Origin of the sequence: Fibrobacter sp. UWB7 (genome assembly GCF_900142945.1) — a bacterium.
Classification (GTDB): Bacteria; Fibrobacterota; Fibrobacteria; order Fibrobacterales; family Fibrobacteraceae; genus Fibrobacter.
Genome location: NZ_FRCO01000007.1, coordinates 1 through 57,671, shown reverse-complemented (window position 1 = coordinate 57,671; position 57,671 = coordinate 1). Strand labels below are relative to the sequence as shown.

The window sequence follows — 57,671 nt, the reverse complement described above, 5'->3', positions numbered from 1 at the left end:
TTAATTATTGCTTCTATTTCCAATCTGCAGATGGCGTTGATGGTGTTTTTGCTGGGCATAAGGATGTTGATACTAAAAATCTCCCGATTTGTGGAACATCCACAACCAAAGCAACAATTCCTGCTGGAAAAACGAGTGCCACGGGAATAAATATCAAGCCTTTGGTTGATGGTCTTGTCGAAGATGATGAACAGCTTTGGTTCCAAATCAGTGACCTTAAGGGTGCGGAGACGAATTCGGATTATGAAGCCAATAAGGGTTACAAAATCTACATTGAAAGTAATGATGCGGCTCCGACTGTCTCTAGCGAGCTTGTTATTAACGTCAATGAAGATTCCAAGCATCAGTTCACTGCAGCTGAATTCAAGTTCCAGCATACTACACAAAAATTTGCATCCGTTATTTTCACGAGCGTTCCGCCTTCGACAAAGGGTACTATTACTCTTAATGGTACCGCGGTTAAAGCTGGGCAGGCAGTTGCTGTGGCTGATTTTGCCAAGCTTGTTTATCAGCCTGCTGCTGATGACTTTGGCGATAATTATACGACTTTCAAATATAAAGTTGTTGGCGATGGAGTGGGTGACAATACATCTATCGAGTATAAGGCTACGATTAATGTCATTCCAGTAAACGATAAACCTTCTGCCAATAATTTCAATTTCTCTGTCGCAGAACATCCGACCAAGGATGCTATCGTAGGAACGGTTACTCCGAAGGATAAGTCTAACGAAATAGATGTGGATACCTATGTCTTTACGAAGGTTTCCGGAGACTCTAGGTTTGTTGTGACATCTAATGGTACGGTGAAGGTAAATGGCAATGTTACGTTCAATGCAAAAACCGAAAGTAAGTTTGTCATCAAGGCTACGGTTAAGGATGATGCCGGAACTGAAAAGACGAAGATTGCAGGTCCTTTGACTTCTGATCAATTCACAATTACAATCACAATCAACAACGAAAATGATGATCCGGTTATTGCCGCTCAGACGTTCTCGATTCCTGAAAAGAATACCGATGGCTCTGATTGGCCGAGTGGTACGCTTGTTCCCAAGGGAACTGTAGTTGCAACGGATGATGATGGTGATAATTTGACGTTTACAGCACCGTCAGATGTTCCGTTTGGTTTCAAGAAGGGAACGAACCAGCTCATTGTTACGGATGGTAGCGCACTCGATTACGAAAAAAAGACTTACTACACCTTTAAGGTAACTGTGACGGATGGCAATGGTGGTTCCGCTTCGGCAAACATTACAGTGAACATTACGGATGTGAATGAACCGCCTCCACCTCCTGATGTAAAGAAGGAATATTCCATAAAGGAAAATTCTGCAAAGGGTACTACTTTGGGAACCTTTGTTGTCAAGGATTATGATAAAATTTCTGGAAAACTTGAAACTCTGAAGTATACATTGACTGGTGCTATTACGGGTGCCGCTGGCGCTACGACAACTTTAAAGAACAAGACTTTGGCGGATATCTTTGAAGTTGTGGAAGTTGATGCTAATGGCGGCGATAGGGAAGTGGCAATTCGTGTCAAGAATCAGGCCTTGCTCGATTACGAAGCCCTCTACAATGCTTCTAATAAGACTACTTATCCTGTGACCATTACCATTAAGGATAATGCTAATCCGGCTGTATCTGTTTCGACCAAGATTGCTATTCAGGATGTGAATGAAAAGCTTACTGCAAATGATGCCGCTTTTGTCTTGAATGAACATTCTCCGGTTGGTAGCCCGGTTTGCGCGACGTATAACGCTGATGGCGACTGCAAAGTTGTTGCAAAGGTAACTGCTGAGGATTTGGATATTTATAATCCTGCATTTAGAGATTTCACATTTGCAATTTCTAAAAACAATTCCGGAACTATGGCTACTGATGCCAAAAAGTTCGGTGTAAATCCGTACGATGGGAGCTTGTACACTACAGACGATTTTGATTACGAAACTGGTAAACATTCATTCAAGTTCTTGGTGACTGTTTCTGATGGTCAATTCTCTGATGACGCCGAAATTACCGTAACGATTAACGATATCGAAGAACCCAAGATTATTGTGAATACAGAAGGTTCGGCTGTCGTTCCTGAAAATACAGGAACAGGTACCGAAGTTGATAATTTTGCGGAAATTGATGATGAAAATGTAAGACAGCAGTTAAGTACTATTGTTGGTAAGCCTACCTATGACATTGATGATGCGGCTAGTGCCAATGCTGCGGGGCTGTTCCATATTGATGCCCGTTTGGGTTTTATTACCGTAGAAGATGGTTCAAAGCTTGATTTTGAAGCTTTGTACCCCAAAAATACATATACTGTTGCCATTGTTGCTACGGGAACGGATAAGTATGGTGCTCCTGTTGTGGTTAATATCAATAGAACTATTGTCGTGACGGATGTTAACGAAAAGCCGACGATTGAAAATACGGACCCGATTAAGGTTCCTGAAACGGCTACCAGCAAGGACGGTTCTATTGGTCAAATTGAAGCTTCTGATCCGGATTTCTGCTCTGTAAATAGCACGTATTCTTGCAAGAATGGGTTGCATGAATATGGTTACAATAAGTTGACTTATAAGGTTGAAGAAGTTCTCCCAGTTGACGGAAGTACAGATTTCCCATTTGATATTGATCCTAACACGGGTAAGATTTCTGTTGCCGTTGGTAAGGAATTGAACCATACAAAGCAAAGCGAGTACAAGTTCATTGTCAAGGTAATGGACCGTCCGTTGATTGCTGGTGTGCCTTCTCAATCCGCCACAGCCGAAATGACCATCGTTGTTACGGATGTGAATAGACCGTCTAAGTTCGAAGTGTTGACTAACCCCTATGAAGTTGAAGAAAATGTTAGCGTCCCGACGGTTTTGGATGGTGGTAATATTGTTATCTATGATGAAGACGCGGCTGATGTGAATAAGCTCAAAGTCACCATTACTGATAATGATGCAACAGCGGCTCTTGATGCTGCAAAACTTTTCAAAGTCGTTCAGGTGGGTAAGACTGATGCAGAAACGCTCTTGAGCACGTTTGTGATTCAGACCGCTGATGACTTGGATTACGAAGAACTCTACAAGAAAGTCGAAAAGGATGCTGTATTCAATATTACTTTGACGGTTGAAGATACCGAAGGTAATAAGACTTCTCAGGATACGAAAATTCGCGTGATTGACGTGAACGAAGAACCTGCATTTACTAAGACTTCTTATACCTTTAGCATTGCTGAAAATACGACTGAGACGACTTCGCTGGGCGTTGCTGAAGCTACTGACCCGGATAAGTACAATACCAAGTTTAACACGTTGTCTTTCTCGCTTAAGGGTGAAGAAGCCGCTCTGTTTGATATTGACGAACGTTCTGGCGAAATCTTTACGGTCAATAACGCAAAGTTTGATTACGAAACCAAGCGTCAATACAGCTTTGAAGTGGTCGTTAAGGATAAGGATTTCACAAAGAAGGTTCCTGTAACGGTCAATGTCACGGATGTTTCTGAAGGACCTAAGTTCACGGATATTCCGACTTTGACGGTTGATGAAAATACTTTGAAGGGTACTAAGGTCGGCGAAATCTTGGCTACGGACGATGACTGCAAGGCTTCGTTTGCTGCAACCTGCAAAAAGCCGACGTATACTATTACAGCCTCTGACGTAGCCCCCAATGATTACAAGGCATTTACGTATGTTGACGGTGTCATTAAGGTCGCTAAAGACAGTATTTTGGACTTTGAAGGACAGAGTGAATATACCGTTCATCTCGTGGTAAAGGATGGTTCTGATCCGACACTTTCTGATGGTGTTGACGTTAAAATCATCATCAACGATGTGAACGACGCTCCGACTTACGAAGAAAAGGAATATGTCTTCGAAATTCATGAAAAAGCACCTAAGGGCGAATTTGTCGGTTCCGTTGTTGCTGATGACCAGGACCACTGGGCTGTTCTCCACTATGCGCTTACGGATTATGAAGCTAACTCTGGAGACGCTTCCATCTTTGATATTGATGAAGAGGGCAATATTTACTTGTCTTCTAAGTCTTTGAACTATGAAACGCAGAAGCAGTATCAAGTTTGGGCTACAGCCACGGATAATGGTAAAGACAAGGGCTTTGAGAATTATAGTGCAACGACTCTTGTTACCATCATGATTATTGACGACCCGGATGGTCCGGAAATTATTGATGATGGCAAGAAGAGCTATGATGTTAAGGAAAACACCGTTGAAGAACCGATTAAGGATACGGAAATCGCTTGCTACGAAGTCAGGGATGAAGACGAAGGTCAAGTTGCAACTCTCGTTCCTTATGTGACGGACAATGGTGACACGGATGCAGACCGTCTGTTTGATGCAAAAATCAAGAAGAACGGCTCCAAGTACGAACTTTGCCTTATTGTAAATGATGTTAAACGCTTGAATTACGAATCGATCGCTCATACTCATTCTATCAATGTGAATGTGATGGATGCAGATAAGCTGACCGCTCATGTTACCAAAACCATCAATCTCATTGATGTGAACGAAATGCCGATTATTTCGGGTAATGCAACGTTCTCGTTCTATGAAAATAAGGGCAAGGATTATGTAATCGGTCGACTCTATTCTGATGATGTCGATACTTCCAAGGTATTTACTCAGAACAAGTTTACCGCTATTGGCGGCGATACGGAACTCTTCGATATTACTGAAGATGGTAAGATTATTACTAAGCGTAATTTCGACTACGAAGAAGAAAAGAACCATACATTCGAACTTGAAGTCGCTCTGTCTGATAAGGATGTCAAGACGGCGTATCCGAAGCTTACCACGACGACGACGATTCAGATTACGCTTAAGGATTTGCCTGAAGTTCCGGAAATCACAAGTAAGGAATTCGAAGTCAAGGAAAACTCTGATCCTGACGTCCTTATCGGGGTTGTTGAATCGAGTGACCCGGATGGCAACGACAAGCTGCTGTTTGAACTTGCCGAAGAAAGCCCGTATGTGATTGTCAAGCCGAATGGCGAAATCCGAGTTAAGGAAGGCGCCGATATCGACTACGAAAAGATGCAGGAATTCACAATCACGGTAACTGTCAGGGATGAAGATGGCCTTGAATCCGATGGCGATATTGTCATCAAGGTTATCGATGAGAACGAAGCTCCGAAGATTGAACCGCAGGAATTCACGTTCCCTGAAGATTCTAAGCCGGGTACCAAGAAAGGTCCTGTCGAGGCTAAGGATCCGGATACGAAGAATCCGAAATACAGTGACTTGAAGTTCTATCCTGTCGAAGAAAATGAAAAGTTCGAAGTCAAGCCGAATGGTGACATCGTCTTGAAGGGTGAACTTGATTATGAAGATGAAAAGTCTTATGTCATTACGGTTCGTGTGACGGATGGTGAATTCGAAGATACGACGGATATCACGGTCAATGTCGGCAATGTCATTGAAAAGTCCGATGTTGAAATTACACGTGCTGAAACCGGCAATTCTGTCTACCTGAATCCGAAGAAGGATGAAACGATTTACACGAACAAGGATGTCATCTCTGTGGAATGGAAGCAGGATGGCAAGACGATGTCCAGTCTGGATTCCTTGAAGGAAGGCTGCCAGTACATTATCAAGTCTTATAAGGCTCCGAATAAGGATGTTGCAGGTGCCGATACGATTGAAGTGTGCTATAGCACCGCTGCTCCGATTGTCGATATCGATGCTTCTAAGACCAAGGTTACTGCAGAGAACATCTATACGATTGTTGAAAACGTCGATAAGAAGGACTCTTCTATTTACGTGAACAACAAGAATAAGGATGTCAAGGTTTCTGTGAAGGATACGGTTTCTGGGTATTCTGAATCCTTCAAGGTCGATGTTGTCTTGGATACGGTTGCCGTGTCGAGCACCACTGTGAAGGATATGGTGGATATCTCCAAGTCCGAAATTAAACTGGAAAAGAATCCGAAGTCCGATGTCTATGAAAAGCCGATTGGCGACAAGACCAAGGTTTCTTACGACAAGGTCGTGAATGGCGATACGGTTACGGTTTCTTACTATGTTGACGAAGATGGCGAAATCGTCAAGACGGCTGTCTTTGATGAAGATGGCAAGAAGACGATGACCGAAGTCATTGAAGTGTCTACCGAGGTTGAAGTCAAGGGCAAGAAGGTCACTGTTTCTTACAAGGCTGATGCTGAAACGGGCAAGATCCTTTATGCAGACTCCGAAGGTAACTTGATGGTCGAAACTCCGAAGAGCTCTTCTAGCAAGAGTGATTCTAAGGATAAGGACGAAGTTGACCTGAAGACCGGTGTGGGCGCCTTTACCGTCACCTATGATGCAAAGGGTGAAGAAGGTAACAAGACGATAGTTTCTTACGTCATTGACGAAAAGGGCAAGGTCGTAGCAAATGACGAAGGTGATAGAGGCTATCTTGTGACTTACACCTTTACCAACAAGTACGGCAATACTGCTGAAAAGTCGGTCTTCATGGTGCTCGATAAGCTTGCTCCGATTGTCAAGATCCTCTCTCCGAGTGATGGCGAAGTTGTCTTTGCAAACTTTGTCGATGTGGACTGGTGCATTGCTATTGACGGCGACGAAAAGAATTGCGTCAAGCAAGATACTTTGAACTTCCAGAGTCTTGAAAGAGGCGTAAACACGATTAAGCGTATCTATCGCGATAAGGCCGGTAACGAAACTATCGCAGAAATCAACGTGATGATGAAGAAGGCTAAGGATGTCAATATCAACCTTGAAAAGCCGATGGTTATCGTTTCGATTGATTCTGTGAACAAGTACTATGAATCGAATCCGCCTGATGAAGATCAGAGATATGCTGTTAGCATCCTGAACCCGAAGACTCAGAAGGAAAAGGAAGTTGTTAAGGGCAATGTCGATGAAGTTAAGAAGGGTTCTGGTGATGAACCGTATCCGGGTTACGATGGTCATATCGGTCCGACGGTTACGATTGACATGAAGTTGCCGATTGTAAGCGCTGTGGGCGGTCTCGCTACTTTGGACGATATCATTATCAACGGCAATATGATTGCTGTGGATGGTGTTGATGCCGATGGTAGTGAAAAGATCTCTGTAAACGAATACGTTGAAAAGTACTGCTCTTCTGAATTCCAGGAAGAACTGGGCAAGGACTACAGCAAGGCAAGACTTTACGCAACAACGGCTCGTGTAACGCTCTGGTTCTACACGACGGGTGGTGTGTTTGTCGATAAGTACCAGTTTGATTACGAAGTGGATGATCCGGATTATGTCGATAAGGCTGGTCTCGTGAAGTTCTTCTTCGAAATGAAGCCGGATATCAATGGTGAATTGAGAGACAAGTCTGGACGTCTCTACGGTACGGGTCCGTACATCGTAAAGACCAAGGTCGATCTCCGTTCTCAGCAGCGTTGCGTGGTTCCGCCGATTACAGAAAAGTCCAAGGTTGGCGATGTGCTGAAGTCTAGCGACGAAATGCTGAAGCGCTTTGGTTATCGTCGTCCGGTGCTTCGCGGAAACGAAAAGGGCTCCAAGTCTTCTTCCAAGAAGTCTTCCTCGAAGAAGAAGTAAGGCATAAAGCTTAGATTCAAATCCCGGTCCTTCGACCGGGATTTCTATTTTTTGGCAAAAAAGAGGTTATCACATGGGTGTCGAAGAACGTTCTACATTGGTGTTTGCAAGTGGTGTCGGTCGAATCAAGGAAGAAAAGCCAAAGGTTGTCCGCCCGCAAGGGGATGGTGTCGTCCGCATTACGCTGAAGCGTCTTGGCGGTGGCAAAATGGCTAGTGTTGTTTCGGGCGTGCCGATGGAAGAAGACGAGCTTAAGGATTTAGCCCGTGTGTTGAAGCAGAAGTGCGGTGTTGGCGGTTCTGTCAAGGATTTCAATATTGAAATCCAGGGCGACAAGCGTAACGTGCTAAAAGCTGAACTCGAAAAAAAAGGCTTTACAGTTAAGCTTGCGGGCGGCTAGTGTGTTTTGCATTATCTTTTGCAAATTCTTGCCCAAAAATTTTGCAAAAAAAGTAAATTTATTGTAAGAAAATAAGTAAAGAGGTCTTATGTTTAAGCATCTGTCTTTGTTGAGTTTGCTGCTTGCTTTAATCGTTCCTTCGAACGCCTTGGCTGCTAAAGCTGGACATGTTCGCCATGTCGAACCTACTGCCGAAAAGAGTAAGGGTAGCTGTGCAGATGATGCTACATGGAAAGTTGTGACTCTTGGCAGTGTTGATCCTAAGACCTGCTTTAAGACTTCTGATGGTGGCGGTGTTGAGTTGCAGTTGAATGGCGATAACAGCAGTATCAAGATAGCTGAAAATTCGGTTGTTTTTTTGGATTCCCTTGTAGAAAAGAATGCAGACGGTTTCTACATCACTAAGCCTCATATCCAGAAGGGATATATTGGTTTCAATGTCGAAAAGAATAAACACAATAAGGTGGACTTCAGTACGGGGACGGCTGCAGCTTCAATCCGTGGTACGAATGGCTTTATCGGTGGTGACTCCCTTTCGTTCATGGCTAGCTTGGAATCCGGTAAACTAGCCATTTTCCCAACAGGTCAAGATTCCCTTGCTATTAGCCAAGGTGAAACTGTAATTGGCAGGGAAAAATTTATTATCCTAAAGCTCAAGTCTTCGGGCGATATGGAGTTTGCGAAAAAATTGATTGATCTCCTTGCGGATACGACAAAGTCTATCGATGAACTGGCAGCTGCTGCCATTGCTGCAGACCAGGCGTTCCAAGAAAAGCTTGCTGAGAAAAAAGCGGCTGAACAGGAAACGCAAGTCGCTGTAGATACGACTCAAAAAGCCGAAGAGGTAAGTTCGTTAAAGGCTCCTCGAATTAGCTATACCGGTTACGACTCCTTGCGTTGTGTTGCAAATGTTTCTATAACGGATGTTCCGAAGGATACAGAAACGATCGTGCAGACGCTCATGGACGGAACTCCGATATCTGAAGTCAACGTGAAAAATAGTTCCTCAAAGCGCTTGAAATTGCAGAGTGGCGTTCATGAATATGAATTTGTTGTAGAAAACAGTGCTGGCCGTAGCAGTGTCCAGCAAACGCTTGGCTGCTATCCTTTAAAGCCCTTCTCTATTAAGGTCTTTGGTCTTCCACATGAGCACTTGCAGATTCCGCCTCCGCCTCCGGGAGTTGAAGATGTCATTATGGAGACTTTGCAATTCCAGATTCGTATTCCTGAAAACGATCCGAACTTCTTGAATAGAGTCTTGGTGCGTCAGGACGGAACGGTTATTCTGAAGGAAACTTTGTCCCAAATCCAGAATCTTGATTACCAGATTCCTGTTGAGCTGAAACGCGGCCACATGAACCGCTTTGTTATCGAAGCAATTCACAAGAGCGGTTATGTTGTCAAAACCACTAAGGTTTATGAGGTTGAAAAATGATTTCTAGGCAACTCGTTTTAGCTTCTTTTGTTGCAATTCCTGCTTTTGCGCAGTCCGTTGTGGATTCCGCTGAAGCACCTCAGTCAAAATCTTCTTGGTCTGTAACCGGATCTGTTGGTGCTGAATTTGGTTACCATTCTGTGGTAACGGGTAAGAATGAAACTGATTCAGTTTTTTTCAGTGGCAATGATTCTATTTATCCGGGCCAAAAGTACCGAAATTATTTCCAGGTGCCTGGTATCTTTGGGGCATGGAATGCATTTGTCCAGATGGAATCCGCTTCAGGACAAAAAATTGAATTTGCTTTAGATGCATCTAGCGATAAATGGAATCGTTTTAATCCGAGGTTTGTACAGGCTTTGTACGAAGATCGCCATCAAAAATTGGTTTTGGGCGACCAGTTTGTTTTGGGCGGTGACTTGTATTTGGCGAGTATTGATTTATTCGGTGCTAGTTATGATTTTAAGTTGAATCCGGATAATTCTAAAAATCCGTTGCTTGTGTTCAGCGTATTTGGCGGAGAAAACCAAGCGCCTAAACTGCCCGGCGAAAAAGACCCAGATCAGTACAACAAGTATACCGAGCTTGATGAAGTCGAAGCTCAAAAAATGTTGATTGGCGGAAAACTCCTTTGGAATGCAACGAAGGATTTTGATGCTACGATCGGTTTTATTGGCAGCAAGGATTACTTGGAAGATCCGTATTTTCGTGATGGATTTTCTCGTGATGTAAATCTTTCCAATCCGATGTTCTCTTCGAGGACTTTCTTTGGAGAAGTGAACGGTGCTGTTCTTGGCGGTCGCGGAAAGTATAATGTCCAATTGGGCTTTGGCGGTACCGATACCGTGAATGTCATTGCTCACCGGGCTGTGAACTCTGTTTTTGAAAAGGCTGGGTTGGATGTTTCTCGATTTGCTCAGTTGCGCCGCTTGATGAACAATACTTCGCAGGTAAACCGCATGAACCGCGATGAATTGGAACTTATCTTTGGCGACAATACCGAGATGAGTGTTGACGACATGCGTAAAGAACTCCTTCGCGTATTAAGTGTTGCACAAGAGGCTTTGAAGAAACATCGCAATGAAAACAATGATGATCCGACGGATTGGACGGCTCAGAATCTCGCTCTTTCGGGTTCTTACAACTGGAAGAAAAAATCGACGATGATTGACGCCTACTTCCGTTTTGTGGGGCGCAACTATTACAGTGCGGGCTCTCCGGACTTGTTGCAGAATTCTCGCCAGTTAGGGTTCAAGCTCGACCAGACAATTAAGGATTTCTGGAAGTTGAACTTTGGTTACGAATTGAATATTGAAAATGCTTCGGGGCATGGAGATGCTTATAACGTATTCGGTTTTGCCGAAGGCTCTAAGCTTGGGCTTTTGCCTGGTGCCGATGATGATTGGCTCGAAAAGCATGAACGGGATGTTCCGAGAACGCTTTACATTCATGATTTTAAATTGAAGAATACCTTTAAGGTTCGTGATTCTATCGAGGTCACTGCTCGTTATGCTCTTAATTATCGCACTCGTAGTACCCCGCGGAGACTTCGCGGCAATTTCTTTGCTAATTCGGGAATTTATTCGGATTCCTGGTTTGACGCTCAGAAGGGAAAGCCGACAATCGATGTGGATACGGGCAAAGACACAATCCAGATTGACTCTGCTCGTTGGGCAAAGTATGCCGCTTTGCAGGGTGAGGAATATTTAGCCTCGCAGTTTGAAGAACGTTTGGCTAAACATACTGTTGAACTTACGGCTACATTCAAGTTCCCTAAAAATGTATTGAAGATTGGCGGTGTCTGGACTTATCGTACTGATATGTCGAGATTCAATGAGAGAGACTTGCTCAATGGTTTTGATTTCTCTGACGAAACTTATGGACTCCTTGGTTACTATTTCCATGGTGGCGATTACTTGGATGCCCGCTATCCGATTTCTCTTACGACGACGCTTGACAGGCTTCGCAATACGGTTGCCTTGACGCCGAGATTCAGGACTTATAATCGTAATGATATGGGTGAATTTGAATGGACGCTCTTGGATAATGCTTCTTTCAGGTTAAAGCCCGGATTCTTGGATCTCATGTTGCACGGAAAAGTTCGCCAGAATTTCATGAGCCGCAAAGAAGATGGCAAGGATGTTGACGAGATGGAAATGGATTTGGATTTCTCGGCTGGTTTGAAGTTCCAGTTTACGGAAAGACTTGGAACCGAATTCATGTTGGGAACTTTCGTCAACTACCGTCCTGATAGCGAATCTGAAGATTACCGAGATATTTACGGAAGCGTATCCGTTAATTACGATTTCTAGTTATGCATATTGGTTGCCATCTCTCGTCTTCGGGAGGCTTCTTGGCGATGGGCGAGACAGCCCTTTCCATTGGAGCCGATACGTTCCAGTTCTTTACGCGTAATCCGCGTGGCGGTGCCGCAAAGCCTTTTGATAAGGCTGATGCCGAAGCTCTGAATGCTTTTATGGATGCCCATAGCTTTGCGCCGATTCTTGCCCATGCTCCTTACACGTTGAACGCTTGTGCGGCTGATCCGTCGCTTAGGCAGTACGCTCAAGACGTGATGAAGGATGACTTGTTCCGCATGGATCATTTCCCGCGAGCAATGTATAATTTTCATCCCGGAAGCCATGTGAAGCAAGGTGCCGAGGTCGGAATTGAACTTATTTCCCAGCACTTGAATAATATTCTGCATAAGGATTTGAAGACAAAGGTGCTGCTGGAGACGATGGCAGGGAAGGGGTCCGAAGTAGGGCGCACTTTCGAGGAGTTGCGGGCGATAATCGATCGCGTAGAACTCAGCGAAAAGGTTGGCGTTTGTTTGGATACATGCCACGTATTTGATGGTGGTTATGATATTGTAAACCATCTGGACGATGTGCTTGAATCTTTCGACAAGGTTATTGGACTCAAGCGTTTGCATGCTGTTCATCTGAATGATAGCAAGAATCCTATGGGTAGCCACAAGGATCGCCATGAAGTGATTGGTGGCGGAAATATTGGGCTCGAGGCTCTTGTGAACGTGGTAAATCATCCGGCGCTGAAAGGACTTCCGTTCTATTTGGAAACTCCGAATGAGTTGCCCGGCTATGCACAAGAGATTGCCTTGATGCGCAGTCGTGAACGCTAAAAAAGTTGAACTTTTTTACGCTTATACCTTGACAAAAGAATAGAAATCATCTATATTTGTGCCCGTCGATGCTTCATAGCTCAGTTGGTAGAGCCCGCGACTGTTAATCGCGTTGTCCTTGGTTCGAGTCCAAGTGAAGCAGCTCAAAACCCTCGATCGAAAGATCGGGGGTTTTGTGTTTTTGCCCCAATAACAAAAATTGAATAAAAACGAAAAATGCGTGCAATACCCTTGACAAAAGAATAGAAAACGTCTATATTTGTGCCCGTCGATGCTTCATAGCTCAGTTGGTAGAGCCCGCGACTGTTAATCGCGTTGTCCTTGGTTCGAGTCCAAGTGAAGCAGCTCAAAACCCTCGATCGAAAGATCGGGGGTTTTGTGTTTTAGGTTAAATCGCGTCATGGAGGGCTTGATCCGCTTTCTCTCACATCGGTTGAAAAATCCCGGGCGGTGGAACCGTCCGGGATGAATTGTTTGATTTTTACAGGTCGCGCGTTTGGTTGGTCGCGAAAATTACCTGCTGTATGCAGTCCAGCGTTTCTTGAATCTGGGTTCGTCGATAACCTTACCCCAGATGAATCCACGGCGGACGCTTTCCCGGCTTATAGAGCGCTCAACAGAGCGCTTTTTAAGCGGGTCTGTAATCTCGGTAGGTTCTCCAGAATAGCCGTTTTCGATATCGCTTTTGCGGGCGGCTTCGTCTGCTTCTTCGCGAGCCTTGCGGGCACGTTCTTCGAGAATCTTGAGCTGGCTTTGTTTTTCGCTTAACGCCGAAGACACATTTGCGTGTGGCTTCATGGACTCAAGGTGCTCGTGTGATAACAGGTTGTTCAGCTCTGCGACATCTTGTACGAGAACGTCATATACGCCTTCTCCCATATCATGACCGATGATGCGGTGGAGCTGAAGTTGAGAAATCATCTCGATAGCACTACCTTCGGACATTTCGAATTCATCCATCAGGTATTCGACATCGATAATGTCTAACTGGACGATGTTCTCTGCAACTTCTCGCATGGTCACATGATTTCCCATGCGATGATTGCTCTCGGGAATGGGTGGGGGCATTGGAGATTCCATCGTTCCTTGGGAAGCCTCGCGTTGTGCTGCTTCAAACTGCTTGATGTACTCTTGCAGTTTGCGGGCGGCGAATGGCTTTGGCTCCGGAGGAGCGTCCTCGTCTGTCCTTTCGTCGAAATCTTCGTCGCTGGTTTCGTCTTCGAGGTCATGCGAAGAATCCGTCTCAGAATTTTGCCACGGCGGTGGCTGCTGCTGAGACTTCTTCTTTGCATTTGCCCGCTTGATGAGAGCGTCAATGACAAAGATGGCGATGAATATGAGTAATGATTCCATGGGCTAAACCCTTTTGGTCAAATTACTTGTTCACTTCCGGGGCGGTTCCGATTTCTTTACGCATTTGCGTGTCGGCTTCGATGTTCTTGAGGTTGTAGTAGTCCATCACGCCGAGCTTTCCGTCGCGGAGAGCGGTTGCCATAGCCATCGGGATTTGGGCTTCGGCTTCCACAAGTTTTGCCTTCATTTCCATCACCTTGGCCTTCATTTCCTGTTCTGCAGCAAATGCCATGGCGCGGCGTTCTTCTGCCTTTGCCTGAGCGATCTTCTTGTCTGCTTCGGCACGGTCGGTTTCGAGGATAGCACCAATGTTCTGACCCACGTCCACATCAGCAATGTCGATGGAAAGGATTTCGAATGCTGTACCTGCGTCAAGGCCGGAGGCGAGCACCTTCTTGGAAATCATGTTCGGGTTTTCGAGCACTTCTTTGTGGCTCTGTGCAGAACCGATGGAGGACACGATGCCTTCGCCAACGCGGGCTACGACCGTTTCTTCGCCGGCACCACCGACGAGTTTCTGGATGCTGGCGCGCACAGTGATACGGGTAATGGCGTGGAGCTGAATACCGTCGAGAGCCACAGCGGAAACCTTCGGAGTTTCGATGACCTTCGGGTTCACGGACATCTGCACAGCTTCGAGCACGTTACGGCCGGCAAGGTCAATGGCTGCAGCTTCCTTGAAGTCGAGCTTGATGTTTGCCTTGTTGGCAGCGATGAGTGCCTGGATCACACGGAGCACGTTACCGCGGGAGAGGTAGTGGGCTTCGAGCAAGTTCGTATCGACCGGGAGACCCGCCTTGCAGCTGAGGATTCGGGCTTCCACGATGACCTGAGGCGGAACCTTACGGAGGCGCATACCGATGAGCTGGAAAATGCTCACGTTTGCCTTGGAGAACAAGGCCTGGAGCCAGAGGCTAAAGAACTTGCCGATAAAGGCGAGAACGATGATGACGACGATGGCGGCAATGATAATGCCAACGGTAAGAAGTGTATCCATTTGTTTTTCTCCAAGTTAGTTGTTTTGTTTAAAATCTATGTTAGGCGCGGGTTACCCAGATGTGGGCTTCTTGCACGGATTCGACCTTGACGTTTTCGCCGGCTTCGATGATTTCGCCGTGGGTCTGTACGTCGAAAAGTTTTGTACTTCCATCCGGCAGAGTAAAGCTTGCTTGGCCTACAGGGCGGAGGAATGTTTTGGCTGTTCCGACAGTGCCAATGGCGACTTCTTGCACAGCTTCGGTCGGGGAGACGGCTGTTTCCATGTCGGTCTTGAGCATCGGAGTCCAGCCTTCTGGTAAAAGCGGAATCAGGTACTTGCTTGCGGCAATCGGGATGATGAGTGCTATTGCTGCACTCCCGAGAACGAAGAACAACCCGAATAGCCATGGGGTGGCATCGAATGTTGTTTCGACGGCTTCTGGGACGTATTCCGGGATGTTTGCCGTATCAAAGCTCATGATGAGTGCGATAATCATGCAGGCGATGCCGCCAACGCCGAATAGGAACGTGCCCGGCATGACGAATATCTCGACTAAGAACAAAATCACGCCTGCCACAAGCAGAATTGCCGGGATGTAGCCGTCGAGCTGCGGTGCGAACTGCCCGAAAAAGACGATGCCGATAAGGATGATACCGATAATGCCGAACATTCCAAATCCAGGCGTCTTAAATTCTATATAAAGTGCACCGAATCCGAGTATCAGGAGGATGCCTGAGATAGCGGCGATGGCGCTTGCGATTTTCTCGCCGGTGTTCGTTTCGACTTCGCTTTTGCGTTCGATGGCGAGTTTTGTTTCAAAGTCTTCGCGGTTCTTGAATGTACCTCTGGAGAAACCGAGCTCTTCGGCTTCCTTGTCGGTCATGGTCAAGAGTTCGCCTTCTTTTACGAGAATCTTGGGCGCGCCCCAGAACTTCTTTTCGGTGCTGTCGAGGACTGCAAACTTTTTGCCTTCAATGATAAGCGTGGTGTCGCGCTGTGTCGGCGTTCCCTTATCAAGCGTGGCGGTAAGCTCAAGTACTTCGAGTTCCGGAGTCACAAACGAGGAGGCTAGGAGCTCGGGATAGTTGTTGCGCTGGGCGAGGTTCCTGAACTTTGCGCGGAGCGGGGACTGGATCTTTTCACCGACGATTTGCGGTGTACCGTCGCCACCTTGCACAATCGGGGCGCAGTCGCCAATAGTTGTGGCTTCGAGCATGTAGAGGCGTTTGCAGGCAAGTGCGATGAGCGAACCCGCGCTTATTGCCTTCTTTTTCACGAGAGCGATGGTTTCGGGACCCTTGACGGCCATGATGGTATCGACGAGGTCGAATGCGGCATCAAGGCGACCGCCGAACGTGTTTATTTCAAAGACGATGTAGTCCGGTTTCTTTTCGAGCGCCTCACCAATAGCGCGGGCGCAGAATTCGTACATGGCGGGGTCGACGTCGCCTTCCAGTTTAATCCAGACCGCCTGCTTTTTGGGGGCTGAAATCTCGGTTTTTGCGGAATTGACCACTGGTGTTGTGACGGTTGTCGTATCGGCGAACGTAAATGAGGCTAAAAATGCTAAAAGGAGAAATAATTTGGGTAATAATTTCATATCGTCAATGTATAAAGATTTGTTTTCGTATGGACATATTTTTGTGAAAAAAAGCACGTTTTTAAAGAAAACTAGTTCAAATGCATTTATTTTTTGAAATTTCCCGTCGAAACGCGTTTTCAAAATGTATAATATACTTGGAAATGTTACAAAAAACTTATGAACAATAATTTTTTTAAAAGAAATCTAATTGTATCGCTGCTCCTAGTTGCGTTTTTGTTTATTGTAACAAACGTTTCTTTTTTGTACATAAACAGGCAGGCGATTGACGATAGCTGGGACTCCCTTGACGAAGTTGCCTATGCTTCCGAAGCGAAGATGGGCTTTTTAGGCCGTTCGCTTTTGAGCGCTCTTTCCAATATTTCGACCGTGGTGGGGATGGAAGAAAACCTCCTCTCCGAAAATATGGTGCGTATGATTCGCGGCACCCGCATCGGTCCCTTGGTGTCGGTGGTTCGCCTTTATTTGCCCGATGGTCACATTATTGCAGACCATGCCGTTGTTTTTGACTCTTCGTATATTCAGCATTATCAGAAAATCGTATCTCCCAAGCCGTACATTTCGAAAGTGGGTCGCGATGTTGTTCATTCCGAAAATATCGTGTTTGAACAGATGGTGCCTGTCCGTCGTAGGGGGCAGGTGGTGGCTATGCTTTCTGCTGTTTCCGAAATCAAGCCGCTATATGGCTATGTCGCGTCAAATGCGTTCAAGGGTAAGGTTTCCCTGATTGTGGTTGACCGTCGAGATGGGTCTTTTGTTGTCGAAAAAACGGGAAAATGGAAGAATTTTAATGATCTGGTAAGGACTATCAATCCCAAGAGCGGTTATTCTTTGGATGAATGGGCTGCTAACGTGATGAAGGGTGAAAGTGCGCATTTGTCGTACGAGGAAACTTCGTCGGATGAGGCTAAGCTTTTGGTGGCTCTGCCTTTGTTTGGTGGCTGCTGGACTCAGCTTTTGTATGTCAACGAAAATATTGCATTTGCCCGTGTCGATAAAATCCGCAAGTTCTATATCGGAATTTCAGCCATTGAACTTCTCGTGATTCTTTTGTACTTGCTGCGCACGGTGTGGAATGCTCGCCGCATGGCCGAGGCCGAAAGTAACGAGTATTCCGAAATTGCCGATGCCTTGAGCGGAACTTACGAATGCATTTTCTACGTGAACGTTCTGGACGATACATTTGACACGTTCCATTCCGACAGGCTTATGGATAAGCTACACGAAGAGGTTCACGGAAAGGACTTCTTCTTTGAATCGATATCGAGCTTGCGTCATAATCTTTATGAAGACGATCTTGAAATTGTCATGCACTTTATGGAAAAGGGTTCCTTCTTAAAACGTCTTGAAGAAAATCCAAGTGCATCTGTAGAGTACAGGCTTGTCATTGATGGAAATCCGCAGTTCTATCGTATGAAGGCGATTAAGTCCAGTAAGGACGAAAATCATGTCATCGTGGCTGTTGAAAATATCGATTCCGAAGTCAATAAGGCTGTTGCTCAACGTCAGGAAATGGACCGTAATAACAGGGTGATTGAATCCCTGGCTTCTGACTTTGACTTTGTGAACTACGTAACGATTGGCGAAGATTCCTCTTCTGACTTTGTGGTGACGTACCGCGCTAGTTCTGTGCTTTTGAAGGCAATCCCTGGATGGTCTTCTGAAAAGAGTTTCTCTAAGAGAATGGATCTGTTGCTCAAGTATCTTGTCTGTGATTCTGACAAAAATCAGTTCCAGGTGCAGACGAGCCGCGATCGCCTTGTCTCGACGTTGAAGAACGAATCGGTGATTCATGTCAACTTCAAGATCAAGCTTGAAGGCAAGGAAGTTTGTTACCAGATGAAGATTATTGCCGACAAGGATGAAATTGGCAATCTCAAGGGTATCGTTTTTGGTCTGCACAGTGTCGATGAAGAAATCAAGAAGCAGATGGAAATCCAGTCGAACCTGAAGCAGAACCTTGAAATTATCGACATTCTTTCGGAAGATTATTCATCACTCTTCTACTTCAATCTTGTCGATAACACAAGCGGTGTTCTTGCTGTTCGTGAAGATATTAGGGCTGCTTTAAAGGATCCTTTTGCCAACTGCGAAAGGCTGGAAGATGTCTTTAAGGCGTTTGTCCTGGATATGGCGCACCCGGATGACCGTGAAAAGCTTATCGGGCTTGCTTCTAGAGAGTATGTGGCCGGACAGCTTATGCACCAGAAGCGCTTGACCATTGTATTTAGACACCTCTACGGTACTGAATACAAGTACACGCGTCTCGTGTTTGCCAAGGCTGAACCGATTGATGTCCCGCCGAAGCTTATCGCTGTTGGCTTTGTCGAAGTGGATGCCCAGTACCGTGCAGAAACGGAACACCAGGAAAATATTGAACGCATTATGAGCCTTTCGGACCAGTATGAAGTCGTGTTCGATGTCAATATCGATACGGGCTTGTTTAGCGTTTCGTTGAAAGGCGGAAAGTTCAAGGATGTCGTTAATGAAGAGACTGGAGAAGGCGTTGACTTCTTTAAGGACAGGGTGAAGGATGTCCGCAAGATTGTCTATAAGGACGATGTGGATTTGATTTTCCATGCTCTTAATCGAGATAATGTTATTGCTCGCTTGCAACATGAAAACTCGTTCTTCCAGGATTATCGACGCGTAACTAGCGAAGGCCTTAAATGGTACCGCATGAAGGTGACCAAGATGGGTGACTGGTCTAAGAACCGTCGCGTACTCGTTGGGCTCTTTAATAACGATGTCATTTATCGTAAGGAAATGGCGCAGCAGGCGGCTTTGGAACAGGCGCTTGAAATGGCGAAGTCCGCATCGCGTGCAAAGACGATGTTCCTTAACAACATGAGCCATGATATTCGTACTCCGATGAATGCTATTATCGGTTATACGGAACTGGCGACCATGCATATTGGCAACAAGGAGCAGGTCAAGGGATTCCTTGGAAAGATTGAACTTTCGTCGAATCACTTGCTGTCGCTTATTAACGATGTGCTTGACATGAGCCGTATTGAATCGGGCAAGCTGAACTTGAATGCAAAGCCGGAACACCTGCCCGAGATTATCCATACGCTCAAGGATATTGTGCAGGCGGATATCAATGCAAAGAAGTTGCAGTTCTTTGCCAATAGTATCGGTGTCCACAATGAAGATGTTGTCTGTGATAGGCTTCGTTTGAATCAGGTTTTATTGAACGTGATTTCGAATGCTATCAAGTACACACCTGCAGGTGGCTCTATCTGGTTCTCCGTGGAGCAGAAGGAATCTCCGGAACCGGGCTTTGGGGCTTATGAATTTAGGATCAAAGACTCGGGCATTGGCATGAGTGAAGATTTCTTGCCGAAGATTTATGATGCCTTTACGCGTGTGAACTCCTCGACGGTTTCTGGTATTCAGGGAACTGGCCTTGGCATGGCGATTACAAAGAACATAGTCGATATGATGAAGGGTTCCATTGATATCAAGAGCAAGGTGGATGAAGGAACCGATGTCGTTATCGATTTTAAGTTCAAGCTTGCTGGGACTAAGCAGGAATCGTCTCGCATCAAGGAACTGGAAGGCAAGAGGGTTCTTGTCATTGATGATGATGTGGACTGCGCTAAGAGCATTCCGCAGATTTTTAAGGAATTTGGCGTTGATGCGGAGTGTTGCTATTCCGGTGCGGATGCCTTGAAACGAGTGGATGCTTTGAAGAATGAAGGACGTTCTTATGATGCGTTCCTCGTGGACTGGCGCATGCCGAACATGGATGGCATGAAGACGACGAAGATGCTTCGCGAATTGCTGGGGAATGATATCCTCGTGATTGTGATGTCTGCTTATGAATGGTCGGATATCGAGGACAAGGCGACTGAAGTTGGAATCCACAACTTTGTGAGCAAGCCGGTGTTCCCGTCAGATGCCCGTGATACGCTGATGCGTAGTTTTGGGCTGATGCAGGCGGAAACTCCTGTGTCGGATAAGAAAGTCAGCTTTAACGGTAAGAAGGTGTTGCTTGTCGATGACAACGAACTGAACCGTGAAATTGCTCAGGAAATTCTGGAAGACTGCGGAATCCTTGTGACGACGGCTTGCGATGGCGAGAAGGCGGTGGAGTACATGAAAAATGTACAGCCGGGCGCCTGCGACTTGATCTTGATGGATGTCCAGATGCCGATTATGGATGGTTACGAGGCAACGCGGCTTATCCGTAAGCTCGATAACAAGATTGCGGCGGATATCCCGATTATTGCTATGACGGCAAACGCGTTTGCTGATGACCAGCAGGCGGCTTTGGATGCCGGCATGAACGAGCATGTGGCAAAACCCGTGAACGTCAGCAAACTGAAGGAAGTTCTGTCAAGATTCTTGTAGAGCAGTAAGACAAGGGCTTGGAAAATTGACTGGATGGGGCTAAAGCCCCAACTCTTTGGCTCGGTTATGTCCATGCAAGCATGGTCGCAACACTCGCCTTCTGAGTTGTCTTCACTATCGTTCAGGATGACGATTGTGTTGACGTCATTCTGACCCTGAAAGGGGAAGAATCCAGTTAAAAAGACCCTTTTTCCTGCATTTTCTAATAACTAATAACTATTAACTAACCACTAATTTTCTATATATGAGCTCAAATTGCATTTTTGCCTGGGTCCTGTGACCAGATTCGCCAATTCCACTGGTGCTAGAGCAGTAAACTCGGACAAAAACATGTAATGAAACAAACAATCAAAAAAAGGAATGGCTACAATGGCTACTATCACAAAAGAAAAGGCTGCAGAACTCACCGCTAAGTTTGGTGCTAACGAAAAGGACACCGGTAACGTCCGCGTTCAGATCGCTATCCTCACGGAAAAGATCAAGAACCTCACCGAACACATCAAGACCAACAAGAAGGACTTCCACTCTCTCCGCGGTCTGTCCATGATGGTTGCAAAGCGCAAGAACCTTCTCAAGTACTACGGCGAAAAGGACATTATCGCTCAGCGTGCATTGATCAAGGATCTCGGTCTCCGCGGCTAATTCTCTGACTGGAGATTTTTATGTCAACAGAAGCTTATCAAGCTAAATACGGCAAGATGCTCGACCCGAAGGAAGTGTCTGTAAACCTTCCGGATGGTCGTGTCATTACGTTTGAAACAGGCCGTATCGCAAAGCAGGCACGTGGTTCTGCTGTCGCCAAGATGGGGGACGCGTTTGTCCTTTCTACCGTTTGCTACGGTGAAGAAAAGGATGGTGACTTCTTCCCTCTGACAGTTGAATACCGCGAAAAGTCTTACGCTGCCGGACGCCTGCCTGGTGGCTATAGCAAGCGCGAACCGGGTCGTCCGAGCGATGAAGAAATTCTTTCTGCTCGTATCATCGACCGTCCGATTCGTCCGATGTTCCCGGAAAACTTCACTCGTGAAGTCCAGGTCATCGTTCAGGTTCTTTCTTCCGACAAGAAGTTCGCTCCGGACGTTCTTGGCGTAAGTGCTGCATCTCTCTCTATCGGTCTTTCTGAACTCCCGTTCGAACAGCAGGTCGCTGCTGTTCGCGTGGCTGTGGTCGATGGCCAGAACATCGTGATGCCGACTTATGACCAGGTTGCCGTGGCCGATCTAGACCTCGTGGTCGCCGGTACGGAAGACTCTGTGTGCATGGTCGAAGGTGGTGCTTACGAAGTGTCCGAAGACACGATGATTGGCGCTATCCTCGCTGGTCACGAAGTCATCAAGCAGATGTGCAAGGCCCAACAGGAACTGGTGGACCGCTGTGCTAAGCCGAAGATGGAACTCAAGCCGAAGTTTGTTGGTGAAGAACACGACAAGCTCGTTGCTACGGTTAAGGAAGTTGTCTGGGACGAACTGAACAAGGACGTCCACTCTAACATGGTGAAGACGGACTTCTATCCGGCTATGGCAGACCTCTGCGCTCGTATGCTCGAAGATCCGCGTATCCTCGCTATCATCGGTGAAGGCGAAGCACAGAATGCTCAGCTCGCTGCAGATGCAAAGGGCATCTTCAGTGACCTCGAACGCACGGCTATGCGCGAAATGATTTTGAACGAAGGCGTTCGTCTTGACGGCCGTACCACGACCGAAGTCCGCCCGATCGAAATCGAAATGGGCGTGCTCCCGCGTGCTCACGGTTCTGCAATCTTCCAGCGTGGCGAAACCCAGGGTCTCGTCATTTGTACGCTTGGAACAAAGGCTGACGAACAACGTTTCGAAAGCTTGCAGGGCGAAGGCGCAAAGAGCTACATGCTCCATTACAACTTCCCGCCGTTCTCCGTCGGTGAATGCAAGAAGCTCGGTCTCTCTCGCCGTGAAATTGGTCACGGTCACTTGGCCGAACGCTCCCTCGCTGCAGTTCTTCCGCTCCCGGAAGACTTCCCGTACACGATCCGCGTGGTTTCCGAAATCATGGAATCCAACGGTTCTTCTTCCATGGCCTCTGTTTGCGGTGGCTGCCTCAGCTTGATGGACGCTGGCGTTCCTATCAAGGCTCCGGTTGCAGGTATCGCCATGGGCCTCATCTCCGAAAAGGGCTCCGTCAAGGAAGGCGGCAAGATCAAGATCTTGTCCGACATTACCGGTACGGAAGACCACCTCGGCGATATGGACTTCAAGGTAACGGGTACTGCTGAAGGTATCACTGCATTCCAGATGGACATCAAGATCCGCGGTATCACCCCGGAACTCATGCGCGAAGCTTTGGAACAGGCTCGTCAGGGCCGTATCCATATCCTCGGCAAGATGGCTGAACTCGGTCTCCCGGCACCGCGTCCGCACGTTTCTGAAAAGGCTCCGACGATGCTCAAGATGCGCATCCCGACCACGAAGATTCGTGACGTTATCGGTTCCGGTGGCTCTGTCATCAAGGGTATGCAGGCTCAGACTGGCTGCACCATCAACATTGACGACAACGGCAATATCGACATCGCTGCCCCGACGGGTAAGGCTGGTGAAGTTTGCCGCCGCATGATCGAAGAACTCACTGCAGAACCGGAACCGGGTCGCAAGTACAAGGGCAAGGTGAAGACGATCCAGCCGTTTGGCGCATTCGTCGAAATCCTCCCGGGTCGCGATGGTCTCGTTCACATCTCTGAACTTGCCGACCGCCGTGTCGATAAGGTCGAAGATGTTGTTCACGTCGGTGACGAAGTCGAAGTGCTCTGCCTCGGTGTTGACCCGAAGGGCAAGGTGAAGCTCTCTATGAAGGCTTTGCTCCCTCCGAAGGCTGCCCCGGCTGCTGAAGCTGCTCCGGAAGCACCTGCTGCCGAAGCTCCGACTGAAGCTTAGTCTTGGTTTAGTCCAAATTGGCTCTTTTATGGAAACGCATGGTTTAGGCTATGCGTTTTCTTTTTTATTTTTTGTATGGGATTTTTTGCAAAGAGGACTTTTTTAGGAGGCGGATTGCTCTTTTTTGCAAAAATAGATTACCTTTATAAATAGTTACATACCAGTTGCGGATATGGGTTACATCTATTTAACATTGATGTTTGTTTTGTCTGCTGTCAACTTGGCAGTGCTTTCGCTTCGTTTTCAAAACCAGCGAAATAATTACGTTTATTACGCCTTCTATGCGATCCTTGTCGCGAATTTTGGTCACTGGCTTTTAGGTTTTTCGGAATCCGTTGAAGGGGCGATTATTGCCAACAAGGTGAACTACCTTGGTGGGTCGTTTTTGCCGATGTTCATGTTCTTTGCGCTTTTGCAAGTTTGCAAGATGAGCATCCCTAGATGGTTGCACTTGACCCTTATCTTTATGAGCTTTGCCATTTGTGCATTGGCGATGACGGTTGGCTATTTCCCGGCATATTACAAGACTGTGGAGTATGTGGTTCAGGCGGGTGTCGGTAACTATGTGGCGACATATGGCTGGGCTCATGGCTTGTTTAATGCATTCCTGGTAAGCTATGTAATCCTGGATATCTGGATTATCATTCGAGCCATTTTGCATCAGAAAATGGTTTCGCTCAAGAATATCATTGCCATGATTATTGGCGAAATTGCGACAATCATGTCGTTCTTCTTGGCTAGATTCTTGGGAAGCGACATGCTCATTATGCCGTTTATCTATGCCCTTGACCAGATCCTCCTGTTGTACATTTGCAACAACGTCAAATGGTACGATATTACGGAATGTGTGATTGAATCGATTGAAACGGAAAGTTCCTGTGCGTACATGTCGTTCTCCATTGATGGCGCCTATTTGGGTGCAAACCGCATTGCTATGGACTTTTTCCCGGAACTCGTCAAGATGAGAGTGGATGCCCACTTGAAAGGCGAGACGGAATTGCAACAGCACATTATTTCGTGGATCGAGAAGTACAGAAAATCAAGGATTTTGACAGACTACTGCCAGATGACCGAATTCAACTATTCGGGGCGCCACTACAAGTGCGAGGTTAAAGTCTTGAGACAGGTCCACGGGAAAAACGTGTTCCTGTTCAGAATCGAAGACAATACGCAGGAAAGGCAGTATATTGACGCTCTTGGACGTAGCAATTCCATGTTGCAAAAGAACATGGTGCAGACTGAGAACGAAAAACTCTCGGTGCAGGAAAAGTGGATTGTCGGTATGGCGCAGATGGCGGAAAGCCGTGCGGGGAACATGGACGGTCACATCAAGCGTACGAGCGAAGTTGTGAAGATCCTTGTTTCGATGATGCGCAAGAAGGGCTTTGATAACTTGTCCGATAAGTTCCTCGATGTGCTGATTGCTGCCGCTCCGATGTACGATTTGGGTAAGGTGGCTATTGACGATGCCGTGTTGCGCAAGCCGGGACGTTTCAACGTTGATGATCGTGAAATCATGAAGACTCATGCGGAGAAGGGTGCTAACATTATCGAGAAGCTTCTCTCTGATGTGAAAGACAGTTATTTTGTCAGTGTCGCGAAGAACATGGCGCTTTACCATCACGAACGCTGGGATGGTCAGGGATACCCGGAGCAACGCTCTGGCGAAGATATCCCGATGGAAGCTAGAATTATGGCTCTTGCCGATGTGTACGATGCTTTGGTAAGCAAGCGTTGCTACAAGGAACGCATGTCGTTTAGGGAAGCTCGTGATGTGATTTTGGCGTCGATGGGCAAGCAGTTTGACCCGCATTTGAAGGATTCGTTCTTGGAATGCCAGGATCAGTTGATGGATTATTACTGTTCTGTTGATCATTGATTGAACTTGTTTGAGAGAGTGGTATGTTTGTTATCTATTACTTGATTGCGATGTGTGTCTTCTCGGGAGTGAACGCCTGTTTGCTCTCGTGCTTTTATCGCAGACCGCTAAATACTTATTTTACGGCATTCTTCTTTTCGATTGTTCTTGCCGATTTTGGTTACCTGTTCCTCGCTCTTTCGACGACGATTGAGGGCGCTATTGTTGCGAATAAAGTTTGCTATTTGGGCGCTTGCTTCTTGCCGCTTTTCTTGTTCTTGTTGATTTGCCGTCTGTGCTCTTTTGATTTGTCCAGATGGATCAAACTGCTGATGTTCCTGTATAGCGCCTTTGTATTTGCGCTTTCTTGTACGGTGGGCTTTAGCGATGTGTTTTATGAATCGGTTCGCTACGTTGTCTTAAATGGTTTTGGCAGCTATATGCCGACATATGGACCTGGTCATGTATTGTGGGATTTCTTGCTGTACTTCTACATGGTGGCAAATGTTGTCGTGATTATTGTTGCGGCAAAGAAAAAGCGCAATGTCAGTTACAAGACTTTGATTGCGATTGCTGGGCTTGCTTTTGTTTCCATTGGTGCGTTTATCTTGACGCGTAATTTGGAAAACGACACTTTGCTCATGCCGCTTGTGTACTTGATTGATGAACTGGTTTTGCTTTACATTTGTGCGTTGGTCAAAATGCACGATGTGATGAACAGTGTGCTTGAATCTCTGGAAGCTGAAAATACGGCGGCGTACTTGGCGTTCTCTCCGAAAGGTCAGTATTTGGGATGCAATGATATTGCAAGTCGCTATTTCCCGGAACTCTTGGATTGCCGTGTAGACCATGCATTGCCAAGTGATATTGAAATTGAAGGCATCTTTAAAGAGGGAATGGAACAACTGAAGGGCGCTAATGGCGACAAGGTTTATCGCTTCACTTACAAGGATCGCTATTTCAAGGCGGTGATGCGCAATGTGCGCCAGAACAAGAAATTGCAGATTTTCCTGTTCCGCATTGAAGATGAAACAAATATCCAGCGCTACATTGAACGCTTGGATGCGAACAATACAGAGCTTGCCGCATTGATCAAGAATAACAAGGATCAGATTCGCTTGTTCCAAAACCAGATGCTTGTTGGCATGGCAGAAATGGTTAACAACAAGGATGGCTTTACGGGAGCTCATCTGAAGCGTACAAAGGAAGTGGTCAGTATTCTTGTCTCCAAAATGCAGAAGGACCCGGATCTCAATTATTCGAAAGAATTCTATGATGACATGATTGCTGCAGCACCGATGCATGATATTGGAAAGATTGCCATTGATGATCACGTGCTTTGCAAGCCGGGCAAGTTTACGCCTGAAGAATTTGATGAGATGAAGACGCACGCCGAAAAGGGCGCTATCATTATCAAGAATTTGCTTTCGAATTTCCAAAGCGAACTGTTTGTGGAAATTGCAAAGAACATGGCTGGTGGCCACCACGAACGCTGGGACGGCAGTGGCTATCCGTATGGACTCAAGGGAGAGGCAATTCCGCTGGAAGCTCGCGTGATGGCTGTTGCGGATGTGTATGACGCTCTCGTGAGTAAGAGGTGTTACAAGGAAGCGTTCTCCTTTGATGATGCTTACGATATCATCGACAAGTCGATGGGCAAGCACTTTGATCCGAACCTCAAGAAGTATTTTGACCAGAGCCGCGAGGAACTCGAAGAATACTATCGGAAGGAATGCGAAGCGGAAAGGGCTGCTGTCGAAAAGGCTAATTAATTGACGCATTCAGCGTGATTATTGATGGCTCAAAATTGGAAAAAATTCTAAATTTGAGCCATGCTAGATTTTACTACACTTCCGTATGTTGATGACCGTTTTAAGGCGGTTCGCAGGGAAACTGTTCAGGTCCGCGTGGGCGAGGCCTTGATAGGGGGCAACGCCCCCATTTTAGTTCAATCCATGACGACGACCAAGCCGAAGGACGTGGACGAAACCGTCCGCCAGACGCTTGCTCTTGCTAAGGCAGGATGTGGCTTGGTTCGCATCACGACTCCGACTTTTGCCGATGCCGCTGGGCTTGAAGATGTCATGAAGCGCGTGCGCGCTGCCGGTTGCACGGTGCCTGTTTCTGCAGACATCCACTTCCAGCCGAAGGCTGCTTTTGAAGCGCTCAAGTGGGTCGAAAAGGTACGCATCAATCCGGGTAACTTTGTAGATACCGGCATTTTGACACTTGACCAGCAGACGGACAAGTTGTTTGACGAAGGCAAGGAAAAGGTTGCCGAAGCATTTACTCCGTTTGTACAGGAAGCTAAGCGTCTCGGTCGTGCAATTCGCATTGGCGTGAATCACGGCTCGCTTTCGGCTCGTATGATTTACCGCTATGGCGACACCGTGGAAGGCATGGTGGAAAGCGCCTTGGAATATTTGGCGGTTTGCGAAGCAGAACATTTTGACCAGGTGGTCTTGAGTCTCAAGTCGAGCAATCCGCGTGTGGCAATTGCCGCTTACCGCTTGCTCGCAGCTCGCTTGAAGCAGGAAAACTTCAAGCCGTATCCGTTCCACGTGGGTGTGACGGAAGCAGGTGCAGGTGCAGATGGTCGTTTGAAGTCTGCCGCTGGCATTGGCGCTTTGTTGCTCGATGGCCTTGCCGATACGATTCGCGTTTCGCTTACTGAAGATCCGGTGGCAGAAGTTCCTGTCGCACAGGACTTGATTGAAGCTTGCGAACTCAAGGCTGACGCTCCGAAGTTTGATGTGCCGGTGTTCAAGAAGGATCCGTATCATTACGAACGTCGCGAATCTTCTGTGGAGAAGATTGCTGGCGTGGAAATTGGCGGTAGCCTTCCGGTGAAGGTGGGCGTGAAGTCTGATGCCGCAAGCCTCACGGGCGAACGCCGTGGTCCTGAATTTGCTTTGGCTGGCTTTGATGCTTCTGCCGGTGCAAACATTGTGACGTTCAAGGACGCTATGGATGTGGCTGGTTTTGCTGCAAATCCGGCGAGCGTTCCGGCGGGCTCTATTTTCTGCTACACAGGTAGTGACATGGTCTATGGCGTGCGTGCTCTTGCTTCTGCTTTGGCTGCCGCTGGCCGCAAAGACCCGATTCTGCTTTATGCAAAGATTGGTAGCTCGGACAAGGACATGCTCCGTGTTTCTGCCGACTTTGGAAGCCTCTTGACGGATGGTCTTGGCGATGCCGTTGTGATTGACGGCTACAAGGGCGCTAAGGAATCTGTTGCGCTCGCATTTGATATTTTGCAGGCTGCTGCATGCCGCCGTAGCAAGACAAACTTTATCAGCTGTCCGGGCTGCGGTCGCACGCTGTATGACATTCGCACGGTGCTCGGCAAAATTAAGGAACGCTTTGGTCACTTGCAGGATATTTCCATCGCAGTGATGGGCTGCATTGTGAATGGTCCGGGCGAAATGGCGGACGCCGACTTTGGCTACGTCGGTGGTGGTCCTGGCCGCATTACACTTTTTGAAGGCAAGACCGCAGTGAAGAAGAACATCCCTGAAGAAAACGCGATTGAAGAACTTGTGAATTTGCTCAAGGAAAAAGGTCGCTGGGTGGAACCGTAAAAGTTTTAACTTAAAACAAAGGAATGAAAAATGGCAACTATTAAGACAATGAACAACATTTCCAAGAAAGGCTTGGGCTTGTTTGGCCCGTTCTATCAGGTTTCCGATTCTATCGAAAATCCGGATGCTATCTTGGTGCGTTCTGCTCAAGTTGATACCGACAATTTTGACGGCCTTTTGGCTGTCGCTCGCGCTGGTGCAGGCGTGAACAACATCACGATTGACAAGGCTTCTGCAAAGGGCATTTGCGTGTTCAACACTCCGGGTGCAAACGCAAACGCTGTTGCTGAACTCGTGATGACCGTGCTCGGCATGGCTGTCCGTAACGCAGACAAGGCTGCTGCTTGGGTCAAGGGTCTCGACGTGAACGATCCGGATCTCGCAAAGACTGTTGAAAGCGGCAAGAAAAAGTTTGCTGGTATGGAACTTGCCGGCAAGACTCTCGGTGTTGTTGGCCTCGGCAAGATCGGTGTGCTCGTTGCTAACTATGCCCGTTGGAAGAACATGCGCGTGATCGCTTACGAACCGTATCCGAACGCAAACAACATGCATGAACTTTCTAACAAGGTCGAAATTGCTGACCTCGACACCGTGATTGCAAATTCTGATTTCCTCACGGTTCATGTTCCGTTCATCAAGGGCGTTACCGAAAACCTCCTCAATCGCAAGAACCTCGCTCAGTTCAAGGGTTCCTACATCATGAACTTTGCTCGTGGCGGCATCGTTGAAATGGATCCGGTGAACGAAATGCTCGCTTCTGGTTCCCTCCAGGGTTACCTCTGCGACTTCCCGACTGCAGAACTCATCAAGAACGACAAGGTCACTTGCTTCCCGCACCTCGGCGCTTCTACTGAAGAAGCTGAAGAAAACTGCGCAGTGATGGCTGTTGAAGAATTGAAGGACTACATCGAATACGGTTGCGTCCGCAATTCCGTGAACTTCCCGGCTCTCGTCGATCATCCGCATGCAGGCATCAAGAGCCGCGTGGTCGTGATCAACCAGGACGTTCCGAACATGATTTCTGAAATCACGAAGGTGTTCGGTGCAGAAGGCATCAACATTGCTTCTTTCAGCAACAAGAGCAATGGCAAGATCGGTTACAACCTCGTTGACGTTGAAAGCAAGGTCGATGATTCCATCGTCGAAAAGCTCTCCAAGCTCGACAAGGTCATCAAGGTCCGCGTAATCCACTTCTAGTCATTGGTCAATGGTCTTTGGTTATTAGATTTCAATCAGGCGGCGAAGCCGCGATTGTTAAACTAGTGACTAATGACTAACAACTAATAGCTAAGAATACATCGCTTCAATTTGTTCGGCGTACCGTTTTTCAGCAACGGTGCGCCGAATTTTTAATGTGGGTGTCAAGAGCCCTGATTCAATCGTGAGCTCGTCACCGACCAAAGTCCATTTGCGAATTTGTTCCCAATGGTTGAGTTTTTGGTTGATATGCTCGATATGGCGATTGATGGAATTTAAGATAAGCGGCGACTTTAGCGCATTTTCGACATCGTAATCTTCATTTTGTGGCTTGAGCATACGGCGGGCGCCTACTGGGTTTAGCCAGATAATGGCTGAGGCGAACTTTCGGTCGTTTGCAATGACAAGCGCCTGCTCCACAAGCGGATGGCGAGTGATTTCAAGCTCAATGGGGTTCGGGCTTACATATTTCCCAGTACTTGTTTTTAACAGTTCTTTGATGCGACCGGTGAAATAAAGGAATCCGTCATCGTCAAAGTAGCCTTGGTCTCCTGTATGGTAGAAACCATCGGGGGTAAAAATATTGCCGTTTAAGTCAGGGCGATTGTGATAGCCTTTAAAGACGCTTTCTCCACGAACTTGGATCTCGTTGCAGTTCCCAATTCGCACGGTGAGATGTGCAAGTGGCTTGCCAATGGAACCGGGTCTAATAGCTTGTTTGCAATTTGCAGAAACGACCGGAGAACATTCCGTCATGCCGTAGCCTTCGAAAACGGGAAGACCGATGTTCAAAAGGAAACGCAAAATAGATTTGTTCAAGGCACTGCTGCCCGAAATAATCATGCGGAAATTGCCACCGACGGCTTCGCGCATTTGTTTGTACACAAGTCTATTGAAAAGCCAATGGAGAGGTTCGAATTTTCTATTCGGGTCCTTTATCTTTGCAATTTTAATGGCTTGCTTGATCAGGAATCGCTTGATGCCTTTGGCGCGATCCGCTGCAGTTGTCATGCTTTCGTAAAGGCGCTCGAGAATGCGCGGGACGACAATCATGATGGTGGGGCGGACCTCGCGCAGAATGTGCGAGAGATTTTTGGGATTGTCACCAAAGTAAATTGTAACGCCACTGAGCGTGTAGAAATAGACTGCCATGCGTTCGAGAACGTGCGCTACTGGAAGAATTGTAAGGCAGGTATCTTTTTTGTTGTCGAATCGGAACATGGGTTTGATGTTTTGAATTTGTACCAACATGTTCCTGTGAGTGAGTTCAGCGCCTTTGGGACGTCCTGTAGAACCGCTTGTATAGATGATACTGAAAATATCGTCTGAATTTATTGTAGAAAGTTGATTGTCAACCCATTTGGCGCGTGCTTGGTCGGCGAGAGCGTCGTATCCTCTTCTAAGGAGTTCTTCCCAGTAAATTCCGTTATCGGGGAGGAATGATTCGCTGTCAATGCAGATAATCTTTGAAAAAAGAGGGATTAAATCGTAAAGGGGTTCATCAAGTTCTTCGAATGAATTGATGATGAGGATCTTGATGTTGCTATCGATGCTTTGGTAGGCAAAGTTTTCCGATGAAATGTTTGGGAAAAGCGGAACGACACGTGCGTGGTTCAGTTGAATGGCAATGTCTGCGATAATCCAGTTTGGAGAACTTGGCGCAATGATGCCGACGCTTTCTTTTTCTTTTAACCCGAGTGAATTTAGGGCTAGAGCAAGTGCTTGGGAGTTGCGTTTGAGAGTTTCTCTGGAATAGTGGATCCACTCACCGTCTTTACGGTGATACCATCCTTTAAAATAGGCTCTGTCGCAGTTCGCAAAGAACATGGACGGCAGAGATTTGAATTCCAACGACTCCATACTTTTAAAATAACATTCTATTTTGCAATAGCTCATTTTTTTTGAAAAATTTCAGTATATTATGGATATGCTGAAAAAGTTGAGCGATTACGAAAATGAACTTTTGAAAATGGTGGAGGCTGGGGCGCCTTTGACGGCGGAACAGCTCTTGTCGGTGCGGACGCACATCGGCTTTTTTCAGCATGAGCGCTTGGTTCACGAGCTCGTGATGATCTTGTTTGCGCTTTTGACTGTTGGTGGAATTTTATTCTTGGTGGTTGTGCCGGAAATCCCGGTGCTTGCGCTGGACGTGCTTTTCTTTGCGCTACTCGTGCCGTATGTGAAGCATTACTACGGGCTTGAGAATGGGGTGCAGCGGTTGTACGACGCGTATGAAAAGTTGGAAAAATTGTAGATGAAAAAAAGCAAGTCCGTGAGGACTTGCTTTTTGAAATTTGGTGGATCCCGTCGCAAAGCGACAGGATGCCGAATTACTTCTTCGGGGTGATGAATTCGAGTCCACCCATGTACGGACGCAGCACTTCAGGAATCTTGAGCGAGCCGTCTTTCTGCTGGTAGTTGTCGCAGATGCCGACCATCACGCGTGGAGTGGCGAGGCCAGAACCGTTAAGCGTGTGGAGGTAGACGTTCTTGCCGTTAACCTTCGTCTTGATGTTGGCGCGGCGTGCCTGGTAGTCTTCGAAGTTCGAGCAGGAGCTGACTTCGAGCCACTTCTTTTCGACCGGAGCGTAAACTTCGAGGTCGTAGCACTTGGCGGCACCGAAACCGAGGTCGCCCTTGCAGAGGGCAAGGCGGTGGTACGGGAGGCCGAGCTTTTCGAGGAGCTTTTCACCGAAGCGGGTAAGTTCTTCGTGGTCTTCGTAGCTGTGTTCCGGATGAGCGAAGTAGACCATTTCAACCTTGTTGAACTGGTGCAAGCGCAGCAGACCGCGGGTGTCCTTGCCGTAGCTACCAGCTTCGCGGCGGAAGCAAGCAGAGTAGGCGCAGATGCGCTTCGGAAGTTCAGATTCCGGAATCACTTCGCCAGAGTAGAGGTTCGTGAGCGGGACTTCTGCAGTCGGGATGAGGAACAGGTCATCATCCTTGTCGCAGCGGTACATGTCTTCTTCGAACTTCGGGAGCTGACCCGTGCCGCGCATGGTGTTGCGGGTAACGAGGTACGGCGGAGTGAATTCTTCGAAGCCGGCCTTCTGGTGTTCGTCAAGGAAGAACTGGATGAGGGCGCGTTCGAGGCGAGAGCCGAGACCGCGGTAAACCGGGAAGCCGGAACCAGAAATCTTGGCGCCACGTTCAAAGTCAAAAATGCCAAGGCGTTCGCCGAGAGTCTTGTGGTCGACGCGGGCGAAGTCATCGTTCTTGGTGTAGTAGTCAAACGGGATCGGACCATCTTTTTCGACAACGTTGTCCGAACTGTCCTTGCCTTCCGGAGAACGCGGAGCGATGTTCGGAACGTGCATGAGCATTTCGGTCTGCTTGTAATCGAGTTCCTTGAGCTTCTTGTCGAGTTCGTCAATCTTGTTGCCGAGTTCGCGTGTGGCGGCCTGGGCTTCGTCAGCGTTTTCGCCCTTCTTCTTGAGTTCGCCAATGCGCTTGGACTGGGCGTTGCGTTCGCTCTTGAGGCGTTCGACTTCGGTGAGGAGCGGGCGACGTTCGTTATCAACGGCGAGCACGTCACGAAGGCTTACGGTCGTATATTTCTTTTCGGTTTCAGCAATATAATATTCCGGATTTTCGCGGATCTTTTTAATATCAAGCATTTTATGCCTCTGTTGAAAATTTTACGAGGAAAAAGATAGAAAAGTAGGAAGTAGAAAGTAGGAAGTAGGAAGTGAAAATTTAACGAAAACTAATGACTATTGACCATTGACTAATTACTAAGAACCCTTTTACTTAAGTCTTCTGTTGTTTGTGTTTACATCGGTAATTAAGCGGGACGTGTTGTCCCGAAATTTTTTGAATATACATTATAACTTGGGAAAGGAAGAGAACAATGGGTAAACAAGGAAGGAATCTAGAGGAGTACAAACATGAAATTTCCTTTACTGCTTTTAGTAGCCGCATCGTTCTCTTTTGCCCAGTGGGGCGGCGGTGGCGGAAAATCGCTAAACGACTATAAAAAAGAATCGGTGTCGGGTAGAGATATCCACGTGTATGCGCCGAGCAATCTAGCGCCCAAGAGCCCATTGCTCATTTCGTGCCATGGCATGGACCAAGACCCCAATTACCAACAGTCCAATACGCATTGGGAAGCGGTTGCCGATACGGCGGGCTTTGTCGTCGTGTATCCTAGAGGTGGGACAGGGATGAGTACCTGGGATATCAGCGGTGACAAGGATACAAAATGGGTGGTACAAATTATCGAACAGATGGTCAAGGAATATGACATTGACCAAAAGCGTGTTTACCTTTCGGGATTCTCGATGGGTGGCATGTTCACTTACCATGCTATGAGCAAAATTGCAGATAAAATAGCAGCGTTTGCGCCAACATCTGGTACAAATGTGATGGGTGCGTCAAAGGCGATGCGTCCTGTGCCTATCATTCACCCGCATGGAACAAGTGACGATGTCTTGAATTACAGCCAGGTTGAAGGCTTTATCAAGAATTACCGTGATCAGTTCCATTGCCCGTCTCAGGCCGAAGTTCAAAATAATTATCCCAATAGTGAAAACAGGGCGACGATGTATACTTGGGGCCCTTGCGATGAAGGCGTTTATATTAAACACCTTAAGCTTGAAGGCCGTGGCCATAGCCCTTCCAAGGCTGATGTTTCTGACATCTGGAATTTCGTGAAACAGTATTCTCTGGATGGTGCCAACATTACGCCTCCGATTGAAGTTCCGACGAATAGGGATTCCGTGTTTAACGGCTCTTTCTCGGACTCGCTCAAGCTTGCGGGCTGGACTTTGCAGCAACATAGCGGCGAAGGATCCTTGAAGTTGACTGAGGGCAAGGCTGAAATCAACGTGACCAAGACGGGTACGAATGCCTATGACATACAAATGATCCAGAACGGTATTCATTACGAAAAGGGTAAAAGCTACAAGGTGACTTTTGATGCCTATGCATCTGCGGCGAGAACGCTCGAAGTGAATATCGAAAAGGATACCGATCCGTGGACGAGTTATTTGGGCGAGGCAAAAACATTTGATCTCGGTACTGATAAAAAGAACTTTGAAATTGTGTTCACGATGAATGAGGCTACGGACGAAAATGGTCGTGTTTCCTTTAATGCTGGGCTTGCTACGGGCAGTGTGTTCATTGACAACGTGGTGCTGAGCAAAGTTGAAGGTACGATTGGTATTGCAAACGATGTGCGTGTGCTTTCGGATGAAAGAACTCTTAGCGTCTACAACATGAAGGGTGGTTTTGTCTGTAAGCTGAAAGGAACTCGTATGGGCGATGTCCAGTCGAAATTGAATTCGATGAAGCTTGAAAAGGGATTGTATGTTGTAAAGGAAGGTTCTTTCAACAAGATTTTCTCTGTGAAATAGCAGAAATCGGTTAAAACGTATTATGCGAAGTCCATGGCAATTTTGTTGCTGTGGGCTTTTTTTTAAATTTCAACTATGTTTTGCTGTAAGAAATTTTCTCGTTTGTTTTGCGCTTTGGTTGTGGCGATGTTTGCGTGCTCGTTTTCGGGATGCTATAGCTTTACTGCAAGTACGCTCCCGAGTCACATCAAGACAGTCAACATTCATGAAGTTGATGATAAAACTTTGGACCCGGTGCTTGCGAACAACATCCATACGGCGGTTGTCGATATGTTCAAGCGCAACGCGGGCGGTGTGCGACTTGTGAACGGCGAAGCCAATGCAGATTTTGAAATTACTTTGTTAAGCTATTCAAACAAGCCTGAAAACTACAACAGCAATAGTGACGTTGAAACGTACCGTGTTACGATTCGTGTTGAAGTTAAATTTTACGATAACGTAAAAGAACGAATCATCTACGAAAGCAAGTCGCTCTCTGCGGATGGTGTCTATGACGTCCAAGCGAACGAGACCGAAGACCGCCATGGTCAGACGCGTGCCGTTGAAAAGCTTCAGGACTTGATTGTCTCGAACGCCCTTGCTAAGTGGTAAAAAAAAAGCGACTCGGCAATATCGTAGGAGTACGCATCTTGCCGAGTCTGGGGTTGGTTTGGAGTATCACAAATATGCTTAATTTAAAGCACTTTGTTAAGCCCTGCTTTGAATAATTCCCCAAAAATTTGCGGAAAATCACATTGCTACAGAAAATCCTGTAGTGTCACTGGCTTTTCGTTCAGTAAAGCTTCTGTGAGCGTGCTGCCTTTGTAGGTGAGCTTGAGCGAAAAGAATGGCTCGCCGCGTTCCAGGAGGGCTAGGAATATCAGGTCACCGTCCCAGTGGGGGAGTTCTTTTACTTTTTGCTTGTCCACCCATTCCAGTACGCCTTCATCGCACTCCTTGATGGATCCAGTAAATTCGGTTGCGGTAAAGAGGTGCATGAATTCGGTCTGGTCCATGCCGTCGCTGATGAACGTGACGATGCCGCGGTACTTGGGGCGGATGAGCGTGAGGCCTGTTTCTTCGAGCGTTTCGCGGTGGATGCAATCTTCGGGCGATTCCCATTCTTCGAACTTTCCGCCAATGCCGATCCACTTGTCCTTGTTGATGTCGTTTTTCTTTTTGATGCGGTGGAGCAGCAGGTACTTGCCGTCTTGTTCGATGTAGCAAAGGGTTGTGTTTATCATGCGGGAAAATATAGAATTGTTTGCTTTTAAACACATTTTTTAGGGCTTTTTGCAGAAATATTGACAAATTGCGCGAGATAAATGTATAATTATTGTATGATTTACGAAACTTTTGGCTGGTACTATGCAGAATTGGGTTAAAGAAATCGTCGTAGATTCAAAATTTGAAAATGTTAGGACTTTGACTGATTTTGTTGAAAGCTCCTTGGAGCCGCTGAATCCGTCGCCTAAGGCTATCATGCAGATTGGCGTAGCCATTGATGAACTGTTTAGTAACGTTGTTCGTTATTCTGGTTCGTCGAATATGAAGCTTATCCTGAATGTCAATGAAGATGTGCTGACTGCAAAGCTGACCTTTATTGATGAGGGGGTGGAATACGATCCGCTTAAGAAGACGGATCCGGACGTTTCGCTTTCGGCTGAAGACCGTGAAATTGGCGGGCTCGGAATATTCCTCGTGAAGAAAATCATGGATGGCGTTGAGTACAAACGTGATGGCCAAAAGAATGTTTTAACCGTTGTGAAAAAATTAGGTTAATTTATTGTAGATTTAAAAATACAAAGAGAGGCTGATAATGAAAATCGAAAAAAATGTGGATGGTTCCAATACCTCTTTCGCTTTAGAAGGGCGTCTGGATACGATGACGGCTCCTTTGCTCGAAGCTGAAATTCAGGGCAAATTGGAAGGTGTCACGGACTTGGAATTTGACTTTGCCAAGCTGACTTATATTTCTTCGGCGGGATTGCGCGTGTTGCTTTCTGCCCAGAAGATTATGAACAAGCAAGGCAAGATGACCATCAAGAATGTCTGCGATGAAATCAAGGAAATTTTTGAGGTGACGGGATTCTCGGACATTTTGACGGTCGTGTAGTTTGGTTTAAAAAATTTGTATGGATGAAAAAACGGCACCTGCGCGGTGCCGTTTTTTGTATGCGGGGAATTCCTTTAATTACTTCACGCCAATCAGAGACAGGTCTCTGACAGCACCATGTGACGACCGGCGGCTCGATTGCAATTTACACTGCGATACCTCGCCGCCTCTCGCCTCCGACGACTCGTTAATACGAGTCGCCCTACGGCTCACGATTATGACCGGCGACTCGACAGTTATTACTTCACGCCGATGAGGCTGAGGTCGCGGACTGCGCCCTTGTCTGCGGAAGAGGCCATTGCTGCATATGCTTGAAGTGCCTTGGACACAACGCGGTCGCGGTTCTCAGGTTTCCACGCCTTGGCACCACGGGATTCCATTTCCTGACGGCGTGCGGCGAGTTCTTCGTCGGTGAGTTCCACGTTGATGGTGCGGTTCGGGATGTCGATTTCGATGACGTCGCCCGTGTGCACGAGGCCGATGTTACCCTTGTTGGCGGCTTCCGGAGAAGCGTGGCCAATGGAGAGACCGCTCGTACCGCCGGAGAAACGACCGTCGGTGAGGAGGGCGCAGGACTTGCCGAGGTGACGGCTCTTGAGGTAAGAGGTCGGGTAGAGCATTTCTTGCATGCCAGGACCACCCTTCGGGCCTTCGTAGCGGATGACGACGACGTCGCCTGCCTTCACCTTGTTGCCGAGAATGCCGTTCACTGCTTCTTCCTGGCTTTCGAACACGATTGCCGGACCGGTGAACTTCCAGATGGATTCGTCAACGCCTGCGGTCTTCACGATGCAGCCGTCGATAGCGAGGTTACCGTAAAGAACAGCGAGGCCGCCGTCCTTGGTGTAAGCGTGTTCGCCATCGCGGATAGCGCCGTTTGCGCGGTCGAGGTCGTGATCCGGGTACATGAAGTTCTGTGAGAAGGCTTCGATGTTGTATTTGCGGCCCGGACCTGCGAGGTAGCGCTGCTTGGCTTCGGCAGTCGGGTTACGCTTGAGGTCGTTGGCTTCAAGAGCGTCGCCCATCGTGGCGGCGTGAACAGTCTTTGCGCTCTTGTGGATGAGGCCCATGCGGTCGAGTTCACCGATGATGCCCATGATGCCACCAGCGCGGTTCACGTTTTCAACGTGGATGTTGTGGACGGTCGGGGCGACCTTGCAGATGCACGGCGTGTTGCGGGAGAGGCGGTCGATGTCCTTCATGGTGAAGTCGACGCCAGCTTCCTGAGCGACGGCGAGCAAGTGGAGAACGGTGTTAGAAGAACCGCCCATGGCGATGTCGAGGCGCATGGCGTTTTCGAAGGCGTCCTTCGTGGCGATGCTGCGCGGGAGGATGCTTTCGTCGTTCAAATCGTAATACTGGTGACAGAGTTCCACGATGCGCTTTCCGGCGGCTTCGAAGAGCTTCTTGCGTTCGGCGTGGGTAGCGACGATGGTGCCGTTGCCCGGGAGGCTAAGGCCGAGGGCTTCGGTAAGGGAGTTCATGGAGTTTGCGGTGAACATGCCGGAGCAGGAACCGCAAGTCGGGCAAGCGTTGGCTTCGATGTCGGCAACTTCTTCATCGCTGATGGTGTTGTCTGCAGAATCGATCATGGCGTCGATCAAGTCGAGAGCGCGGTCCTTGCCGTCCTTCGTCGTGACGTGGCCTGCTTCCATCGGACCACCGGAAACGAAGATTGCCGGGATGTTGAGGCGCATGGCAGCCATGAGCATACCCGGAGTCACCTTGTCGCAGTTGGAGATGCAAACGAGGGCATCGGCGCGGTGGGCGTTTGCCATGTATTCGGTAGCGTCTGCAATGAGGTCGCGGGAGGGAAGGCTGTAGAGCATGCCGTCGTGGCCCATGGCGATACCGTCGTCCACGGCGATGGTGTTCATTTCCTTGGCGACACCGCCGGCAGCTTCGATCGCGCGTGCGACAACCTGACCGACATCCTTGAGGTGGACATGCCCCGGTACAAACTGGGTGTAGCTGTTCACCACGCAAATGACGGGTTTACCAAAGTCTTCAACCTTGGTTCCTGTTGCGTGCCAAAGGGCACGTGCACCGGCCATTTCGCGGCCTTCCATAGTCTTGAGCGAACGAAGTTTCGGCATAATGATCCTTTTTTGTCTTTAATAATTCTAGTGGCATTATATATGCCACCTTAAATTTCGGTTATAAGTTAGAAAATTAATTCTTGTGATGAAAATGGCGAGGCGCCTAGATTGTAGCAAAGAAGGCGTTGAGGCTAAAGCCGCCGTGGCTTGTTTGGATGACTTTGGCGGTTGTGGAATGTTCTCTCGAAAGGGCGGGGCATTCGCGCAAAAGGTTTGTAGTGCAGGTGTACTTGGCGCCATCACGGGTGTCGTCTTTCGGGGCGAGGATGGCGACTGTGAGCGATTTGCCGAAATGGTGCAGGTCGCGGGCGAGTTCCGTTAGTTTTTTACCTATTTGCGTGTAAAGCTTTGGAGCGTCAAAATCAAGGCGTTTGCCGTAGGGCGGGTTCAGCTCGAGAATGGGCGAGGAGTCGCCGCAGGCATCTGCAATTTCTTTGGCTGAGTAGCTGAAAAAATCTTTTTGCTGCGGTGCGATTGGCGCAGGTTCGATTTGTGCGAGCGGGCTACATTCGATGTTGTGCTTGATGATGTTTACCGCGCGTTCGGAAATGTCGCTCGTGAGGATTTTAGCGATGATGGGATGCTTTGTCGCATTGCAAGACTTTACTGGACCCTTCACTTCGTTCAGGGTGACGGATGTTGATGTATCGCCTCTTGTATCGTTCTGGGTGACGGTTCGCGTTATAAAATTCCACGAGGCTTCTTTGAAGGCGGGCTGGTGCTTTAGTGCAAAATCGCGGCATGTGCCGGGAATGATTTTGTTTGCAATGCAGGCGGCTTCGAGGCTGAACGTTCCACTACCGGCCATTAAATCTAGTAGACAGTAGGAAGTAGACGGTAGGAAGTGGAGTGCTTCGAAGATCATCGCGGAGGCGATGGTTTCTTTGAGCGGAGCGTCGTTCACGAATCGTTCAAAACCACGTTTATAGAGTTCTTCGCCGGCGAGGTCGAGCCAGATGGTGCAGCGGTCGTCAAGAAAGTTGACATAAAGATTTTGTTGAATGCTGCGATTCTCGTTTTGCGACGGGGCGTTGCGGGGTGTCCCCGCAGAGGGGGTAGCGGATGCCGTGTCGGCAGAAGCGAGGGGGACACTTACCCCTTCTATTATTTTATACAAACGTTCGGCGATGGCGCCGCTGTGGTACAGGCGGGAATGCTTGCAAGTAACGTGGATGTTTAATGCGTTATCAGATTTTACTGGACCATTCGTATCACTCAGGGTGACGTTGCTGTAGTCACTCTCGTCTCTCGTCTGTAGGGCGTTGCCCGTTCTCTTGTCAAAATACAGTTCCCATGGGATTTCGGCGGCTTTCTTTTCGAGATCGCGGAAGTTTTCGGCTTTGAAACTGGCGACTTCCATGAGCACGCGGTTTGCGATGCGGCTTATGGCGACGACTTTCCACGCTTCAGTGAGCTTTGTGGTAAATTCGACTTTGCCGTCCCCAGTGGCGTGTGGCTGTTCCGTTGCGCTTTCGCCTAAAATGATTTCTAATTCTCTCGAAAGAGTTTGTTCAAAACCAAGCGGAGAAACGGCTAAAAAGCGGTGCGGTTTTCCGATGATGTGTTTCTTGATGCGTTTTTCGAGAGCGTCACTCATGGACTGCAATATAAAAATTGCTAGGAGTCCAGGTCAACGGCGATCAGGTCCTTGGATGGTACCGTTGGGGCAATCATGGGGAGCTTGCTCAAGTCCAGGTTGATGGCGATGATTTCGCCGGAGAGCGACATGATGGCGCCTGTGGATGTGTTGAACGTGCCGATGACGTTCCCGGAACCGTCGCTGACGGTCATTGTCTTGGGTGCGATAACGTAGTAGTTAGCCCCGAGCTGGTAGAAGTAGCTGGGTTCGCTAACGACGATATTTTGCGGAATTTGGAGGTCTGAAGTCTTATTTGATGCAGAATCTTGAGTTGCTGCGCTTTCGGAGCAATTCCATGCAGTGGCAAGAATGCCTGCCAATAGTAAGCATCTAAAAATTTGAAACTTCATAATCTTTCCTCGGATTGTAAATCTATATTGACATTTCGTTTTCGTAATAAAAAACAGATTTTCGTAAGTTTTAAATGTTCCCTTTGTGTTCTCGGATACGATTGCCTAGATGATGCGTTCTTGAACTTGGGTTTTGAAATATTTATTTCTCGTGTTACTATCTTTTACGTATGATTATGAAAAAGTTTGTGTTGATTTCTGCGATTGGCTTTTTGGCCGCATCTGCTTTTGCTGCACAGGGCGCTCCGATGGGTGCATCTGTGGATCCGACTCCTGAAGAACTGAAGGCTCTCGATGCCCTGAAGGGCAAGCTCGAAGGGGCTATTGTCTGGTCTACGAGCCGTGCGAATTCTCTCCATGATATTTGGATTATGAATGCTGACGGAACGAATGCCCGTGCGCTGACCAAGAGCAATAATGTAGACTGGTTCCCGCGTGTCGCTCCAGATGGCTCGAAAGTGCTTTTTAATCGTAGCAAGGCCGGCTGGGTTCCTGAAAATGATGCAAATTACCCGGAAAAGTGGGATTTGTGGACTGTCGGTATTGACGGTACGAACGAAACGAAGATTGTCGAAAATGCAACTTGGGGCACTTGGCGCCCGGATGGCAAGTCCATTGTGTTTAGCCGTGCCGGCAAGGTCTTTACGATGGATCTCGCGAGCAAAAAAGAAACGCTTGTGCTTGATGGCGAAAAAGCGTTCAAGAAGGCTGGCGTGATTTTGCAGGAACCGAACATGAGTCCGGATGGCAAGCACCTCGCGATTACGCTTCGCGGTTCGATGCGTGAAACGGGCGTGTGGGATTTGGCTAAGAACGCCTGGACCAAGTCCGGCGACGGTTGCCAGATTGACTGGAATTTCGATGGCTCCAAGCTCTACCGTGTAAACCCCACGGGTAACGGTGGTACGGCTGCTCCGAGTGAAATTTTGTGGTTCACGGCTAAGGACGGCAAACAGGTAGAAAAGGTCGGCTTCTTTGGTATCCCGAAGAACGTGAAGCTGATGGACTTGCCGGGTCGTCGCAGTCATGAATACTTCCCGCGCCTCTCGCCGGATGGCAAGTGGCTTGTGTGGGGAGCAACGGACAAGGGCCATGACCACGACTTGTTCGACTACGAACTCTATATTTGGAAGATTGGCGAACCGGTTGAAACTGCAACGCGTATCACGTACAATAGTGGCAACGACCGCTGGCCGGATATCTGGTTTGGTAAGGTCCCGGTGAGCGCTGCTCCGGTTGCTGCAAAGGCTGTTGAAACGGCTGCGAATGCGACGGCTGCTGCCATTGCCGGTGGCGTAAGCGATGCCAAGATGGATGAACTCATCAAGGCTATTGACCGCTTGACCGATGCCGTGAAGGCGCTTGCTCCGGCGAAGTAATTTTTGCAAAACATTAGCCCGGTAATACCGGGCTTTGTCATAGCTTTGCTTAAGTGTGAATAAAACCCGCGAAATTGGTTCGCGGGTCTTTGCTTTAGTCTTTTACGCAACGAAGTGTATGTGGAGGTCTGTAGTAGTATTCGGATTCGTAACTCAATTTTTTCCCGATTATGGATGTGCGGGTAAATGGCTGCATCGTAGCTGTAAATGTCCATCTCCAAGGTGAAACGACTTCTTTTTCTCGATCATGATTTCCGGTAATGTTGAAATTGTCTACAAGGCTTTCATCGTAAAAGGCGTAGGTGTTTGTTCTTTTGTTGAAGTCCTGTTGAGGGTAAATGAGCAATTGCTTAATTTGTTCATTGCTTTGGGAGATTTCTAATAGCTTGTCCCATTCATGGTAATTTGGAATGTGATATTTTTCTGGACATATTCCTTGAATCTTTTCTCCGCTTTCAGCTGCATAGAGTAGTGGGTAGAGCTCGGTTGTATCCGCATCGTCGGGCTTGTTGAGAATCTGCTTATATGTGTAAGTTCTGCCGTATCCAGGGAAGTGTTGAGGAGCATAATATGTGTTGGAATCCGTTGTTGCCGGCGCTTCGAATTCCAAAAGGCTTGCCATCCAAGTGACTGTGGTTCCATCAGACATCTCTATGTCGAGTGTCTTGTAGACATTTCCGTCACGATTGTCGATGAGCTTTCCATACTTTGCTGTATCTACAGGTATTTTTTCTGGCTTTGGGTAATCTTTGATGCAGCGTATTTTCTCGGTACCGCTGGTTACATAGTTTGGATTGAATGTTCCACTTGTTTGGTAAACTTCACCTTTTGAATAGTTGTTGCTTATATACTCATCCGTTGTGGACACGTAGTATTCGCTACCCCGATAAAAATCAAAGCCTTGGTCGAATAATAGCTCTCCATATTGGTAATTCTTTTGGATCAGTTCAAGCATGTTGTTCCATTCTTTTTTGCTCGTAATGTGCCAATTGTCAGGACATAGTTTTGTATATATATCTTCATATACGTATTCAGTTTTATTAAATTCAAGTTCAGTTTTATTAAATTCAAGTGTATTTGCCATCCATACGGCAGAATCTCCGTTCTCAAACTTTAAGGTGAGCGTTTTATAAACATGACCATCACGAGAATCGACTAAAGTTCCGAATTTGCCAGTTGTGTCAACAAAGGGATCGCTCAAACTTCTGAAGCCTGTGTATTCGACCCATGTAGAATCATGGCAGATGTGGATTGAGTCTAGACCTGAGTTGTTCTTTTGTAACTCGCCTTCGTTTTTACAATGTCCCCACGCTAATCCTTGATGTTCCGGTGAAATAAATTTGTTGATATACTTTTCAAAGTCTGGAATCGTTTTTTTCATGAATTTCATGTTTTTTCGGGCTGAATTGAATGTCCCGTATGTCGCTGAATAGGAGTTCTCTTTTACTCTATTCTTTAAAGTCGTATCGCTCCATACGCCGTCTGTTTCTAGATCGTATGTGATTTGTGCCAAAAAATCAATGGTTTGGGCTATGTTTCCATCGTATTGGTTGAGGAGTATAAGTGTAATCGCTAAAAGCTTTGCGTCTCCTTCGCCATTGGCGAAAATATCCATGTTTTCGAAAGGCGTCCCGTCATCATCGATGTTGAAGGCTTTGAGAACTTCAATTTCGGCTTGCTTTTGGGCTTGTGTAACGTTTAAACCTTGTTGAACTAGGTATTGGATTCTGTTAAATGCCAAGTGGCTTAGAATGTTGATGTTGATGTCTTTGTTTTTTTCGATTTTGACAAGACCATTCAATGTGATGGGGGTGTAGGATCTTTTCCCAGTAATTTCGTTGATAAAATTACCTTTGACAATCATCCATGCGTAAGGCTTGCTTAGGACTACGCTATCGATGTGATACTTGCCTTCGTCGTTGTCTATTGTTGTGGAATAGTGAATTCCTGTTTGGTGCAGTTGCTCGTCGAGTTCGTAGAGTGTAACGGTTGAACCTTTGATGAATGGCCCTTTTTGCGAAATTCCCGATACGGTTTCTCCTGATAAGACAGCGTCGCTTTCGCCATTGGATGCAATTGGGCTGAACGTTGACTCGTTGCTACATGCCTGAAATAGCAGGCTTAGTGCCAGTATGGGAGTTGCGATGAGCCCATTGAAAAAAGATTTGATAAGCATGGTTTCCTCCTTTAATTTTTGACACAACGAACGTTGAGTTTAAGGTCTAGAACATTTGATTTGAGTGTTTTGTAATTGGTGTTCCAAAAGTCGATTATTAGGGTTGGAAAATAACCCGTATTATTCAGTAGTCTTGCTGATGAACCGAAAAAAACGGAATAGAAATTGGATTGTCTGAGAGGAGTGTTATCGTAGATGTAATCGCTGTTTACATCAAAGGTGATGTCTCCTTTTGTATCGCAACTGACCTCTTCGAGTTCTTCGGGTGAGCCTGTTTTGCAAGTAGAATAATTTTCATTTATTTGTGCATAAGCAAATGCAATGAAGTGTGCGTATGGTACAAAGGAGTTATGATTTGTTGCAATGGGCTCGAAAAATGTAGGTATTGCTCCGAATTCGATGTTGTCTTCTAGTATTCTATTAGTAAAGTAGATTTTGTTCCAATCTTTGCTGTATAAGTTGCTAGGTGAACCTACATATTCAAGAAGAGCTTTCCATTCTTTAGTATTTGGAATATGCCAACCTTCAGGACAGATTCCTTGATAAATGATTTCTTTCCTGTCTAGCACCGCTTCGTAATGTTGAATGAATGAGCTGTCCTTTAGGACTAAAGCTTCTTCTCGTGTATAAATGCCTTTTTGGTGTTCTTCGTTTTGTGTTGCTGAATCACCAGCAAATTGAAGATTTTCTGCCATCCATTCATAAGTTTCCCCTTTAAAGGTGAAACTTGTTGTTTTGTAGGTTTTGCCATCTCTAGGGTCGGTCATGGAGCCTGTTTGGTGTTCTATCTTCTTTGTTGAATTTTCGAATTGTTCGCCATAAAGGAGAAACCATTTTTTGCCTGTACAAATCGCGTATTCGTAAGCGAAGGATATGTCTGTTTCAGGGGCGGTTGGTATACTTATTATTTCTATGGGAATTGCAAATTGCAGCTTGGTGTATTGGCCAAGATTATCTTGGGTACATGTGCCGAGATTTTCGTAACGACTTAAGACGTTTGTTGCGTTCTCTTTTTGGAATACGAACGAGTATGCGGCTATTTTTTCTGTTAAGCTGTTGTTAAGGATTCCGTCTGTCGCGAAATCGTTGGCGATGCTGTCGATGAGTGCTTTTACTTCTTTGCAGGAGAAACTGTAATCTCTGTGAACGGTTTTGGAAATCGAGATATACTCTCCGATGTAGAAGTTTCTATCCACCATTTCGCTGACTTCGTACAAAATACGATCTTCTTCGGTTTGTCCGTTAATGTCAAGGTCTTCTGCGGAGTGCTCGTGTTTTTCGTAACCGAATTGGGCGAATATTTCTTTTTCGGCTTGAGTTTTGGCGGCGTTGAATGACATCCCGGAGTTGACGAGGTTCAAAATGCGTGGGTATTCAAAGTGCGTGAACAAGTTGATGTTCGTGGAATTGCGATTGCTAATGTCGCTTGCTGCATTTAGAGAAATGGAGCAGTCCGAAAAACTTTTCGTAAATTCTCTTTGGTAGAATCCTTCGGCGGTCAGTAATGCGTATTGGCTTTCGAGATTGATGTTCTCAATCTTGAATTCGCCGGCATCGTTTCGAATGGTGGCGTAAAACTCCTTGCCGGTAGGGGTGAGGCTTCCGTCTTTGTTTGTTTCTCTGAGGTATACGCTGGAACCCTTTGCAAACGGGCCTTTTTGCGAAACGCCTTCAATGGTCTTGTTGTTGATGGCCACGCCTTCGGTTTCTTCGCTGATTCCGCCTGCGGTGTCGCGGCCTCCACAAGCACAAATGCTTGCGATAATTGCAAGTGCATTAAAAAGTTTTAAGGAAAATCGTTTCATATTCTAAACCTCGCTGCTCGACGGATCTTCTGTAGGTTGCTTCTTAATTGTCTTTGTTAAAGGGAACAGTTGCACGTTGAGTCTGCAAATTTTTTCGACTTCGTCTTCGGCAGAGACAATTGCGAAAATTTTTCGACGACACTCTTTCAGTTCTTCCATGACTTGGTTGTAACTTTTTTCGGTAACGCCCATGGTGAGACCGCTGAAGAATCTTTCCGAGATGGGGAGGTCATCGAATGCTTGCAAGGCAAATTCGCCCATTTGCCGTATCAGCGAATGAACGGGGATAGAGACAAAGTCTAAGCGCCCCGTTGAAATTAGTTTGTCGGTTTGATGGTAATTGCCGTTTTCGTCTACGGTCAAAAAATTGTTCTTGACAAGGAAATTTAAACTGTCGCTTATTTCGGCTGCAGTGACCGGGATGCGGATGGCTTTGGCAATTTCGAGAGGCTTTGCGCCTGGCATGGCGGGGGCGATTTCGCGAACAACGGAGTGAATCCAAGATTCGTAATAAGAGTAAGATTCGCTGCCGAGCAATTTGACATTATGCGCTGATGTGATTTGCTGGATTTCTTCGAAGCATTTCTTTTTTTGATTGTCGTTTTTGGCGTTCTCGTATCGGACAAGCAACATGAAGTAGTCGTATTCAAAACTTTGCAGTTGCATGGCGATGGCGGTCTTGTGAGCGCCCTCTTCTACAAGGCGTGTTTTGTGGTCGCTGACGAGTTTGAGGTAAGATCCGGATGCAAAACCAGCTTGTTTTGCAAACTCTCTCCACGTGAAGGCTGATGTGCGCTTCTTTTCGGTGTAGAAGTCCAGGATGTATTGGTGGTAATCCTGGTATTCGATTACGGATTTAAGCATGCTGAAAAAATACACAAAATGCTTGTGGAAAACAATGCGTAATAAAACAAAAATGCTTAAAAATAAGCAATTTAAATGTTTTTACTGTGTTCTGAAATGAAAATTTTGATTATATAAAACAAAATCGGCGAGATATAAAACAAAACCGTTTTGGAACGTATTTTGCAGTATATCTGGCTGGATGTTTTTATTTCGCGTTACTGCGGAGGCAGAATGCCATGATGGCGAATGCGCCTGCGACATTCATGCTTGCCTTGCGGCCTGCCATTGGAATGGTCACTTTCATGGTTGCTTCTGCCATGATTTCCGGGGCGATGCCGAGTTCTTCGTTGCCGAGGACGATGAGTCCTTTTTCGGGCCACTTTACGTTGTTTATGCTCGGGATGTCTTCGCCGGTTTCAAGGGCGATGATTTCGTAGCCGTTTTCCTTGTGCCATTTAATGCAGTTGAAGGGGCTGTCCCAGCGCTTGATGGGGATCCATTCCTGGCAACCACGGGCGGCGCTTTTGACGGTCACGTGGTCGGGGCTGCAACTGTAGCCACTGAGGTGCACGCCTTCGAGCCCAAAGCAGTCGGTGCTGCGGATGATGGAACCCACGTTGAATGCGCTGCGCAAATTGTGCACGAGCACGGCGAATTGGATGGGCTTCTCGTTTGCGACTTCGCGGTCACCCGGTTCCTGTTCCAAGTACACGTCGCGTTCAAAGCCAAGCCCTGCGCGGGTGCGGAACGTCTTGTACAAGTCAATCATTTGCGCTTGGTTTTTGCCTGTTAATCTCTCGGATTCGGGCAGGTGGAGCCATTCGGTGTAGGTCTCGAATTCACGGCGGGCGCGGGGAACATCGTCGCCTAACTGCAAGATGATTACTCGTAAAAGTTCAGCAAGCCTCTTGAATTTTGAGGGCTCTTTCATGGCTAAAAATTTAGGTTCTGTGTACATGTTTTCAATGATAGAAAATTACCCTTTAAGCGGCTAAAAAAAGGCTTTTTTACGAGTGTTTTTAGGGATTTTGAAACAGTTTTTCCACCCATTTTTCTAAATTTCGTATAAATGGAAAAAATACGGAAAACTAGGGTTTTAATCACTAACGACGATGGCGTTGGTAGTGTCAACTTGCATGCTCTTGCTCTAGCTTTGAGCGAGGTTTCCGATGTCTATGTTTTTGCGCCTGAAGACGAACAGAGTGGTGTCGGTCACGCCTTTACGATTCGTCGCGGGTTGCGCGTCCAGCATATCGAAGCTGTCCCGGGGAAGGCGAAGTTGCCGTATGAGGTTTTCTCGGTTTCGGGTACTCCTGCGGACTGCGTAAAATTTGCCATAGGGCATTTTGCCAATTACGGACTTGATGATAACACGATTGTTCCCGAAGGCTTTGATGTGTGTTTTTCGGGAATCAATGTGGGCGAAAATTCCGGTGTGTCGTCGCTTTATTCGGGGACGGTTGCCGGTGCTCGTGAAGCCGCCCTTTGGGGTGTGCCTGCGGTGGCGCTTTCGCTGCGTGGATTGAAAGGCAACCTGTTGCAGGTGGCGATTGATTTTGCACGCAAGATTGTTTCTGAGAACCTGTTCAAGAAAATTTCCAAGGGCGTGTTCTGGAATGTGAATTTCCCGAAAGTCAAGGACGATGAATTCCTTGGATTCAAGGCTTGTACGATGGACAGTGGAATGTTTACCGATCACTATGATCACAAGGATGGCTTGTGGTTTTTGGATGGCGAAAAGCTGTGGTCGAAGGCTCCTGAGGGTTCGGACGACAACTTGCTCGATAAGGGCTATGCGACAATCACACCGCACCGCATAGACCAGACCGATGAAAAAAGTTTAGAAGTGATAAGTGAAATGCTGGGAAGTGATGATTTTACTTCCCACTAATTTGAGGTTAACTAATGTCTGAAGAAATGGTACCTGGATCGCAGTTCAAGAGTCTTGTCGAACAAGACATGCAGGACTGCTATCTTCGCTACTCGATGAGCGTTATTGTCGCTCGTGCATTGCCGGATGCGCGCGATGGCTTTAAGCCCGTGCACCGCCGCGTGATGTACAGTATGCACAAGTTGGGCGTGGTTCCGAATAAGGGAACGGTCAAGTCCGCCCGTATCGTGGGTGATGTTATCGGTAAGTACCACCCGCATGGTGACGTTGCTGTTTACGATACTCTTGCCCGTATGGCGCAGGATTTCTCGTTGCGCTATCCGCTGGTGTTTGGTCAGGGAAACTTCGGTTCTATTGATGGTGACAGCCCGGCTGCCATGCGTTATACCGAAGCGAAGATGAACAACCTTGGCGCCCTTATGCTCGAAGATCTCGAAAAAGAGACGGTCGACATGGGCCCGAACTACGATGAATCGCTCGAAGAACCGCTGGTGCTCCCGTCTGCGCTCCCGAACATGATTGTGAACGGAACATCGGGTATTGCAGTAGGTATGGCGACGAATATGGCTCCGCACAACTTGCGCGAAGTCGGTGCCGCTATCCATGCTTTGGCTGAAAATCCAGACTTGACTGGCGAAGACCTCATGGAATATGTGAAGGGCCCGGACTTCCCGACAGGTGCTATTGTCTGTGGCCGTTCTGGCATTCGCGAAGCTTACCTCACGGGTCATGGCCGTGTGCGTGTGCGCGCCCGTACCGAAATTGAAACGGATGCAAAGGGCAAACCGCGTATCATCGTCACCGAAATTCCGTACATGGTGAACAAGGCCGAACTCTGCAAGAAGATTGCAGACCTCGTCCGCGACAAGCGTATCGATGGCATTACGGACATCCGCGATGAATCGAGCCGTGACATCCGCATTGTGATTGAACTCCGCCGTGATGCTGTTGGTGAAGTTGTCTTGAATAACTTGTTCAAGTACACGCAGCTGCAGACGACGTTTAGCATTTACAACTTGGCACTCGTCAATAACCTCCCGAAGCTCCTTACGCTCAAGGATCTTTTGCAGGTCTACATTGACCACCGCCTCGATGTGATTACGCGTGCAACGCAGTTCGACTTGAAGAAGGCTGCCGCTCGCCTACACATCATTGAAGGTTTACGTATTGCAACGCAGAACATCGACGAAGTCGTGAAGATTATTCGCCAGAGCAAGACGACCGAAATTGCAAAGCAGAGCTTGCAGGATCGCTTCTCGCTCGACGAAATCCAGTCTCAGGCAATCGTTGATATGCGCCTTGCTCAGTTGGTCGGCTTGAATATCGAAAAGTTGGAAGCCGAATACAACGAACTCATTGCAACTGTTGCTGACTTGAAGGACATCTTGGAAAAGCGCGAACGCCGCGTTGCCATCATGCTCCAGAAGCTCGATGCTGTTGTTGACAAGTATGGCGATGAACGCCGTACGACGATTGGCGAAGCTATTGACGATAGCGATGACGAAGACCTCATTGCCGAAGAAGAACAGGTCATCACGCTCAGCAAGGAAGGCTACATCCGTCGCCTCCCGATTGATACGTTCAAGGCTCAGAACCGCGGTGGTAAAGGCATCATCGGTGCAGGCCTCAAGGACGAAGATAACGTGGAGCAGATCTTCACGGCTAGCACGCACAGCTACTTGCTCGTGTTTACGAACAAGGGCCGTGTCTACTGGACGAAGGTCTACCGCTTGCCGGAAGGCGCCCGCAATGGCAAGGGCCGCCCGATTGTGAACTTTGTCGCTCTCACGGAAGGCGAAAAGGTGCAGGCGATTGTGCCGGTGCGCAAGTTCGGTGGCTACTTCTGCCTCGTGTTTGCGACCAAGAAGGGTATCATCAACAAGATGGACCTCACGCTGTTTAGCCGTCCGCGCAAGGCTGGCGTCAATGCCATTAGCCTCGATGAAGACGATGAATTGGTCAAGGTCCAGCTCGTGGGCATGTCTGCTGAAGAATACGAAGCGAGCAAGAATGCCTCTGATGACGATTCCGCAGAAGCCGTTGAAAACGCCGCTGAAGCTCAGGCTGCCGAAGCCGCTATTGCCGAAGAATCTGAATCTGGCGATGCCGAAGACTTCGCCAACCGCCCGATTCCGAAGGATCTTTTGATGATTGCGACTAAGAACGGTCAGGCCGTCACGTTCCCGATTAGCTGCTTCCGCGCTATGGGTCGTGGCACGCACGGCGTGAAGGGCATTACGCTCGCCGAAGGCGACGAAGTCATTTCGCTCCTGTGGCTCAAGGCCGGCAACAAGATTTTGACCATCACCGAAAAGGGTTATGGCAAGCGTTCTGAACCGGGTTCTTACCGTGTGACCCGCCGTGGTAGCAAGGGTGTCCGCAACTTGAACGTTACAGACAAGATTGGTGCCGCCGTGTTCGTCGAAAGCGTTGCTGACGATTACGATTTGATCATCACAAGTAAGGATGGTCAGGTCATCCGTATCAAGGCTGCCGATATCCGCCTCACGGGCCGCAATGCCCAGGGAGTCAAGGCAATCACGCTGCGCGATGGCGATGTCGTGAAGGATGCAACTGCACTCCCGAGCGTCGAAGATATCGAACAAGATAGCGCCGATGCCAAGGAAACTTTCGACAAGGTTAAGGGCGTAGAAGTCGATGACGATTCCGTTGTCAAGGATGATGCCGAAAAGCAGGAAATCGGCCCAACGGAAACCGAAGAATAATCGTGAACCTTGTAACAGTGGAACGTTAGTTCCCGAACGTCGCTTTAGCCTCTTCCTGGAGTTTCCGGGAAGAGGCTTTTTTTATGCCGAGCGGGCGTGCCGTGAGCAACAAAGCCCCAGTTCTTTTGAACTGGAGTGGTTGCGAGTGTGAGGCGAGTACGGAGTCTTGCATTTCAGGAGAGCCGAGCGGTCGTATCCGTGAGCCCGAAGTGACCCGTGTTGACGGGTCGTGAAGGCGAGAGCGAGGCGAGTACGGAGTCTTGTATTTCAAAAGAGCCGAGCGGTCGTATCCGTGAGCCCGAAGCGACCCGTGTTGACGGGTCGTGAAGGCGAGAGCGAGGCGAAGACGAAATTTTTGATTGCAACAGAGCCGAGCGGTCGTATAATGTAAACTTATTGTCGTTGTTTTTCTAAACAACAAACATTTGTTTAATGTCGGTCTTTTTTCATCTGCCGCTCATATATTATGTTCAGCATAATAAAATGTGAGGAGTATCATTATTATGAAAAAAATTTCTAGTGCAGCCAAGATTGGGTTAGTCCTTTCGTTTGGACTTGCTTCTGGTGCTTTTGCCCAGGATTTCTGTACCAATGCTCAGCATTCCGGTCAGAAAGTGACGATTACCTCGAACCAGACTGGTAAAATCGGCGATATCGGTTACGAACTTTGGGATGAAAACGGCCATGGCGGTAGCGCTACGTTCTATAGCGACGGTTCCATGGACTGCAATATCACTGGTGCTAAGGACTATCTCTGCCGTGCGGGCCTTTCCCTCGGCAGTAACAAGACCTACAAGGAACTTGGTGGTGATATGATTGCCGAGTTCAAGCTTGTGAAGAGCGGTGCCCAGAATGTGGGTTACTCTTATATCGGTATCTATGGCTGGATGGAAGGCGTTTCTGGAACGCCTAGCCAGTTGGTCGAATACTACGTGATTGATAACACCCTCGCCAATGACATGCCGGGTAGCTGGATTGGTAACGAAAGAAAGGGTACCATTACGGTTGACGGCGGTACCTATACTGTTTATCGCAATACCCGTACAGGTCCGGCTATTAAGAACAGCGGTAACGTGACGTTCTATCAGTATTTCAGCGTGCGTACCTCGCCTCGCGATTGCGGTACCATCAATATTTCTGAACACATGAGACAGTGGGAAAAGATGGGTCTCACCATGGGTAAGCTCTACGAAGCTAAGGTGCTTGGCGAAGCGGGTAACGTCAATGGCGAAGTTCGTGGCGGTCATATGGACTTCCCGCATGCCAAGGTCTATGTGAAAAACGGCTCTGATCCGGCTTCTTCCTCTTCTGTGAAGTCCAGCTCTTCTACAGTAACGCCAAAGTCCAGCTCTTCGAAGGGTAGTGGCGTTGGTCCTGTTGTCAGCACTGAATTCTGCAAGGATGCTCAGCACACTGGCGATAAGAAGACCGAAAACGGCAACAAGGTGGGCTCCATCAACGGAATTGGTTATGAACTTTGGTATGACCGTGCAACGTCCGGTTCGGCAACGTTCTATTCCGATGGCTCTATGTCTTGCTCTTTCCAGAACGCTGGTGACTATCTCTGCCGTTCGGGCCTGTCATTCAATAGCGACAAGACCTACAAGGAACTTGATGGCGATATGCTTGCTGAATACAAGCTCGTGAAGCAGAATGTTAATGGCGCTGACTACTCCTATGTGGGAGTCTATGGCTGGATGGAAGGCGTGCCGGGAACGCAGAGCAAGTTGGTGGAATACTATGTGGTCGATAACTGGTTGAGCCAGTACCGCCCGGGTGACTGGGTTGGCAACAAGAAGTATGGTACATTCACGATTGACGGTGCCGAATACGATGTCTATCGCAACACTCGTACAGGTCCTGCAATCAAGTCTAGTGGCAACGTCGAATTCTACCAGTATTTCAGCGTCCGTAAGCAAGCTCGTGATTGTGGCGTCATCAACATTTCCGCTCACATGAAGAAGTGGGAAGAACTTGGCATGACGATGGGTAAGCTCTACGAAGCCAAGGTGCTCGGCGAAGCGGGCAGCAATGGCGGTGGCGTTTCTGGTACGGCAGACTTCCCGCATGCAAAGGTCTACGTGGCAAAGGATGAACCGGTGTCTAGCTCTTCTGAAGCAAAGGTTGAATCTTCTAGCAGCCAAACGATTGGTCTCATTGCTGCACCGAAGATGGAACTCAAGAGCGGAAACTTCCAGGTGTTCGACATGCAGGGCCGTTTCCTCGGCACTGTGAAGCTCGACGCTATCGCCTCTGCTGCTCAGGTTCTGAAGGCTAACTTCAAGAACTCCGGTATCTACATGGTGAAGCAGGGCAACTTTATGCAGCGCGTCGCCGTGAAGTAACAAGTCTCTCCTCCTAAAGACTGTAAAAACGCTCCCCGTCGGGGAGCGTTTTTGCATGTTGTGCAATTCCGCGTGATGCTTGAGTGCGCGCCTCGGAAATGCCGCGAGATTTTTTTTGGGGGGAGATGCCGCGCGTCTCACGCACAAAAAAAACGCGAGTCCCGCAACGGAACTCATGTTATTACTTTGTCTAAAGTCGAAGATTACTTAAGATTACTTCTTAGATTTCCGTGAGCAAAAAGCGACCCGTATTAACGGGTCGTGATTGACGCTTTCAGCGTCCGCGGCTTTACTCGGTCATGAAATTATGCAAGCATAATTTCGCGACGCTCGTTTTGCACGCTTTTGCGAGAGCAAGCGCTCTGAAGGATTTACTTCTTAGCTTTAGCGCTTGCGGTCTTTTTCGGGGGATGTGCCGAAATTTTCTTCACGCTCTTGTCTTCTTCCTTAGCAGCCTTTTCTGCTTCCTTGAACATGGCTTCGACCTGTTCGAGAGCGCCGTTCGGATCTTCTTCGATGATTTCAGAAGCTTCGTCCACGAGTTCAGCGAATTCGTCGTACCAGTCAGCGAAGATTTCGACTTCGAGGTGGTCCACACCCGGAACCGTCAAGCGCACGCCACAGCATTCGCCAACGCGGTCGAGGAACTTTGCAATTTCCGGACGGAGGAGAGAGAGGTCAAGACCGTCGAGGTCTTCCGGTTCAAGGAACACGCCGTCGACCTTGTCGTCGTCAGCCTTCTTGGACTTCTTCTTGTCGCCCTTCTTGCAGTCGCAGTTGTCACCGCAGCCGCAAGTGCAGCTACCGTCAGCGCCGTTCATGGCGAGGTATTCTTCGTCATCGATGCCGCTGTCGTAGTAGAATTCGTCGTCTTCCAGATAAAGTGTTTCAACGAAGATTCCCTTTGCGCCGAGAGTCTTGGCTGCTGCCAAGAATTCCTTGAGGTCGCCACCGAAGTAGCGAGTAGCTTCGGCTTCTTCGTTCAGAGTCTGCACCGGAATCGGGAGAAGCTTCTGCTTCTTGATGTGTTCGCAGACCAAGTCGGTAACGGATTTTTCATTCTTAGCCATTGTGATTCTCCTGTTAAAAAGTCTTCCTACTGCCTATTAGGCGTGATACTTCTTCAAGCTCTGGGCCTTCTCGTCGATGAGCTTCATGATGCGAGCAACAGCGTCAGCACCGTTAGCCGTGTCCTTCACGCTTACGAGCGGCTGGAACAACGGGCTGTTGAAGAGCGTTCCGAGAGGAATCGGGTTCTTGCGGCAGAACGTGGCGTCGATGTAGTCACGAGCTTCCTTCTGCAAGTTGTGAGCCTTGTCCTTGTCGCCAGCCTGGAAAGCCTTGTAGAGGTCAACGAAAGTCTTGCAAGCTTCCGGGATGTTGCCCGTTGCGCTCACGATACCCGTGCCGCCCATTTCAAGGAGGTCAGCAAAGAGACCGTCTTCACCACTCATCACAGCGAAGTCCTTGCCCTTCGTTTCCTTGATGACGCGCATCGTGTCTTCGTGGAACTTTTCGCCAAAACCAAATTCAACCGCCTGCTTGAGACCGATGATGTTCTTGTCTTCGGCAAGAGCAATCAAAGTGTCCGGATGCACATAGCTGGAGGTTCGACCCGGAACGTTGTAAATAACGATCTTGGCACCCGTTTCGCTACTGAGTGTCTGGTAGTGCTTGAGCAAGCCTTCCTGCGGCGGATTGTTGTAATAGCCTGTAACGCAGAGGACTGCCACCGGAGCAATCTTCAAAACGTTTTCGATCATCTCGATAGATTCGCGCGTGCAGTTGGAGCCTGCGCCTGCAATCACAGGGACGCGACCGTCAACGTAGTCGAGCGTGAACTTAATGATATCCAAGTGCTGCTGCGGAGAGACCGTTGCACTCTGGCCCGTCGTCACGGCGGGGAGCACACCACTAGCACCAGCTGCAATAACATCGTCAATCATCTGCCCCATCTTCTTATAGTCGATGGAGTTGCGAAGGTTCTTAGGATCGTCGTTCTTGAGCGGGGTGAACAACGCGGGGAAAACACCAGTAAGTTGAGAAGCGTTTGTAATTTGCATAGTAACCTAAATATAGTATTAGAAGAATGACAAAGAACAAAATACGAGCGAAAAATGTAGTGATTTTAAAGCCCTGTAAATCAAGAGATGTAGCTTGAAAAACGTCATTGCGAGGAGCGAAGCGACGCGGCAATCTAGTTAAGGTTGGTGGGGGAGGATTGGACTAAAGTCCCAACTGTTCGGCTCGATCATGTCAGCCCGTAAACGGTCTGTCGCGATACTCGCCGTAAGCAGTTGTCCCCTGATTGCAGCCTTGCCCTCCTCGTCATCCTGAGCGAAGCGAATGATCCAGTTAATTTTTAACACAGGGCAAGTCTTCCATCACCCCCTCGAAACGGGGACTCAGACGCCGCCCCCGTAACGCCCCGACTTGATGTTGAGAATTTGTTCAAAATCATTTGGCAAAGACCGCCTTTTTCTGTGTTTAAATCATTTTACGCAAAAATCAAAAAAAATTTGGAATAATTTCTTGAAAAACGCGTGTTAATGTAATAGGTGGGGAATGATCCTTGCCGTTATATGAGGATTTAAAATGACAAGAGATGAATTTGCGCTTTTTCTTAAAGGACTCAA

General features: G+C 47.7%; 36 protein-coding genes and 2 tRNA genes (1 of these 38 running past the window's edge). 23 read left to right on the top strand and 15 right to left on the bottom strand.

Features of this window, described 5'->3' with window-relative positions:
* The 7 genes from BUC30_RS14260 to BUC30_RS14230 form a co-directional block, all read left to right on the top strand.
* Positions 1 to 7,526, top strand: the 3' portion of a protein-coding gene (locus BUC30_RS14260) for a cadherin repeat domain-containing protein (RefSeq protein WP_073442913.1). It extends 1,078 nt beyond the left edge of the window; only the last 7,526 of its 8,604 coding nucleotides appear in the window; the start codon falls outside the window, past its left edge; its stop codon occupies positions 7,524 to 7,526.
* 73 nt (positions 7,527 to 7,599) lie between these two features.
* Positions 7,600 to 7,926, top strand: a complete 327-nt coding sequence (locus tag BUC30_RS14255) for an SUI1 family translation initiation factor (protein WP_073442911.1) — start codon at positions 7,600 to 7,602, stop codon at positions 7,924 to 7,926.
* An 88-nt stretch (positions 7,927 to 8,014) separates the two neighbouring features.
* Complete coding sequence (locus BUC30_RS14250; protein WP_073442909.1) at positions 8,015 to 9,361, top strand: FecR family protein; 1,347 nt, start codon at positions 8,015 to 8,017, stop codon at positions 9,359 to 9,361.
* Entirely contained in the window at positions 9,358 to 11,673 is a 2,316-nt protein-coding gene (locus tag BUC30_RS14245) for a hypothetical protein (protein ID WP_073442907.1), read from the top strand. Before BUC30_RS14250 ends, BUC30_RS14245 begins: the two co-directional genes overlap by 4 nt.
* Before the next feature lie 2 nt (positions 11,674 to 11,675).
* Positions 11,676 to 12,503, top strand: a complete 828-nt coding sequence (locus tag BUC30_RS14240; protein ID WP_073442905.1) for a deoxyribonuclease IV — start codon at positions 11,676 to 11,678, stop codon at positions 12,501 to 12,503.
* A gap of 69 nt (positions 12,504 to 12,572) precedes the next feature.
* Positions 12,573 to 12,645: transfer RNA gene (locus BUC30_RS14235), tRNA-Asn, on the top strand.
* 130 nt (positions 12,646 to 12,775) lie between these two features.
* Positions 12,776 to 12,848 (top strand) — tRNA-Asn (locus tag BUC30_RS14230).
* A 168-nt stretch (positions 12,849 to 13,016) separates the two neighbouring features.
* Here BUC30_RS14230 and BUC30_RS14225 read toward each other — a convergent pair.
* From BUC30_RS14225 to BUC30_RS14215, 3 genes are read right to left on the bottom strand one after another with little or no spacing between them, the layout of a single operon-like run.
* Positions 13,017 to 13,856 (bottom strand): hypothetical protein, encoded by an 840-nt coding sequence (locus BUC30_RS14225; protein ID WP_073442904.1) that lies wholly within the window; start codon positions 13,854 to 13,856, stop codon positions 13,017 to 13,019.
* 22 nt (positions 13,857 to 13,878) lie between these two features.
* Positions 13,879 to 14,853: a flotillin-like protein FloA gene (floA, locus tag BUC30_RS14220; RefSeq protein WP_073442902.1), complete on the bottom strand. Its 975-nt coding sequence runs from the start codon at positions 14,851 to 14,853 to the stop codon at positions 13,879 to 13,881.
* Between the two features lie 40 nt (positions 14,854 to 14,893).
* On the bottom strand, positions 14,894 to 16,435 hold the full coding sequence (locus BUC30_RS14215; protein WP_073442900.1) for an NfeD family protein: 1,542 nt from the start codon (positions 16,433 to 16,435) through the stop codon (positions 14,894 to 14,896).
* Between the two features lie 216 nt (positions 16,436 to 16,651).
* On the opposite strand from BUC30_RS14215, the gene BUC30_RS14210 reads away from it, so the two are divergent.
* From BUC30_RS14210 to BUC30_RS14180, 7 genes are all read left to right on the top strand, one after another.
* Complete coding sequence (locus tag BUC30_RS14210; protein WP_244536668.1) at positions 16,652 to 20,791, top strand: hybrid sensor histidine kinase/response regulator; 4,140 nt, start codon at positions 16,652 to 16,654, stop codon at positions 20,789 to 20,791.
* A 369-nt stretch (positions 20,792 to 21,160) separates the two neighbouring features.
* Positions 21,161 to 21,433, top strand: coding sequence for a 30S ribosomal protein S15 (gene rpsO / locus BUC30_RS14205; protein ID WP_014547011.1), 273 nt, complete (start codon positions 21,161 to 21,163; stop codon positions 21,431 to 21,433).
* A 20-nt stretch (positions 21,434 to 21,453) separates the two neighbouring features.
* Positions 21,454 to 23,694, top strand: a complete 2,241-nt coding sequence (pnp, locus tag BUC30_RS14200) for a polyribonucleotide nucleotidyltransferase (RefSeq protein ID WP_073442896.1) — start codon at positions 21,454 to 21,456, stop codon at positions 23,692 to 23,694.
* Between the two features lie 172 nt (positions 23,695 to 23,866).
* A complete protein-coding gene (locus tag BUC30_RS14195; RefSeq protein WP_083555917.1) occupies positions 23,867 to 25,573 on the top strand; it encodes an HD domain-containing phosphohydrolase in 1,707 nt (568 codons plus the stop codon).
* A gap of 23 nt (positions 25,574 to 25,596) precedes the next feature.
* Positions 25,597 to 27,324, top strand: coding sequence for an HD domain-containing phosphohydrolase (locus BUC30_RS14190; protein ID WP_073442892.1), 1,728 nt, complete (start codon positions 25,597 to 25,599; stop codon positions 27,322 to 27,324).
* 60 nt (positions 27,325 to 27,384) lie between these two features.
* Positions 27,385 to 29,133, top strand: a complete 1,749-nt coding sequence (gene ispG, locus BUC30_RS14185) for a (E)-4-hydroxy-3-methylbut-2-enyl-diphosphate synthase (RefSeq protein ID WP_073442890.1) — start codon at positions 27,385 to 27,387, stop codon at positions 29,131 to 29,133.
* 30 nt (positions 29,134 to 29,163) lie between these two features.
* On the top strand, positions 29,164 to 30,330 hold the full coding sequence (locus BUC30_RS14180; protein ID WP_014547018.1) for a phosphoglycerate dehydrogenase: 1,167 nt from the start codon (positions 29,164 to 29,166) through the stop codon (positions 30,328 to 30,330).
* Positions 30,331 to 30,420: 90 nt separating this feature from the next.
* Here BUC30_RS14180 and BUC30_RS14175 read toward each other — a convergent pair whose 3' ends face one another.
* Positions 30,421 to 32,190: an AMP-dependent synthetase/ligase gene (locus BUC30_RS14175; protein ID WP_244536667.1), complete on the bottom strand. Its 1,770-nt coding sequence runs from the start codon at positions 32,188 to 32,190 to the stop codon at positions 30,421 to 30,423.
* Between the two features lie 61 nt (positions 32,191 to 32,251).
* Between BUC30_RS14175 and BUC30_RS14170 the strand changes: the two genes are divergently transcribed.
* Positions 32,252 to 32,584, top strand: coding sequence for a hypothetical protein (locus BUC30_RS14170; protein ID WP_083555912.1), 333 nt, complete (start codon positions 32,252 to 32,254; stop codon positions 32,582 to 32,584).
* Between the two features lie 76 nt (positions 32,585 to 32,660).
* On the opposite strand, the gene serS is transcribed toward BUC30_RS14170, so the two are convergent.
* Complete coding sequence (serS, locus tag BUC30_RS14165; protein ID WP_073442886.1) at positions 32,661 to 33,947, bottom strand: serine--tRNA ligase; 1,287 nt, start codon at positions 33,945 to 33,947, stop codon at positions 32,661 to 32,663.
* A 270-nt stretch (positions 33,948 to 34,217) separates the two neighbouring features.
* On the opposite strand from serS, the gene BUC30_RS14160 reads away from it, so the two are divergent.
* Both BUC30_RS14160 and BUC30_RS14155 read left to right on the top strand, forming a co-directional pair.
* Positions 34,218 to 35,684, top strand: coding sequence for a carbohydrate binding domain-containing protein (locus BUC30_RS14160; protein WP_073442884.1), 1,467 nt, complete (start codon positions 34,218 to 34,220; stop codon positions 35,682 to 35,684).
* A 102-nt stretch (positions 35,685 to 35,786) separates the two neighbouring features.
* Positions 35,787 to 36,275, top strand: a complete 489-nt coding sequence (locus tag BUC30_RS14155) for an LptE family protein (RefSeq protein ID WP_244536666.1) — start codon at positions 35,787 to 35,789, stop codon at positions 36,273 to 36,275.
* A 146-nt stretch (positions 36,276 to 36,421) separates the two neighbouring features.
* On the opposite strand, the gene BUC30_RS14150 is transcribed toward BUC30_RS14155, so the two are convergent.
* Positions 36,422 to 36,907 carry an NUDIX hydrolase gene (locus BUC30_RS14150; protein WP_073442880.1) on the bottom strand — a complete coding sequence of 162 codons (486 nt, stop codon included), beginning with the start codon at positions 36,905 to 36,907 and terminating at the stop codon, positions 36,422 to 36,424.
* A 124-nt stretch (positions 36,908 to 37,031) separates the two neighbouring features.
* On the opposite strand from BUC30_RS14150, the gene BUC30_RS14145 reads away from it, so the two are divergent.
* Positions 37,032 to 37,445, top strand: coding sequence for an ATP-binding protein (locus BUC30_RS14145; protein WP_073442878.1), 414 nt, complete (start codon positions 37,032 to 37,034; stop codon positions 37,443 to 37,445).
* 37 nt (positions 37,446 to 37,482) lie between these two features.
* Positions 37,483 to 37,779, top strand: a complete 297-nt coding sequence (locus tag BUC30_RS14140) for an STAS domain-containing protein (RefSeq protein WP_073442876.1) — start codon at positions 37,483 to 37,485, stop codon at positions 37,777 to 37,779.
* Between the two features lie 239 nt (positions 37,780 to 38,018).
* Here BUC30_RS14140 and ilvD read toward each other — a convergent pair whose 3' ends face one another.
* From ilvD to BUC30_RS14125, 3 genes are all read right to left on the bottom strand, one after another.
* Positions 38,019 to 39,875, bottom strand: coding sequence for a dihydroxy-acid dehydratase (ilvD, locus tag BUC30_RS14135; protein WP_073442874.1), 1,857 nt, complete (start codon positions 39,873 to 39,875; stop codon positions 38,019 to 38,021).
* 106 nt (positions 39,876 to 39,981) lie between these two features.
* Entirely contained in the window at positions 39,982 to 41,475 is a 1,494-nt protein-coding gene (locus BUC30_RS14130) for a THUMP domain-containing class I SAM-dependent RNA methyltransferase (protein ID WP_073442872.1), read from the bottom strand.
* A gap of 20 nt (positions 41,476 to 41,495) precedes the next feature.
* A complete protein-coding gene (locus BUC30_RS14125; RefSeq protein WP_073442870.1) occupies positions 41,496 to 41,867 on the bottom strand; it encodes a hypothetical protein in 372 nt (123 codons plus the stop codon).
* A 176-nt stretch (positions 41,868 to 42,043) separates the two neighbouring features.
* On the opposite strand from BUC30_RS14125, the gene BUC30_RS14120 reads away from it, so the two are divergent.
* A complete protein-coding gene (locus BUC30_RS14120) occupies positions 42,044 to 43,246 on the top strand; it encodes a TolB-like translocation protein (RefSeq protein ID WP_244536665.1) in 1,203 nt (400 codons plus the stop codon).
* 94 nt (positions 43,247 to 43,340) lie between these two features.
* Here the strand turns inward: BUC30_RS14120 and BUC30_RS14115 are convergent, their stop codons facing one another.
* The 4 genes from BUC30_RS14115 to BUC30_RS14100 form a co-directional block, all read right to left on the bottom strand.
* Positions 43,341 to 45,422 carry an FISUMP domain-containing protein gene (locus BUC30_RS14115; RefSeq protein WP_073442866.1) on the bottom strand — a complete coding sequence of 694 codons (2,082 nt, stop codon included), beginning with the start codon at positions 45,420 to 45,422 and terminating at the stop codon, positions 43,341 to 43,343.
* Between the two features lie 11 nt (positions 45,423 to 45,433).
* Complete coding sequence (locus BUC30_RS14110) at positions 45,434 to 47,227, bottom strand: FISUMP domain-containing protein (RefSeq protein WP_073442864.1); 1,794 nt, start codon at positions 47,225 to 47,227, stop codon at positions 45,434 to 45,436.
* A 3-nt stretch (positions 47,228 to 47,230) separates the two neighbouring features.
* Positions 47,231 to 48,091, bottom strand: a complete 861-nt coding sequence (locus BUC30_RS14105) for a TIGR02147 family protein (RefSeq protein WP_073442862.1) — start codon at positions 48,089 to 48,091, stop codon at positions 47,231 to 47,233.
* A 187-nt stretch (positions 48,092 to 48,278) separates the two neighbouring features.
* On the bottom strand, positions 48,279 to 49,004 hold the full coding sequence (locus BUC30_RS14100; RefSeq protein ID WP_244536664.1) for a TrmH family RNA methyltransferase: 726 nt from the start codon (positions 49,002 to 49,004) through the stop codon (positions 48,279 to 48,281).
* Between the two features lie 138 nt (positions 49,005 to 49,142).
* Between BUC30_RS14100 and surE the strand changes: the two genes are divergently transcribed.
* The 3 genes from surE to BUC30_RS14085 all read left to right on the top strand — a co-directional run bounded on the left by surE (position 49,143) and on the right by BUC30_RS14085 (position 55,035).
* Positions 49,143 to 49,964, top strand: a complete 822-nt coding sequence (gene surE / locus BUC30_RS14095) for a 5'/3'-nucleotidase SurE (RefSeq protein ID WP_073442858.1) — start codon at positions 49,143 to 49,145, stop codon at positions 49,962 to 49,964.
* Positions 49,965 to 49,978: 14 nt separating this feature from the next.
* Complete coding sequence (gene gyrA / locus BUC30_RS14090; protein ID WP_012820205.1) at positions 49,979 to 52,690, top strand: DNA gyrase subunit A; 2,712 nt, start codon at positions 49,979 to 49,981, stop codon at positions 52,688 to 52,690.
* Positions 52,691 to 53,193: 503 nt separating this feature from the next.
* A complete protein-coding gene (locus tag BUC30_RS14085; RefSeq protein ID WP_073442856.1) occupies positions 53,194 to 55,035 on the top strand; it encodes a glycoside hydrolase family 11 protein in 1,842 nt (613 codons plus the stop codon).
* Positions 55,036 to 55,406: 371 nt separating this feature from the next.
* Here the strand turns inward: BUC30_RS14085 and BUC30_RS14080 are convergent, their stop codons facing one another.
* Positions 55,407 to 56,105: a hypothetical protein gene (locus BUC30_RS14080; protein WP_012820203.1), complete on the bottom strand. Its 699-nt coding sequence runs from the start codon at positions 56,103 to 56,105 to the stop codon at positions 55,407 to 55,409.
* Positions 56,106 to 56,141: 36 nt separating this feature from the next.
* A complete protein-coding gene (gene dapA, locus BUC30_RS14075; RefSeq protein ID WP_073442854.1) occupies positions 56,142 to 57,098 on the bottom strand; it encodes a 4-hydroxy-tetrahydrodipicolinate synthase in 957 nt (318 codons plus the stop codon).
* Positions 57,099 to 57,671 lie beyond the last annotated feature (573 nt).

What these genes read in the sequence shown, in the direction of transcription:
- BUC30_RS14255 (WP_073442911.1), top strand. Translation starts at nt 7,600, where the DNA reads ATGGGTGTCGAAGAACGTTCTACATTGGTGTTTGCAAGTGGTGTCGGT.
- BUC30_RS14250 (WP_073442909.1), top strand. Translation starts at nt 8,015, where the DNA reads ATGTTTAAGCATCTGTCTTTGTTGAGTTTGCTGCTTGCTTTAATCGTT.
- BUC30_RS14245 (WP_073442907.1), top strand. Translation starts at nt 9,358, where the DNA reads ATGATTTCTAGGCAACTCGTTTTAGCTTCTTTTGTTGCAATTCCTGCT.
- BUC30_RS14240 (WP_073442905.1), top strand. Translation starts at nt 11,676, where the DNA reads ATGCATATTGGTTGCCATCTCTCGTCTTCGGGAGGCTTCTTGGCGATG.
- BUC30_RS14225 (WP_073442904.1), bottom strand. Translation starts at nt 13,856, where the DNA reads ATGGAATCATTACTCATATTCATCGCCATCTTTGTCATTGACGCTCTC.
- floA (WP_073442902.1), bottom strand. Translation starts at nt 14,853, where the DNA reads ATGGATACACTTCTTACCGTTGGCATTATCATTGCCGCCATCGTCGTC.
- BUC30_RS14215 (WP_073442900.1), bottom strand. Translation starts at nt 16,435, where the DNA reads ATGAAATTATTACCCAAATTATTTCTCCTTTTAGCATTTTTAGCCTCA.
- rpsO (WP_014547011.1), top strand. Translation starts at nt 21,161, where the DNA reads ATGGCTACTATCACAAAAGAAAAGGCTGCAGAACTCACCGCTAAGTTT.
- pnp (WP_073442896.1), top strand. Translation starts at nt 21,454, where the DNA reads ATGTCAACAGAAGCTTATCAAGCTAAATACGGCAAGATGCTCGACCCG.
- BUC30_RS14195 (WP_083555917.1), top strand. Translation starts at nt 23,867, where the DNA reads ATGGGTTACATCTATTTAACATTGATGTTTGTTTTGTCTGCTGTCAAC.
- BUC30_RS14190 (WP_073442892.1), top strand. Translation starts at nt 25,597, where the DNA reads ATGTTTGTTATCTATTACTTGATTGCGATGTGTGTCTTCTCGGGAGTG.
- ispG (WP_073442890.1), top strand. Translation starts at nt 27,385, where the DNA reads ATGCTAGATTTTACTACACTTCCGTATGTTGATGACCGTTTTAAGGCG.
- BUC30_RS14180 (WP_014547018.1), top strand. Translation starts at nt 29,164, where the DNA reads ATGGCAACTATTAAGACAATGAACAACATTTCCAAGAAAGGCTTGGGC.
- BUC30_RS14175 (WP_244536667.1), bottom strand. Translation starts at nt 32,190, where the DNA reads ATGGAGTCGTTGGAATTCAAATCTCTGCCGTCCATGTTCTTTGCGAAC.
- BUC30_RS14170 (WP_083555912.1), top strand. Translation starts at nt 32,252, where the DNA reads ATGGATATGCTGAAAAAGTTGAGCGATTACGAAAATGAACTTTTGAAA.
- serS (WP_073442886.1), bottom strand. Translation starts at nt 33,947, where the DNA reads ATGCTTGATATTAAAAAGATCCGCGAAAATCCGGAATATTATATTGCT.
- BUC30_RS14160 (WP_073442884.1), top strand. Translation starts at nt 34,218, where the DNA reads ATGAAATTTCCTTTACTGCTTTTAGTAGCCGCATCGTTCTCTTTTGCC.
- BUC30_RS14150 (WP_073442880.1), bottom strand. Translation starts at nt 36,907, where the DNA reads ATGATAAACACAACCCTTTGCTACATCGAACAAGACGGCAAGTACCTG.
- BUC30_RS14145 (WP_073442878.1), top strand. Translation starts at nt 37,032, where the DNA reads ATGCAGAATTGGGTTAAAGAAATCGTCGTAGATTCAAAATTTGAAAAT.
- BUC30_RS14140 (WP_073442876.1), top strand. Translation starts at nt 37,483, where the DNA reads ATGAAAATCGAAAAAAATGTGGATGGTTCCAATACCTCTTTCGCTTTA.
- ilvD (WP_073442874.1), bottom strand. Translation starts at nt 39,875, where the DNA reads ATGCCGAAACTTCGTTCGCTCAAGACTATGGAAGGCCGCGAAATGGCC.
- BUC30_RS14130 (WP_073442872.1), bottom strand. Translation starts at nt 41,475, where the DNA reads ATGAGTGACGCTCTCGAAAAACGCATCAAGAAACACATCATCGGAAAA.
- BUC30_RS14125 (WP_073442870.1), bottom strand. Translation starts at nt 41,867, where the DNA reads ATGAAGTTTCAAATTTTTAGATGCTTACTATTGGCAGGCATTCTTGCC.
- BUC30_RS14120 (WP_244536665.1), top strand. Translation starts at nt 42,044, where the DNA reads ATGAAAAAGTTTGTGTTGATTTCTGCGATTGGCTTTTTGGCCGCATCT.
- BUC30_RS14115 (WP_073442866.1), bottom strand. Translation starts at nt 45,422, where the DNA reads ATGCTTATCAAATCTTTTTTCAATGGGCTCATCGCAACTCCCATACTG.
- BUC30_RS14110 (WP_073442864.1), bottom strand. Translation starts at nt 47,227, where the DNA reads ATGAAACGATTTTCCTTAAAACTTTTTAATGCACTTGCAATTATCGCA.
- BUC30_RS14105 (WP_073442862.1), bottom strand. Translation starts at nt 48,091, where the DNA reads ATGCTTAAATCCGTAATCGAATACCAGGATTACCACCAATACATCCTG.
- BUC30_RS14100 (WP_244536664.1), bottom strand. Translation starts at nt 49,004, where the DNA reads ATGAAAGAGCCCTCAAAATTCAAGAGGCTTGCTGAACTTTTACGAGTA.
- surE (WP_073442858.1), top strand. Translation starts at nt 49,143, where the DNA reads ATGGAAAAAATACGGAAAACTAGGGTTTTAATCACTAACGACGATGGC.
- gyrA (WP_012820205.1), top strand. Translation starts at nt 49,979, where the DNA reads ATGTCTGAAGAAATGGTACCTGGATCGCAGTTCAAGAGTCTTGTCGAA.
- BUC30_RS14085 (WP_073442856.1), top strand. Translation starts at nt 53,194, where the DNA reads ATGAAAAAAATTTCTAGTGCAGCCAAGATTGGGTTAGTCCTTTCGTTT.
- BUC30_RS14080 (WP_012820203.1), bottom strand. Translation starts at nt 56,105, where the DNA reads ATGGCTAAGAATGAAAAATCCGTTACCGACTTGGTCTGCGAACACATC.
- dapA (WP_073442854.1), bottom strand. Translation starts at nt 57,098, where the DNA reads ATGCAAATTACAAACGCTTCTCAACTTACTGGTGTTTTCCCCGCGTTG.